The organism is Mycetocola miduiensis, from assembly GCF_900115155.1.
GTDB classification, from domain to species: Bacteria; Actinomycetota; Actinomycetes; order Actinomycetales; family Microbacteriaceae; genus Mycetocola_A; species Mycetocola_A miduiensis.
Genome location: NZ_FOVM01000006.1, coordinates 168073 through 222995, shown reverse-complemented (window position 1 = coordinate 222995; position 54923 = coordinate 168073). Strand labels below are relative to the sequence as shown.

Genomic DNA, 54923 nt, shown 5'->3' with positions numbered 1-54923 from the left:
TCGACTTGGTGATGCCGGGCAGTTCGCCCTTGTGCGCCATGTCACGGAAGCGGACACGCGAGATGCCGAACTTCGAGAGGTGGCCGCGGGGGCGTCCGTCAACAGCGTCACGGTTGCGCAGGCGCACCGGTGAAGCGTTGCGGGGAAGCTTCTGCAGGCCGAGGCGAGCGGCTTCACGCGACTCGTCGGTGCCGTTCGGGTCCACGAGGGCCTTCTTCAGCTCGAGGCGCTTTGCTGCGTAACGCTCAACGATAACTTTGCGCTGGTTGTTCTTCGCGATCATGCTCTTCTTAGCCATGGCTTAGCGCTCCTCTCGGAATTCAACGTGCTTGCGCACTACGGGGTCGTACTTCTTCAGTACGAGACGGTCGGGGTTGTTTCGACGGTTCTTCTTGGTCACGTAGGTGTAACCGGTGCCTGCCGTCGAACGAAGCTTGATGATCGGACGAATGTCCTGTGCTTTTGCCATTAGATCTTCTCCCCACGGGCCAGCAGGTCCTTGACGACCGACTCAATTCCGCGAGCATCGATAACCTTGATGCCCTTGGCGCTCAGCGTGAGCGTGACGTTACGGCGAAGCGACGGTACGAAGTACGTCTTCTTCTGCACGTTCGGGTCGAAGCGACGCTTGGTGCGTCGGTGCGAGTGCGAAATGTTGTGTCCGAAGCCGGGAACGGCTCCGGTCACCTGGCAGGTTGCTGCCATGGTTCTCTCCTTCAATACCGCAGAACTTTCGTCCTGCCCAAGATCTCTTGTCGGCACACGAAACCGCTCGACTTTGACGACGAGGGGATTGTGTATGCGATCTGAGTGGGAGGTGCCCACTCAGCCAAGGGTCTATCGTACAGGAGATTCCGCGGTTCTGCGAACGGGCATCGCTAGTGCGCCGCTGCCGCCGTACACGCGGCACAGAGCCCGAAGATGTCGACGATGTGCCTGGCATCCGTGAATCCATGGTCGGATGCCGTCTGCCTCGCCCACTGTTCCACCTCGGTGGCCGCGATCTCCACGGTGAGGCCGCAGTTGCGGCAGATCAGGTGGTGGTGGTGGCCCGTGGATGCGCACGCACGGTAGAGGCTCTCGCCGTCGGGCGACTGGAGGGAGTCGGCTTCGCCGACGTTGGCCAGGTCGGCGAGGGCCCGGTAGACGGTGGCGAGTCCGATATGGGATCCCGCGTCACGGAGGCCCTGGTGCAGGCCCTGCGCGCTGACGAATCCGTCGCGCGAATCGAGCGCCTCACGGACGGCTTCCCGCTGCCAGGTGTTCCTCTTCACTGCCACGTTTTCACTGCCTTCGTTGACCTGGTTCTAGCGTAGCCCGGGGCGCGGTCTGGCACGCAGACCGACCAGACGGGCGACGAGGTAGATGAAAAATGAGATCGTCGTGATGTACGGGCTGATCGGCAACGACCCACCGATGGCCAGCAGGATGCCGCCGACCGCGGAGACGAAACCGAACACCATCGCGAGCACGGGCACGAGAATCGGGGAGGCCGACAGGCGCAAGGCCGCGGCGGCCGGTGTGACGACGAGGGCGAGCACGAGCAGCGCGCCGATGATCTGCACCGAGACCGCGACGATCAGCCCGAGCAGAACCATGAACGCGAGCGAGACGAATCGTGTCGGCACTCCGCGTGCAGCAGCCACGTCGGCGTCGAGGCTGTCAAAGCTCAACGGGCGCCAGATCAGCAGCAGGGAGACGAGCACGACGAGGCTGATCGCGCTGAGCCAGCCCAGCTGCGGGTCGTCGACCGAGATGATCTGGCCGGTGAGCAGGCCGAACTTGTTGGCGCTTCTCCCGGGATACAGGGCCAGGAACAGGATTCCGAGGCCCAGTCCGAACGGCATGAGGACGCCGATGATCGAGTTCCTGTCCCTGGCACGCGAGCCGAGTATCCCGATCACGATGGCGGCGACGAGAGCACCGGCCAGCGACCCGGCCACGACGTTCATCCCGAACAGCAGGGCTGCCGCTGCGCCGGCGAAGGACAGTTCGCTGATTCCGTGCACGGCGAAGGCCATGTCGCGCTGCATGACGAAGACTCCGATGAGACCGCCGACGATGCCGAGGACAGCACCGGCGAGGATCGAGTTCTGCACCAGGCCGAGGAGTTCGCCGTAGTTCTCGAAGTTGAACATCCGCGACCACAGGTCGTCGTCGCCGATCGCGAGCAGCGTCGCGGCCCTCACGCGCCGGCCTCGCCGTGACCGTGGTGGTGGGTTTCGCTGTCAGGGATGCCGACGACGACGACCCTGCCGCCGGTGCGGAGCACCTCGACGGGGGTCCCGTACAACTCGGTGAGCACGTCGCTGCGCAGCACTTCGTCCGGCGTCCCTTCACGGAACTGCCCGCCGGCGAGGTACAGGATGCGGTCGACCATACCGAGTACCGGATTCACGTCGTGAGTGACGAAGACGACGGGCGTGCCGTGCTCGCGTCGCCGACGGTCGATCAGTTCGGAGACGCCGCGCTGGTGCTGCAGGTCCAGGCTGAGCAGCGGCTCGTCGCAGAGCAGCATCCGTGGGTCTCCGGCGAGCGCCTGGCCGACCCGGAGCCGCTGTTGCTCGCCGCCGGAGAGGTTCCCGACCGGTTCGTCGGCGTAGTGGGAGGCGCCGACGGACTCCAGGAGATTATCGACCTGGCGCCTCTCCGCCCCACGGCTGACCGGGAGGCCGAAGCGGTGTCCGTTGACGCCGAGGGCGACGAGGTCGCGCCCTCGCATCGGCGTGCCGCCGGGGATGAGTTTCTGCTGGGGGATGTAGCCGATCCGCCGGTCGCCGCGGCGCACCGGGTGCCCGTCGAACCGGATCGTGCCGGAGTCGAGCGACTGCTGGCCGAGGATCGTCTTGAGCAGGCTCGTCTTGCCTGAGCCGTTCGGTCCGAGAACGGCGAGGAACTCACCGGCGCAGACATCAAGGGTGAGGTCGTTCCACAGCACGCGCTCACCGAAGCCGAGCGCCGCATCCTTCAGGCTGAGGATCGGGTTGCTCGGGTGGTGGTGACCCGGCGTCGAGGCGGTCATGAGTGGAGCGCGTCGCTGATCGCGGCAATGTTGTCCGTCATCCAGCTCAGGTAGCTGTCCCCGTCCGGAAGCGTCTCAGCGAAGGACACCACGGGAACGGAGTTCTTCTCCGCTGCGGCGCGGAGCTGCTCGGTCTCGCTGCTGCCGGTCTGCTCGTTGTACGCAAGCAGAGCGATGTTGCCCGATGCGATAACGGCGAGTGTGTCGCGCAGGCTCGCGGGCGAGACATCCGCCCCCTCCTCGATCGCGGCGCTGAAGTCGTCCGGGGTCACGTTGACGAGCCCGGATGCCTCGAGCAGGTACAGCGGAACCGGTTCGGTGATCGCCACCCCGGCTCCGTCGAACTCTGCTTTGAGGGCGTCGGTGGAGGCGGTTAGCGAAGCGAGCTCCTCTGAGAAGGCGGTGTAATTCTCGGCGAAGGCTGCGGCGTTCTCCTCGTCGAGCTGCGAGAAGACGTGAGCGAGCGTGCTCGCGAGTGCGTCGATGGTCGTGAGGTCGTACCAGACGTGCTCGTTGAGCCCTTCGACGTGCCCGTGTCCATCGTCTTCGGTGTGCCCCTCCTCGATGGCGGCGTGCCCCGACAGGTCGACGACGTTGACCATTTCCAGGTCGTCCGCACCGGAGGCATCCACGAGCGTGTCGATGAAGGGGTCGTACCCGCCGCCGTTCTCGATCACGAGCTCGGCCTTCGATACGGCGAGCTGGTCCTGCGCGCTGGCCTCGTAACTGTGCGGGTCCTGCGCGACGGAGTCGATGATGCTCGTCACGTCGACGTGGTCTCCGCCGATGGCTGACGCGATGTCGCCGTACACGTTGGTGGATGAGACGACGCGGATGCCGGTCGGCTCCGTCGCGGTCTCGCCCGCGGCTGGGGAGCATCCGCTCAGGACGAGGGCTGCGGCTGGGAGCAGCAGAAGGAAGCGGAAGCGGGATGTGTTCACCCGGAACACATTACGCGTAATGATAACGGTTATCAAATGCGATTGTCCTTAACCGCGAGTTGCCCGGTTTTCAGGGTGCGCACGCGGCAACACCCCGAAAACCGGGCAACTCGAACCAGTGGTTCTAGGCGGTGAGGCCGTTGACGTACTCCTGGTTGTCTTCGATCCACTTCTCGACGACGGGGGCGTAATCGTCGCCCTCGTAGTCGATGAACATCGCCTTGACGAGGGACATCAGCGTTTCGCTGTCCATCGTGAAGTCTTCAAGGTAGCCTGCGGCTTTCGGCGAGGACTCGGCGAACTCGGTGCTTCCGTAGCTGGAGAGGCTTTCGGTCGAACCGAAGGCACCCTCGGGGTCTTCGAGGTTCTTCAGCGGGAACTGCGCGTATGCACGGTGCGGCTCCCAGAGGGTGACGACGACGTTCTCACCCTTGTCGGTCGCGCTCTTGAGCTCGGTGAGCATCGCGGCGGTCGACGACGTGACGAACTCCATGTCGTCGAGGCCGTAGGTCGGGATGACGTCGTTCTCCATGGCGGCGGTGAGGCCGGCGCCAGGCTCGATGCCGACGATCTGGTTGCCAAAGAGGTCGGCGTTGTCGGCCAGTTCCTCGATCGAGTCGATCGGAGCATCCTCGTTGACCGCGAGGGTCAGCTTGGACTCCTCGTTCCAGGCGCCAAGCTCGACGATGTCATCGCCGTAGGTTTCCAGGTACGCGGCGTGGGTTTTGGGCAGCCAGACGTCGGTGGTGAAGTCGTAGTCACCGGAGGAAAGGCCTTCGAAGACCGGGGCCGGGTCGGCGTATTCGAGCTCGACCGAGTAGCCCTCTTCTTCAAGAATGGTCTTCCAGAGCCAGCTGGTCGCGACTCCTTCGTCCCAGCCGTTGAACACGGCGAGGGTGAGGTCCTTCTTCTCTCCGCCATCGGCGGAGGAGCCGGCCTCAGGGCTGGCGCAGCCGGCGAGGCCGATCAGGCTTGCCGCTGCGAGTGCTGCGATGGCGATTCTGCTGTTTTTCTTCATGGTGTTCCTCTCGTTGCTGTGTCGATTGGACCAACGGACATTCACGTGCAAGTGCGGTGTCCGAAGCTTGGGGTCAGGAGGCGCTGGCAGCGACGAGCTGCTCATCCTTCTGCGAAACGGATGCTTCCGCATTCACGCTGGGGACGGCATCCGCTTTCTTGACCCGCGGTTTGCGGGTGCCGAGGGATGCCGTGAGCCGGTCGAGCACGATGGCAAGGATCACGACGGACAAGCCGGCTTCGAAGCCGAGTCCGATGTCGAGCCGGTTGAGGCTCGCGACGACGTCGCCGCCGAGCCCGCCGGCGCCGACCATGCCGGCAATGACGACCATGGAGAGCGACAACATGATGACCTGGTTGACACCGGCCATGATGCTCGGCATCGCGAGCGGAAGCTGAATCTGGCGCAGGATCCGGAACGGTGAGGATCCGAAGGCGTGGCCGGCTTCGACAACTTCCTTATCGACGCCGCGGATACCGAGTTCGGTCAGCCGGACGCCGGGCGCCAGAGCGAAGACGATCGTCGCCACGATGCCGGGGACCACACCGACGCGGAACAGGATGAGGGCTGGGATCAGATACACAAGCGCGGGCATCGTCTGCAGGAAGTCAAGGATGGGCTTGAGGATCCGCGATGCGTTGTCGAAGCGTGCGCCCAGTATCCCGAGCGGCACACTGATGATCACCGCGATGATGCTGGCGACAAGAACGAGCGACAGAGTATCCATCGCGTTCTCCCACTGGTCGACCGCGAGGATCAGGGTGAAGCCGACGAGAACGCCAAGCGCGAGCTTCCAGCCTCTGGCGAGGAACCCGAGAGCCGCGACGGCGAGGATGATCACCCAGAACGGCGGTGACTGAAAGACGAGGTTGATGAGGTCATGGGCGCCGAGGAAAATGGCCCGGAGCACATCGAAGAAAGGCTGTGCCACATCGGTGAGCACGTCGACAAAATCCTCGACCCATTGGCCGAGCGGAATACGGATGTCCATCAGTTGAAGCTTCCTTCTCTCACGGCTTCGACATCGTCGGAGTGCACGCGGGTTTTCGTGTCTACTTCGTCGGTCATACCGGCGGTTTCACGGAGGGTCTGGGTGATGACCTCGACGGCGACGGTTGCCGGTGTTTCGATGACCTGGTTCTCGCCGGTTGTCGTGGGAACGTTGGCGAGTGCGGCGAGGAGCGTGACCCGGGGGATGGCGCCCAGCAGGCGCCCTCTTTCATCGACAACGGCGACCGGAAGGTGGCTCTCAGCGGCCGGCTCGAACAGGTCGACGAGGTACTGGTCTGGGCCGACGGTTGCTGGGTCGTTGCGCACGATCGTCATCAGGTCGCGGTTTCCGGCCTTGACGTGCTTGAGCACGTCCCGGTCGTGCACGACGCCGAGGAGCTTACGGCCATTGCCGACGACGAACGCGGCGGATGTCTGCATGTCACGCATCGTGCGCAGGGCGGCACGGGGGCCGGCCGAGCCGGAAACGACGGCGCGCGCTGGTTCCATCACTCCGGCGGCGGTGAGGACACGAGCCCGGTCGACGTCCTGTACGAACTGGGCCACGTAGTCGTTGGCAGGGTCGGTGAGAATCTCGTCGGGCGTGCCGACCTGCACAATGCGACCATCACGCATGACCGCGATGCGATCACCGAGGAACATGGCCTCGTTGAGGTCGTGGGTGATGAAGATGATGGTTTTGCCGAGTTCCTGCTGCAACTCGACGAGCTGCTCCTGCATCTCACGACGGATCAGCGGGTCAAGCGCCGAGAAGGCCTCGTCCATCAGCAGGACGTCGGTGTCGGAGGCAAGGGCGCGGGCCAGGCCCACGCGCTGCTGCATTCCGCCTGACAGCTCGCCCGGGAGTTTGTCTTCCCAGCCGGAGAGACCGACGCGGTCGACGACATCCTGTGCGCGCTTGCGGCGCTCGTCGAGGCTCACACCCTGCACTTCAAGTCCGTATGCGGCGTTGTCGAGCACTGTGCGGTGCGGGAGCAGCGCGAAGTGCTGGAAGACCATGGAGATCTTCGTGCGTCGAACCTCACGCAGCTGCTTCGACGGGACGCCGCTGACGGGCGAGCCGTAGACAGTGACGTTACCCGCGGTGGGCTCAAGGAGCCCGTTGAGCATGCGGATCAGCGTCGACTTGCCCGAACCGCTGAGCCCCATGACGACGAAGATCTCGCCCTTTTTCACCTCGAACGAGGCATCGATCACGGCTGCGGTTCCCAGAGCGGTGAGTTCACCGCGGGACGCGCCAGCCTGAAGCCGTTTGACGACTTCACGCTGCTTCTTGCCGAATACCTTGTAGACGTTGCTTACCTCGACGGCAACAGTGTCGCTCACGTTTTCTCCGGTGCGTGCAGGCGCGTCACCGACCGGTCAAAAACCGGCTCGATGCGAACAACTGCTCGCGAGTTTTACGACCGGGTCAGGGACGAATGCACTACCCCACCCATCAAGCGTCGACGACCTGTGCGTCAGAAGCGAATCGGGGTTGTGCAGGCGCGGCCATGGGGCCGCCGCCAACGTCGCAGGACCATACGCCCGAATGTGCGACATTTCTGTGTCACATCCGTTCGCGGACTAGCGTTCCGGCCATCATGGCCTTCACCGAGCCTAACAGAACTGTCGGGTGTGCCCTATTCGGGGGCCAACCGGCCTCCTGCATTCATGCCTCTTCTGCAGGGTGTTCACGGCATCCGTTCGTAGACTATGAGGGCCAACCGCGCAATCTTGGGAGAACACCATGGGCTTTTTCGACAGACTTTTCGGCACAGGGCAGCGTGAACCGGAGCCGGTGCGCCGGCAGTACGTTCCTCAGCCCCAGGGCCGCAGCGACGACGAGATCGCGGTCGAACGCTACCGTTACCTGCTGAGGACGGCGCCGCCCGAAGCCATCGAGCAGGCCCACGAGGAAGCGTTCGCGCGGCTCACCCCCGAACAGCGCCGCCTGTTGTTCCAGCAGCTCAGCGCGGATGCCGCCCCCGGCGACGCCCCACGCGGTGACGACCCGCACTCGCTGGCGCAGTCGGCCACCCGGTCGGAGCTCCGGCAGCCAGGCACCATGGAACGCACGATGACCGGCCCGAGCTTCGGCAGCATGGTCGGCAGTTCCCTGCTCGGCACCGTCGCGGGGTACTTCATCGCTTCGGCGGTGGTCGGCGCGTTCATGCCTGACATGTCCGGCGGCGAAGCAGGTGGCGAGGGCGGCGACGCCGGTTCCGACGGCGGCGGGGACGCCGGCGGCGACTACAGTGCTGATGCCGGCGGTTCCGACTTCAGCGGCAGCGGAGGCGACTTCGGCAGCGGAGGCGACTTCGGCGGCGGCGACTTCGGCGGAGGCTTCGACTTCTAGGCATGTGTGCCGCGCGGGTCTTTGAGGCCCGCGCGGGTGCAGTTTCACCCGCGCCCAACAACGTCACCCGCGCAAGCGGTGGGCGCGGTGCGCCACGACTTCAGTCGAGCAGCAGCGCCGGTTCCTCGATGATCGACGCGACGTCGGCGAGGAACCGGGATGCGACATCCCCATCGACGACCCGGTGGTCGAACGACGCACCGAGCGTTGTCACGAACCGTGAGCGGACTTCGCCGTCGACGACCCAGGGCTTCTGCTTGATCGTGCCGAGCGCGACGATGCCGACTTCACCGGGGTTGAGGATCGGTGTGCCGGTGTCCATGCCGAAGACGCCGATGTTCGTGACGGTGATCGTGCCTCCCTGCTGGTCGGCAGGCGGCGTCTTCCCGTCCCGTGCAGTCAGCGTGAGCTCTTCGAGGGCCTGGGCCAGCTGAAGTAGGCTCATCGACTGGGCTTCTTTGATGTTCGGCACGATCAGCCCCCGCGGGGTGGCTGCGGCGACGCCGAAGTTCACGTAGTGCCGCACGATGATTTCGTCATCCGTCCACGTCGCGTTGACCGTCGGGTTCCTGCGGACCGCCCAGATCATCGCCTTGGCCATGATCAGCAGCGGCGAGACCTTCACACCCGCGAAGTCCGTCGAGTTCTTGAGCCGCTTGATGAACTCCATCGTGCGTGTGGCGTCGACATCGACGAACAGTGAGACGTGCGGCGCCTTGAACGCCGACTCAACCATCGCGTTGGCGATCTGCTTGCGCACGCCCTTGACAGGGATCCGCTCCTCGCGGGCGTCACCCCACTCCGGTGTTTCGATGTTGCGGAAGACGCTCGCCTGCGAGGCTTCACGCACGACGTCGTCGCGGGTGACCTCTCCCCCGATGCCCGTCCCGGTAACCGTTTTAAGGTCGACGCCGAGGTCCTTGGCGAGTTTGCGGATCGGCGGTTTCGCGATGACGGGGCCGGTAGCAACGGGAACGGATGCCGGCCGAGCGGCGGGCGCTGCGACATCCGCCTTGCGACGCCGGGAGGTGACGGCACCGGCGTTACCGTAGCCGACGAGCACAGCACCGGGCTTCTCGACGTCGATGGAGTTGCGCGTGTCGGCGATTGCCTCCTCGGTTTCACTGGAGATCGCCGCGGGGGCGACGGCGGCAGCGGCCGGCGCTCCGGCGTCAGAGGCGCTGGAAACGGCGGCGTCCGCAGAGGAGCTGATGGTGATGATCGGCGTGCCGACGTCGACGGTTCGACCCTCGTCCACGAGGATCGCCGACACCGTGCCCTCGTACGGCGACGGCAGTTCGACGAGCGACTTGGCCGTTTCGATCTCGACGAGCACCTGGTTGAGTTCGACGGAATCTCCCGGCGCGACCCTCCACGAGACCACTTCGGCCTCGGTGAGTCCCTCACCGGCATCCGGCATCAGAAACTGGAACTCGCTCATGGATTTCTCTCTTTCGCGCGTCCGGAGACGCTAGTAGGCAAGTGCCCGGTCGACGGCCTCTAGGACACGGTCGGCGTCGGGGAGGAAGAGTTTCTCGAGTTTGGCAGGGGGGAAAGGGACGTCGAAGCCCGACACCCGAAGCACCGGCGCTTCGAGCGAGAAGAAAGCGCGCTCGGCGACGGTCGCGGCGATCTCCGAACCGACGGACACGTTGCCAGGAGCCTCCTGCGCGACGATCAGGCGGCCGGTCTTGCGCACACTCTCGAGGAGCGGCTCATAGTCGATCGGTGCGAGCGAACGGAGGTCGACAACCTCAAGGCTGATGCCGTCGGCAGCAGCAAGTTCTGCAGCCTGCAACAGCACGGTGACCATCGCGCCGTGCGCGACGAGGGTGGCATCCGTTCCCAACCGGACCACCCTGCTGGCATGCAGCGGGGCAGCTGACTGGGACAGGTCCACGTCACCCTTTGGCCAGTAGCGGCTCTTCGGTTCGAAGAACATCACCGGGTCGTTGGAGGCGATGGCCTCCTGGATCATCCAGTAGGCGTCGTTCGGCGTGGAGGGGCTCACCGAACGGAGTCCGGCCGTGTGCGCGAAGTACGCCTCCGGGCTTTCCTGGTGGTGTTCGACAGCGCCGATGTGTCCGCCATACGGCACGCGGATGACGACGGGCATCTGCAGTGCGCCCTCGGTGCGGTTGGTCAGTTTCGCGAGCTGTGAGGTGATCTGGTTGAAGCCGGGGTAGATGAACCCGTCGAACTGGATTTCACAGACCGGGCGGTAGCCGCGCATGGCGAGACCAATCGCGGTGCCGATGATGCCGGATTCGGCGAGTGGGGTGTCGAGGACGCGGTTGTCACCGAATTGGGCCTGGAGCCCCTCGGTGATGCGGAAGACTCCGCCGAGCTTGCCGATGTCCTCACCCATCAGCAGGACCTTGGGGTCGTCGGCCATCGCCTGCCGGAGTCCGGCGTTGAGCGCCTTGGCCATCGGCATCGTCTGCAGCGTCGTTTCGGTGCTCACGCTCATGATGCGCCCCCGTCCAGTGCGGCTTCGTACTGTTCGAGCCACTGTTTCTGCTCGGTCATCAGCGGGTGATCGTCGGAGTAGACCCCGTCGAACATCAGCCCGATCTCCGGGTCGGCGATCGCGTGGGTGCGCCGGCGAATGTCGGCCGCGTAATCGTGTGCTTCAGCGGTGACACCGTCGAAGAATGCGTCGGATGCACCTTGGCCGCGCAGGAACGCCTGGAAGCGCACGATCGGATCGCGGGCGATCCACGAATCGGTGAGCTCCTGGGTACGGTACTTGGTCGGGTCGTCACTCGTGGTGTGGGCGCCGATCCGGTAGGTGAGCGCTTCGATCAGCTGCGGTCCCCCGCCGGCGCGTGCGGAATCGAGGTGCTTCGCGGTGACGGCATAGCTGGCGAGAACGTCGTTACCGTCGACCTGCACGCTCGGGATGCCGAACCCGGCCGCGCGCTGGAACAACGGAGTGCGGGACTGGGTGGTGACCGGAACGCTGATCGCCCAGTGGTTGTTCTGCAGAAAGAACACCTGCGGCGTCTGGTAACTGGCGGCGAAGACCATCGATTCGTTTACGTCACCCTGGCTGGTGGCTCCGTCACCGAAGTAGACCACCACGGCCTGGTCGGTGTCAGGGTTTCCCGTCCCGGTCGCGCCGTCGAAATTGATGCCCATGGCGTATCCGGTGGCATGCAGCGTCTGTGCACCGATGACGAGGGTGTACGGGCGGAAGTTCCCGTTCGACGGGTCGGCGGCGTCCCAGCCGAAGTGCGTTGTTCCGCGCATGACCTCAATGATGCCGAGCAGGTCCACTCCGCGGACGAGGCCTACGGCGTGCTCCCGGTAGGACGGGAAGATGTGGTCCTGGGCTCGCGCAGCGCGGCCGGAGCCGACCTGGGCGCCTTCCTGGCCGTGGCACGGGGGCCACAGGGCAAGCTGGCCCTGGCGCTGCAGGTTCGCAGCCTCGGTGTCGAAAGCCCTGGCAATCACCATGTCACGGTAGAACTGCTCGTGATCGGCCGAGGTGAGGCGGTCGAGGTATTCGAGGTACGGTTCGGCGGATGCCGTCGGTGCGACCGTGCCGTCGGCAGCGAGGATCTGCACGGCCGGTGCGGGTGAGGTGCTTTCAGTTTCCGCCATTGGTCTAACCTAACCGCCGGGCTGGATGCCCCGCTGGTAGAGAGTCGACAATTCGTCCGGTGATCGGTAGGAGTTGTTCCACAGATTCTTCCTCGCCGACGCTGACCCGGATTCCGGAGCCGGGGAAGGCCCGAGCCACGATCCCGCCGTCGAGCAGGGCTGCGTTGGCGGCATCCGTCGCGTCGCCGGTCGCCAGCCAGACGAAGTTCCCCTGTGCTTTCGGCACTAACCAGCCCTGGTCGAACAGGGCGGCCGAAAGCCGGTCCCGCAGCGCGGCGAGCCGGGCGACCCGTTCGAGAAGCTGGTCCTCCACCTGGAGTGAGGCGATGGCGGCGACCTGGGCGGGTTCGGTGACCGAAAGCGGGATGGCTGCGGCGCGTGCGGCGTCGAGAATCGCCACGGGACCGATCGCCCAGCCGACACGGAGGCCGGCGAGGCCGTACGCCTTGGAGAAGGTGCGGAGCACGACGAGGTTGGGGTACCGGGCGAGCAGGGGAAGCCCGCGGACGGCATCCGGGTCGGTGACGAACTCGGTGTATGCCTCATCGAGCAGCACGAGCACATCGCCGGGCACTGCGGCCATGAACGTTTCGAACTCGGCTGCGCTCACCGTCGTCGATGTGGGGTTGTTCGGCGAGCAGACGATCACGACACGGGTCGTCTCGTCGACGGCAGCGGCGAGCGCCACCATGTCGTGGGACCCGTCGGCACGGTTGGGCACTGGAACACTCGTCGCGCCTGAAACGGTGACGAGGCCGGGGTACGCCTCGAAGGATCGCCAGGGATACACGACGGAGTTGCCTGGACCAGCAGCTGCCTGGATGAACTGGCTGAGCAGGGCAACCGATCCTGAACCCACGTGGATGTTCTCGGCTGAGACCCCATGCCGCGCCGCGAGCACCTCGCGGAGGGCGAGCGCCGAGGCGTCCGGGTACCGGTTGATCGCGCCGGATGCGGCAACGGCCTCGAGGACACCGGGCAGCGGTGGGTATGGGTTCTCGTTGCTCGAGAGTTTGAACGCGTCGGCGGTTGCCGGCTTGCCCTGCCGGTACGGCGGGCTGGCGAGAATCTCGGGACGGAGTTTGACCGGAGGCGCGACGGCGTCGTCGTCAGAGGGTGGGATAAACGTCACGCCCCGAGTCTAGACAGGCGCATTTTCCGGCACTGGCATGCTGAACGGCCCGGCGCGGTCTGGCGGAGGGAGCGGTCGCGCGGAGGGAGCGGGCCTGACATCATGGTGAGATGGCCCGATTCCTGCTCCGTGTCGTCATCAACGCCGTCGCCATCTGGCTGACGACCTTCATCGTCGCCGGTGTGGACGTCACCCCGTACCCGCCGGGAGACACCCTTGCTGTCGTCCTGACCTACCTGTTGATCGCCGTGATCTTCGCGATCGTCAACAGTATCGTCGGCACATTCATCAAGATCGTGGCGTTCCCGCTCTACATCCTCACCCTCGGGCTGATCTCCTTCCTCGTGAACGGGCTGCTGCTGCTCCTCGTCGAGTGGATCATGTCCCCCTTCGGTTTCGGGCTACAGACCGATGGCTTCTGGTGGGCGGTTCTCGGAGCCCTCGTCATCAGCATCATCAACGGTGTCTTCGCCCTGCTGCTGCGGCCCCAGTTGAAGGATCGCCGCCGGCGCTGACGTCAGCGTCGGTCCCGTTCGGCGCGATACGTCGCCCCGGTTCCAGGACCGGACCCGGCCAGGCCGGCCAGAGCCTCCCTCATCCGGTCGAGCCGCGGGTCGGTGGATTTGTCGATCAGCGCGGCGGTCTCTGCATACTGTGCCATGTGATGCGAGCTTGCCAATGAGGTGCTAGGAGCAGGTCCGCTCTCGTCGACGAGACCCCGGCTTACGACAATCCTGTCCCGACCAGCGGTACCGCCGAGCGGTTCGCCTCCCAGAGCCGGTGTGATGTCCTCCGCATGTTCCACCGCTACGTGCGCGACCTGGTCGGGCACGGCGATCTGCCCGGTCGGTGATCCGAACGTCACGAGGGCCTGGGTGGAGTACACCCCGGATGCCGCGATCCGCGCCGCGACAAGACCACCCTGGGAATGCCCGAAGAACGACACAGGGTCGCCGGGCCGTACCCCGGCGTCATCCATCGCATCGACGGTGGCCTGCTGCGCGGCCGTGTCGCTTCCGGCGATCCCGGCGAGGTTGCTGCCCATGTCGAACGGTTCGTCGCCGCCGGTGGAGAAGTCGCTCGTGCCGGCGAGATAGACCGCGTATGCGGGCTGTCCGTTCCGGTCGGCGTAACGCTCGACCCGGATCTGCGGGCTGCCTGTTCCGCTCGGCGGAATCCGTGCCGCTGCGTCGGCGAGCGTCGTCGGGGCGCTCACCGGAGATCTAGCCGTGCGAGTCACGTCCAGCGGAGTGGGCGTATAGGCGTTGCGGCCGGACAGGAGCAGCAGGGCTCCGGCCATCGAGCTCAGCCCGACGACCCCGGCGCCTTCGTCGCCGAGGAGGTGCGCTGCCACCGGGCTGAGCCCCGCCGCTCCCATCGCGACGTCGTCCGCGGATGAGACGAGGACCCGAATCAGGTCCACGAACGCCGGAGTGACCAGAAGATAGGAGGTGTCGGCGAGCGCGTTCGCCAGAGGCTGCCCGGCGATTGCGAGAAGACGGCGCATTTCCGGATGCTGCGTCACGAGCAGCGTCACGCCGATCATTGGCGCCAGGGGCAGGGTACCGAGGACAAGGTTGCGGAGAAATCCTCCGGAGAGGAAGCCGACCACCGCGGCGATCAGGCGGGAGGCATCCCGGTTTCGCTGGTCGGCTTCCGCATAGCCGACGGCGGCGTACCGCATCTCGACGCCCAACGTCTCGGCATCGGCCGCTGCCTCCTGCAGCATCGCAGACGCCCGGGTGAGCTCCGGTTCCGCTAATCCGAACGGTGCGGCATCCGCCGACCATTCGGTGACGCACCGTGCGATCGCTGCTTCATGCGACCAGTCCCTCGCCTCACCTGCCAGTGCGGACAGCGAAGCGGCGGCCTCGAACAGGTCGTCGGTGTCGACGCTGATGGTGGAGCCGTTCGAGATGTCGATGTCATCCTGCATGGTTCTCACCTGGCTCCGCGAGCGGGGAGGCCGACGAAGCTCGAGCCCGCGGCGATGCCTGCGCCCTCCGCAGCGAGTCCCGAACGCACGAGGTCGCAGGCACGGTTGCATTCGGCGAGCGCCACTTGGAGCGCATTCGAACCGCTGGCAAGCACCCGGTGAACGTCGCTCAGGCGCGAATCGAACTCCAGCCGCGCGGGCGAGCGCCACGAAAGCACCCCAGTGGAGCGCAGAAGTTCTCGCCGTCCGGCCGAGACGAGGGCGGACAGCTCGAGGATTCGACGCCGCTGCTGGTCGAGCAGGTCGAGCACGCGGGAAAGCTCTCCTGGCGCGAATCCGGAGACTCCGCCGTCGTTCTCGATCATCATTCCTCCCCGAAGTTCCGGGATGTGGGAACTGCTTGTCTTCCATCCTCCGGTGTCTCCTGCTACGGCAGGCCTGGTTCGACCAACTGGTGAATAATCGCCGCCGATACGCCGCGTGTGCAGGAGCTGACCCGCCACCCGGGCTCCCCGAACGGGGCGCAATTGGGGCTCCCGCACACGGCGAGCGCGGTACAGAATGGGGGGATGATTTCCGACCCGGTCCCTACCGAGGTCCAGCCCTTCCGTGTGTGCTTTGTGTGCGCCGGCAACATCTGCAGATCCCCGATGGCAGAAGTTGTGTTCCAGAGCATGGTGCGGCAGGCAGGCCTCTCGCGCTATGTCGAAACGCTGTCGGCAGGCACCGGTGACTGGCACGTCGGCGAGCGGGCCGACTCGCGCACTCTCTCCGCGCTCGCCAGGAACGGCTACGACGGTGCCCACCACCGCGCCAAGCAGTTCAACCCGGAGTGGTTCGAGAACCTCGACCTCGTTGTCGCCCTTGACCGGGGCCACGACCGCATTCTCAAAGCATGGGCGCCGACCGACACGGACCGGGGCAAGGTCGCCCTGCTGCTCAGTTTCGATGACGGCCAGAGCCACCTGACCGATGTCCCAGACCCCTACTACTCCGGCGATGAGATGTTTGACCGAGTATTGGGCATGATTGAGAGGGCAAGCCGCCAACTTTTTCGGCAGCTTGAACCGGCAATTCGACAGGGAGCCATTCGATGACAGCACTACCCGCCCAGCCACTCAGCCCACTTGACGGCCGTTATCAAGCCGCTGTCAGCGACCTGGGTGAGTATCTCAGCGAGGCGGGTCTCAACCGGGCACGGGTGCAGGTCGAGGTGGAATGGTTGCTCTACCTGACGTCGCACAGCATGTTCGGGTCGTCTCCGCTGTCCGTCGAGCAGGCCGAGTCCCTTCGGGGCCTCTACCTCGAATTCGGGCAGGCCGACATTGACTGGCTCGCCGAGAAAGAAGCCGTCACCCGCCACGACGTCAAGGCCGTCGAATATCTCGTCCGCGACCGGCTGGCATCCCTCGGCCTTGACTCGATCGCCGAACTCACCCACTTCGCCTGCACGAGCGAAGACATCAACAATCTCTCCTACGCGCTCACCGTCTCGGCCGCAGTCCAGCAGGTGTGGCTGCCGAAGCTGCAGACGGTGATCGGGCTTCTGCGTGCCCTCGCGGTGGAGCACCGGGCGGATGCCATGCTGGCCCGCACCCACGGGCAGCCCGCCACCCCCACCACGATGGGCCGGGAACTGGCTGTCGTCGCCTGGCGCCTGGAGCGGATCGCCGAACAGGTGGCCGGTACCGAGTACCTCGGCAAGTTCTCCGGAGCTACCGGAACGTTCGCGGCCCATGTCGTCGCAGACCCGTCAGCCGACTGGATCCGGATCTCGCAGGAGTTCGTCGAGTCCCTCGGGCTGACCTGGAACCCGCTCACGACCCAGATCGAATCGCACGACTGGCAGGCGGAGCTGTACAACCGGGTTTCGCACGCCAACCGGGTGCTGCACAACCTCGCAACGGACGTCTGGACCTACATCTCGATGGGGTACTTCCGGCAGATCCCCCAGGCCGGCGCAACCGGTTCGTCGACGATGCCGCACAAGATCAACCCCATCCGCTTCGAGAATGCTGAGGCCAACCTCGAGCTGTCCAGCGCCGTGCTTGACTCGCTCGCGGCCACCCTGGTCACGTCCCGCCTGCAGCGCGACCTCACCGACTCCACCACGCAACGGAACATCGGTGTCGGCTTCGGCCACTCGCTGCTCGCCCTCGACAACCTGGCCCGCGGTCTCGGCGAAATCGATCTCGACCGTGCCGCACTTGCCGCGGACCTCGACAGCAACTGGGAGATCCTCGGCGAGGCCATCCAGACGGTCATCCGCGCGGAGGTCGTCGCCGGACGGTCGAGCATCTCCGATCCGTACGCCCTGCTCAAGGAGCTCACCCGCGGCAAGCGGATCGGGCGCGATGACCTCGTCGCGTTCGTCGAGAAGCTCGACATCGGCGACGAAGCGAAGGGCCGACTGCTCGAGCTCACCCCGGCAAGTTACGTCGGCCTGTCGGACGAACTGGTGGACCGCCTGCCCTGAGTCCCGCTCCGTGCCGCGTCGGCATCCGGGCCTTCCGCCGTCCGGATGCCGCGCGTACCCTTGGGGTAGGGAGGCCAACATGCACACAACGGCAGGTGAGCGGATCATCATCCGCGGGGGAACGGTCGGGGCGCCCGACCGGCACGGTCTGATTATCGAAGTACGCGGTGACGAGGGCCAGCCGCCCTACATGGTGCGCTTCGATGACGGGCACGAAAGCCTTGTATACCCGGGACCGGACTGCGTCATCGAGCACGTGCCGCACGCGGGCTGACCTGTCCGCTCGCTCGAAGCGAGCGAGTCAAGTGACGCGCGGCCTAGTGCCCAGAGTCCTGCTCGTGGATGTCCTTCTTCTCCAGGTCGCCCGGCTTGACCGAGAGGGCGAACATGGCGATGCCGACGAGGGTGACGATGAAGGCGACGCCGAAGAAGATCAGCGCGAGGGTAATGTCGCGAGTCGACATGAGCACGATGAGGCCGGCGAAAGTTCCGGCGACAGCGGCGAAGACGAGCAGTTCGATCGGTTTGAGGATCTCGCGACGACTCGGTTGGGGGGAACTCATGACTGCGACTCCGTTTCAGGGGCCACTCGGCCGCTCGGGTCGGTGCCCCACTTGAGCGAGAACCCTCCGATCACGAGCAGCACGGCGACGATGGCGGCGTAGGCGCCGAAGACTCCCACGGCGACGATGGATGCGGTGAGGCTGCGTTCGACGCCGTCTGGACCGGTGAACTGCTGGTCGAGCCCCTGGGGCACGACCAGGAACGCCACGGCCAGGAGCACAGTGACGACGCCGATGGTCATCCAGTCACGGGCGAGCGGTGAACGTCCGCGCATGCGGAAGCCGCTGTAGAGTTCGAGCGCCCCGGTGAGCAGGGCCCAAATGAGGACGGCGGCGAAGAAGACCGGCAGGCTCGCGGATGCTGCGAACGCAAGCGCGACTCCCCCGGCGGCGAGGGTGAGGATGGCCTGGGCGACGAAGACGTGGTGTGCCACTCCGTCTGCTGTGAGGCTTCGGGATCCCGCGAGAATCACCAGCCCGGTGAGCACGGCGAAAGCACCGAAGACGGTGAGCCCGAGCCCGGCCGAGTGGTTCTGCGAGAAAGTGATGACGATGGCAGCGACGGCGGCGACAGCCGCGCGGGCGACCGGGACCAGCCAGTACCGTGAGCGCGACTGCGCAGTGCCGTGGGGAACGGCAGTGACGGGGGTGGCCACGGGTAGCGCCTCTTTCATCGGTGTCGGGACTCCCCTAGTCTACGCCGCGTAGAACTGGGCATCTCCCGTAGACCCGTCCTCGCGCGCGGTTCCGGCGGGCGCCGATTGGTGCGCTCGCTCAGCGATCGGCAGGTTTAGGCCGGCGCCAGGTCGGCGAACCGTGAATAGTGACCGTGGAACGCCACGGTGACCGTGCGCGTGGGTCCGTTACGGTGCTTGGCGACGATGAGGTCTGCTTCGCCGGCGCGTGGATTGTCTTTCTCGTACGCGCTTTCACGGTGTAGCAGGATGACCATGTCGGCGTCCTGCTCGAGCGACCCGGACTCACGAAGGTCGCTGATCGCCGGCATCTTGTCGGCGCGCTGTTCCGGGCCACGGTTGAGCTGCGACAGGGCGATGACCGGCACCTGGAGCTCCTTGGCGAGGAGCTTGAGCGCGCGGGAGAACTCGGAGACCTCCTGCTGACGGCTTTCGACGCGCTTACCGGAGGTCATCAGCTGCAGGTAGTCGATGACGACGAGCTTGAGCCCGACCCGCTGCTTCAGCCGGCGGCATTTCGCCCGGATCTCGACGAGCGTCATGTTCGGGCTGTCATCGATGTACAGCGGCGCGTCGTTGATGCGGCCGCGGACGGCGGCGAGCTTGTTCCAGTCACGCTGGTCGACGGTTCCCTTGCGCATGCTCTGCAGGGGAACGGATGCCTCGGCGGAGAGCAGGCGCATCGCGATCTCGCTTCGCCCCATTTCGAGGGAGAAGAAGATGGACGGCTGGTCGTTGCCGATGGATGCGGCGCGCGCAAAATCGAGGGCCAGCGTCGACTTACCGAGCGCAGGACGGGCGGCGACGATGATGAGCTGGCCACCGTGGAATCCGTTGGTCAGGTCGTCCATCTCGGCGAAGCCGGTGGGGGTGCCGACCATCTTGCCGTCGCTGCCGTTCGCCGCCTCGATCTCTTCGAAGGCCGTGCCGACGGCTTCGTTGAGGGGAACGTAGTCCTCGGCCTGGGTGGACCCGGTGACCCCGTAGATCTCGGCCTGCGCGGTGTTGACGAGGTCGAGAACTTCGCCCTCACCGGCGTACCCCATTTGGACGATGCGGGTGCCAGCCTCGACGAGACGGCGGAGCAGGGCGCGTTCGGCGACGATCGAGGCATAGAAGCCGGCGTTCGCCGCCGTCGGCACGAGCCGGGTCAGCGTGTGCAGGTAATCGGCGCCGCCGGCGCGGGAGAGTTCGCCGGTTTTGATCAGCTCGTCGGTGACGGTGATGACGTCGGTCGGCTCACCATGCGAGTAGAGCGAGAGAATCGCATCGAAAATGATTTCGTGCTTCGGAATGTAGAAGTCGACACCGCGAACTGCTTCGACAACGTCGGCGACGGCATCCTTGGAGAGGAGCATCCCGCCCAGGGCCGACTGCTCTGCGAGCATGTCGTGTGGCGGGGTTCGGTCGGCCCGGTACTCACCGCGGTTTTCGCCGGCGGGAGCCTGGTCCGAGAGACCGAGATGGGCGATCGACACGCAATTCCTCCTTCAGCGGCTGGGCCGGTTCAACCCGGCGGGCGCATGGCCGTCATGCTCACAATGAAGCCAATACCCAACCACCGACACGGTGGCCGGAGACGGCTGCGCACGCCGGTAGGAACCTGCGCTGCCCCACACTATGAGCAAGCCAACCCGGGGCACAAATGCCCCTGTGGATAACTCTGTGGATGAATTGGGCGAAACGCCGCACGCGGTGTGCACAACCTGTGGGCAAACCTGTGGAGAACGAACTTTTTTCTTCCGGTAATTGCGTGCTGACCGGGGGTATTCAGTTCCACAGGCTGTGGGATGAAACTCTTTGAACTGCCTGTTGAAGCTTCTCTTACGAACCGTTTGCCTGTGCACAAAAAGCCTTGACCGCGAGGGTTTGCGGGGTATACGCAACGGCAGTTCGGGGGGTACTTCCGACGGGATCAGCAGCAGAACCACCGCCGGTTAACGACCTGTGGCGACGGGCCTGAGCCCGTCGCCACAGAGACGTTACTGAGAAGCGTGCCTACTTGGCAGCGACCACCAGGAGGGTGATGACTGCGCTGAGGTCCTCGCGGAGGCGAACAGTCGCCTCGTGCTGTCCGACCGACTTGATCGGAGAGGAGATCTCGATCTTGCGCTTGTCGATCTGTCCGAGACCGGCTGCTGCGACGGCATCCGCCACGTTCGTGGTCTTGACCGAACCGAACAGGCGGCCTTCTGCGCCGGCCTTGACGGCAAGCTTGACCTTGGTGCTCTCGAGCGCGGTCTTGAGCGCCTGGGCATCTTCGAGGGTGGCAAGCTCGCGCGCTGCACGCGCGGCCTTGATCTGCTCGACCTGCTTTTCAGCACCCCGGCTCCACGCAATGCCGAAGCCCTGCGGGATCAAGTAGTTACGTGCGTAGCCGTTCTTGACCTCGATGATGTCACCAGGAGTACCGAGGCCAGTGACCTCGTGGGTGAGGATGAGTTTTGACATGTCGGTTTCCTTACCTGCCGGAGCCAGCGTAGGGAAGCAGTGCCATCTCGCGTGCGTTCTTGACGGCACGTGCGATGAGGCGCTGCTCCTGGACCGAGACGCCGGTGATACGACGTGCGCGGATCTTTCCACGCTCGGAGATGAACTTGCGAAGGGTGGGGACATCCTTGTAGTCGATGACCCCAACGCGGATTGCCTTCGCGGGAGCGAGCGGCTTGCCGCCCTTGCCACCGCGGACAGGCTTGCGGCTTGCGCCGCTGGATTTTCCAGCCATATTGGTTTCCTTAGATGAATCGCCGTGGAGGAGTTAAGCGCCCCCTCGGCAGAGAAGTGTTTAGAAGGGGGTGTCGTCGCCGTAGGAACCAGGCGTGTTCCAGCTGTCGCCTGATGCCATTGCGCCGCCGGCCGGAGCGGCCGTCGGAGCGCTGGCTGCCCATGGCTCGTCCTGCTGGACGGCTGCGGGGCCGCGGCCGCCGCCTCCGCCGGAGGACTGCGCACGGGTCACCTGTGCGGTGGCGTAGCGAAGCGAGGGACCGATCTCGTCAACTTCGAGTTCGATCGAGGTGCGCTTCTCGCCTTCCTTCGTTTCGTACGAACGCTGCTTCAGACGCCCGGTAGCGATGACACGGCTACCCTTGGTGAGCGATCCGGCGACATGCTCGGCGAATTCACGCCAAACGCTCGCGCGCAGGAACAGTGCTTCGCCATCTTTCCACTCGCTCGACGCACGGTCGTAGTTACGCGGGGTGGAAGCGATGGTGAAGTTGGCAACCGCCAGCCCGTTCTGCGTGTAACGCAGCTCGGGGTCTGACGTGAGGTTGCCCACCACGGTGATGACGGTCTCGCCGGCCATCGGGACTAGGCGTCCTTCTCGGCAGCAGGCTTGGCGTCGACCTTGGCCTTGGTGGCAGCAGCCTTGCGGGCGGCCTTCTCCTCGGCGCGCTTGCCTTCGGACTCGACGAGAGCGATAGCTTCTTCAGCCCGCAGCACCTTGGTGCGCATGACGGCCTCTGACAGCTTCAGCTGACGGTCGAGCTCGACCGTGGCTTCGCTCGTCGCGGTGAAGTCGACGACGGCGTAGATGCCTTCGGTCTTCTTGTTGATTTCGTAAGCCAGTCGACGACGGCCCCAGATGTCAACCTTGTCGATGGTTCCACCATCGTTGCGGATGACGTTGAGGAACTTGTCGAGACTGGGAGCAACGGTGCGCTCGTCAATCTCGGGGTCGAGGATAACCATGAGTTCATACTGATGCGTCACTAACCCACCTCCTTCGGACTCGAACGGCCGCAGACGATCTGCGGCAGGAGGGTTCTAGCATCGTTGCGTCGTGCGGGGGCAGAATGCGCACACACGGGCAACCTGAGTAGCTTACCCGATCGGTGCACGTGCTCGCTACCAAGCCTCTGGCGTCCGCGTTGCTGTCGTCGCCTCACCCGTTCCGGACCGGAACACGCGGCGTACCGAATGAGCGGGCCCGCACCGAGTGAAATGGTAGCCACATGAGCGGCGGATGCGCTCCAGGCGCGCTTCTCTGCTGCACTTGCTCACGCGCCTCGGACGAGAACACGCGGCGTACCGCGTGAAGCAGTCCCAGAAGGGCACGCTGGGCTTCCGCTCCCCCACAGCCGCGGTCTACCGTTCCGGATTGCACACCGCGCCCGGGTATCGACGCGGATGCGAACTCGTGGAGGACGCTGGACGGCATGATCGATCCACTGCGGAACCCAGAAGGCGTCCACCTCTCCCGTGCCGACGCGCTCAAGGGAGGCGATGGTCGGTCGCTCCGACGCGGTCGCGAATCAGGAACGCTGGTGAGCATTCGGCGCGGCGTGTACACGGAGACATCCATCTGGTCCGAACTGGCCGCCCGCGACCGGTATCTGCTTCAGATGCGCGCCGTCCTCGAGACCCGCAAAGGCGACGCCGTTTTAGGCTACGAGTCGGCGGCAGCGGTCTGGAACATGCCGATCATCGGCCCGTGGCCCGACGCCGTGCATGTGTTCACGGCCGACGGGCGACGACGTAGTTCCAGCCGCGGCGTTCGATGGCACAACGCGCCGCTGCTCGATGGGGACGTCGTCGAGGTCGACGGCATCCTGGTGACAAGCAGGCTTCGCACCCTGCTCGATTTGGCGAGGCGGTCGGGTTTCATGTCTGCCGTGGCGTCGCTGGACGCGGGGCTCGCCTTTGCGGTCAAAGAGCACCGCACCGCGGATGCCGCGACCCGGTTGCGAGAAATGCTTGTCGACCGTCTCGACCAGCTCGGGTCCGCCCCGGGTTCCAGGCGGGCGCGTTACGCGGTGGAATTTGCGTCACACCTGGCGGATTCGCCGGGGGAATCCGCCAGCCGCGTGCAGATCCACCTCTGTGGGTTCCCGCAGCCCGTCCTTCAATTTCCAGTCGTCGACCGGAACGGCACGCTCTGGCACGCCGACGTCGGCTGGCCGGAGCACAGGTTGCTCGGCGAGTTCGACGGCTTCGCCAAGTACACCCGCGATGCCTACACGCGGGGAACACCGATCGAAGAGATCGTGTGGGCAGAGAAGAGACGTGAGGATCTGATGCGGGCGGCCAGGTACGGAATGGTGCGGTGGCTGTGGACCGACGCGCTCCGCGCACCGCTTCTGACGCGCATCCTCCTGGACGCGGGGCTTCCGCGCAACAGCTCGGGCGCCGCTTCACGCATTACGGACAAGTACACCCGGCGCAGTGCGTGAACCAGCCCGGAGCGAGTGACTACGCCAACCGACCACGAACGGATCGTGCCTGCCGGTCAGCCCGCAATCGCCGCGTTGGCGGCACCCTCGGCCTGCTTGAGGCCGACGGATGGCTCCACCGTGCCTGCGAAGATCTCCTGGAAGATCGGGTTGAATTCCTCGAATGCCTTGCCGAAGTTGGCACCCCTCGGGGCTGCGATTCGTTTCTCCCCCTCGACGACATCGAAGAACGGCTTCACCGAGACGCCCTCCTCCTTCCAGAAGTCGAAGTACGACTTCTGCGCGTCCATCACTGCGGGGACGGCAGCGCCGGATGCGCCGAGGTACCGGTTGGCCTTCTCCGAGCCGAGCCAGGTGAGGAGCTTGCCGATGGCAGCGTGCTTCTCCGATTCGGCGTTGCCCGCCACAACGACACCGTTGGTTACCGAGACCCGCCCAGCAGGCCCGGTCGGCATCGAAGCAACCCCCCACTCGAACTCGGCACCATCGGCGACGTTCTTAAGGTTGTAGAGACCGGACTGGAACATTGCCATCCTGCCCTCGAGGAAGGCATCGCGGCTGAAGTCGCCGTTCGCATTGGTCTCCGACGCCGGCGGGGCGACTTTCGCCGAGGCGATCGCGTTCACGAGGTATTCGAAAGCCTCGATGGTCTTGGGGTCAGAGAAAGCGAACTCCTCGCCTTTCTGAAAGACACCGCCGTTCGACCCGATGAACGGGAGCATGATCGCCTGGGTGTCGTAGGCGAGGTTGGTGCCGTACTGCACCGGTGTGCCGTCAAAGCCCGGCGTGCCCGCTGAGACGCCGGCGGCGTCGAGGGTGAGTGCCTGCGCTGCCGCCAGATAGGTGTCCTGGGTGGCGTCGGGCGACCAGGTAAGGCTCTCCAGGCTCTCCGGGGAGATCCCGGCCTTCTCGAGCAGTGCGGTGTTGTAGTACACGGCGACCCCGGCGTCGTACAGCTGGGGCACGCCCCAGAGCGTGTCCGCCCGGGTGAACTGGTCGACGATGCTGGGCTCCCACAATCCGGCGGCGTCGTCGCCGAACAGCTTGTCGATGTTCACCAGCTTGCCCGCATCGGCGTATGCGCCGAAGTAGGAGTTGTTCAGCCAGAACAGGTCGTCCATCTCTTTGTCGGCGACATCCGTGCGCAACTCGGTCCAGTAGTCGGCCCAGCCGACGACGTTGACGTCGACCGTGATGCCCGGGTTCTGCTTCTCGAAGGCCTCGAAGGACTCCTCATATGCCTCGGCAACGGTCGCGTCCCAGAGCCGGAACGAGAGGGTGATGGGTTCGTCTGGTGCCGACGAGCCGGTCGCGCATCCGGTGAGAAGCAGGGCGGATGCCGCGATGGACGTCGCGAGTTTTGTGAATCGGTGAGCCATTCGGGTCTTTCTCTCTGCCGGTTACCCCGATTGGAGGCTAGCAGTCGCCACCATTTTGGCCCCGGTTCGGCGGTAACGGCGGCGCGCCGGAATGCCGGCAAGACGCCGGAAAAGTGCCACCCACATCAGTTTTCGGGAATCGCCGAGTTGTTTCCGGGGGTCGCGTGCGGGATCTCCTCTTCAACCTCGTGCTGGACGGAGGTGATCGGGTTGCCCGGCGTGGTGTAGTCAGCGCCCGCTTCGACGTCATCCTCACCGGTCAGCGGATTCCCGGTCGTGGCGTGCGGGCGATCCTCTTCGGCCAGGTGCTCAGGGGAATCGATGGGCTCACCGGTGGTCGTGTAGTCGGCGTTGTGGTCGTCGTCGTCGGCGCCGAGCGGAGAGACAACAGGTTCGCGCCCATCGTACTCATCGGCGGGAAGGACAGGCTCGACGTAATCGTCGTTGTTCACGTTGTTGGTCATGGCCCGACGCTACGCCGACGGCAAACCCGCATCAAGGCCTTGCGGCGGGAAGGGCTTTTGCGGCAGCGAACGCCCTGGCGTCCTGACTGCCAGGGCTTTTGCGGCAGCGAACGCCCTGGCGTCCTGGCCGGCGGATGCCGTGCCCCCGGTATCCGCCGACCACGACTTTTCTCAGGCGCGCCGCGCCAAACTCGGGTCGATGACCTCGATGGGCACCGTGTTGAGCAGATCCCGAATGCTCTGGTCGAGGGTCAGCTTCTGCGAGACCTCAACGGCACGAGCCAGGTCGGGACCCGTGAGGGCAACATAGACCGGCTCGACGTGGTGGACGTAACCGATCTGTCTGCCGTTGAGAACCACCCGTTCAACGTCGTCCGGGAGGTGGTCAAGCGACACCAGGACATCAGTGTCGATCTTGCCCGTTTCGAAATGAACGTGAAGGTTCCATGTTGCATCGCTCTTGTCGGCGCGTCGTCCTGACGTCTTCATCACTCGCTCCCCTGTACTTTCGCTGCTACGACTTCGTAGCGCCCCAACACCCAAACTAGGGATATTTTGCGCTCTCTGGGAGGGGTTGACACGTCTAAAGTGAGGAATTAACACGAAAGTCACATCCGAGGTGCCGAATGTTTAGGGTGTCGTTGCCTCCGCGTCACGGGAATCGGGGGCGGCACCCAGGGTGGCGTCGAGGGCTGCTTCAACGTCTGCGAGAAGGTCGTCGGCATCCTCGAGCCCTACGGAGAGGCGCAGGTGCCCGAACGTGCGGAACTCTTCCGGGTAGTACGCGACCCGCGGCCCGGCATCCGCCCCGCCGGCAACGTGGACGACGAGCGATTCGTCGTGGCCGAGGGACACAGCCGAGGTGATCACCCGCAGGTTGGCGACGAACCTGTCCTGGGTTGCCGAGTCCCCTGTGACGGCGAAGGCCAGCATGCCTCCGAAACCTCTCCCCTCGAACTGGCGCGCAGCGAGGTCGTGCTGCGGATGCGCCGCCAGGCCGGGATAGGCAACGAACGCGACCCGCGGGTCGGCCGCCAGGAACTCGGCGATCCTCTGCGCCGAAGCCGAGTGCTGGGCCAGCCGCAACGGCAGCGTCACCGAACCGCGCATGATCAGCCACGCATTGAACGGTGAGATCACCCCGCCGACGTCGACCATCGCATCCCCTTTGATTCGCCGGACCAGATCTGAACGGCCGATCACCGCTCCGCCCATCGCGTCGCCGTGCCCGTTGATGTATTTGGTGAGTGAATGGACGACGAGATCGGCGCCGTGTTCGAGCGGGCGGAAAAGCGGCGGCGGGGTGAAGGTCGAGTCGACGCTGAGGAGGGCGCTGGCCTCGTGCGCGATCGCCGCGACGGCGGCGATGTCGGTGACTTTGGTGGTCGGGTTGCCGATCACCTCGACATGCACCAGGGCAGTGTCGGGGCGGATCGCCGCACGGACCGCCTCAGGGTCGGCCGCGTCGACGAAGGTCGCCGTGATGCCGTACTTCTCCGGTAGAAGTTCGGCGAACAGCCGGTAGATGGCTTCGTAGGTGACGTCGCCCACGACGACATGGTCGCCGGACTTCAGGACGGTGAAAAAGACGGCGTGCAGCGCGGCCACTCCGCTGGCCAGGACGACAGCGTCCTCACCGTGCTCGAGGGTGGCGAGCTTGGCCTGGAGTCCCAGCTGGTTGGCGCCCGAATTGCGGGTGTACAACGGAACATCCGTACCCGACCAGCTGATCGTGGACGCATCCTCCGGCAGCGCATACGAGTTCGCCATCACGATCGGCGTACGGATCGCCCCCGACCCGCTGTCGATCGCGTTGCCGGCGTGCACAGCCTGACTGGCGAAAGCCATCGTGCTCGGGTTGTGCTTGTTCGGGCGCTCAGCAGCAGTCATGCGTTCAGGCTATTACCTGGACACGGGCGCGACGGCACCATGACGGCGGCCACCCGGGACGGCGGCCACCCGGGACGGCGGCCACCCGGCTCAGCCGGTGCGGGCCGCCCACCACGCCAGAAGGCGACGTTCGGCTTCTTCTTCTCCGAGTGGCCCCTCGTCGAGCCGCAGTTCGAGAAGCCATTTGTAGGCCTCGCCAACCTCACGGCCGGGTCTGATGCCGAGCACCCGCTGGATCGCGTTGCCGTCCAGATCGGGGCGCACGGCATCCATCTCCTCCTGCTCGCGGAGTTCGGCGATGCGGGCCTCGAGGTCATCGTAGGCGAAGCCGAGGCGGTCGGCCTTGCGGCGGTTGCGCGTGGTCACGTCGGCCCGGGTGAGGATGTGCAGGCGTTCAAGCAGATGCCCGGCGTCCCGTACGTACCGGCGGACCGCCGAATCCGTCCAGGCGCCCTCGGTGTAGCCGAAGAACCGCAGGTGCAGTTCGATCAGGCGGGACACGTCCTTGATCGTGTCGTTGTCGTATCGCAACGCGGTGAGCCGCTTCTTCGCGAGTTTCGACCCGACCATGTCGTGGTGGTAGAAGCTCACGGCGCCGCCCGGCTCGAGCCGGCGCGTTGCCGGCTTTCCGATGTCGTGCAGAAGCGCGGCCATGCGCAGGGTCAAATCCGGCGCTTCACCGGGGTGGCGCGACTTCTCGTATCCGATCGCCTGCTCAAGAACGGTGAGCGAGTGCTGGTAGACATCCTTGTGGTGGTGGTGTTCGTCGATTTCCAGCCGCAGTGCAGGAACCTCAGGCAGCACGATCTGTGCGAGTCCGGTTTCGACGAGCAGTTCGATGCCGGTGCGCGGCTCGTCGGTGAGCAGCAGCTTCGACAGTTCCGCCTGCATCCGCTCCACCGACACGATCCGGATGCTGTCGGCCATGGCGAACATGGCGGCCTGCGTATCGGCGTCCACCACAAAACCGAGCTGACTGGCGAACCGGGCTGCGCGCATCATGCGCAGCGGGTCGTCGCCGAAACTCACCTCAGGGGTGCTCGGTGTGCGGAGGGTGCGGTCCAGCAGGTCCTCGACCCCGCCGCACGGGTCGATGAGCTTGACCTCCGGGATTCGCAGGGCCATGGCGTTGACGGTGAAATCGCGGCGTTTCAGGTCACCTTCGAGGCTGTCACCGAAGGCGACCACCGGTTTGCGGGTGACGCCGTCGTAGGCATCCGCACGGTAGGTGGTGATCTCGACCATGTCGGAGAGGCTTCCGACTTGAACGCGCGCGCCGATCGTGCCGAAGTCCCGGCCGATGTCCCACTGGGCGTCCGAAATCGGGGTGACGACGCGCAGAATGTCATCGGGCGAGGCGTTGGTTGTGAAGTCCAGATCGCTGACGATGCGGCCGAGCATGGCGTCACGCACGGGCCCACCGACCAGCGAGAGCTCGAAGCCGGCAGAGGCGAACGCGGATGCCACCTTCGAGACGACCGGGGAAGCAGCGAGTTCCGACAGGCGCACCAACGATTCCGCCATACTCACCATGGGATCAATCGTAGCGATCCTCACGATCGCCGCCGTACCGGAGCCCGAACGGACATGGGATCACCCGGCACGTCGGCGTCGACAACCGACGTGCCGGGAAGATCCGCCTGTTAGGGAACAGGGGTGTCACAGTCCAACCAGCGCCTTGTTCAAGCTGCCCCGCAGGAACAGTTCGCTGGGTTTTCCGCTGGCTCCAGTGTCGGCGATTGCAACCGGTAAGGCCCTAGGGACTTCCCCTAGTTCCTCTCGATTACCCCTCGGATGCCTCGCCGCGACGACAGTCCGAGCTTCGCGAGCACGTTGCCCATGTGGTATTCGACACCCTTGACCGACACGAAAAGCTTGCCGGCGACCTCCCGGTTGGTCAGCCCCTGCGCCGCGAGGTGGGCCACTTCGCGTTCCCGGCTGCTGAGCACGGCGAGGGGGTCGGCTTCGGCCGGGTTCGTCGGCCCGAGCGCCTCTGTGAGCAGTTGCTGCCACCATTCCCGTTCGATCTGGGCGTACACAGGATCCCGGTCGATCGCTTTCCGGGCGAGGGACACCGCCGTCGCCGTGTCCCCCGACGCCCTCGCTGAGAGAGCCTTGGCGAAGTTGGCGAGCCTGCGGTACCCGGACGTACGCAGCGACGCCGGCATGGTGTCCGCTTCCGCGAGCCAGGCCTCCGCTGTCTCGCGGTCGCCGCGGGCTGCCGGAACGAAAGCCGCAACCGCGTAGGCGGACGCCCGCACCCACGGGTTCTCGATGTCGTCGGAGATGGAGGCCGCGGCCGTCGCCGTGGCTGCTGCGGCGTCCCATTGCCCCTTCTGGAAGCGGGCCAGCGCCAGGTCTATCCGGCCGATCGGTGACAGCTCCGGACATCCGAGGTCGGCGAGCGCGACACCTTCCTCGAGAGCGGCGATGGCCTCCGGCAGGCGGCACTGCTGGCGGAGCAGGGTTCCCAGGGTGAGGAGCAGGATGGCGTGCGTGGGTTGCAGGCTTCCTCGCCGCCGCGCCGCGCCGATGAGTTTGGTGAGGCGTTCCTGGCCGATCGCCCCCATCCCTGACTGCCAGGCGGCGAGGGTTTGGGTCGAAACGGCGTGCGCTTCGAGTTCGTCGAGGTCGAACACTCCTACCGAGCGACCCTGGTAGCTGTCGCGCAGCTCAGGAAGGGCGTCAAGGACGGCGCCTGAATGCCTGAGGCTCGGTTCGAAGGCGTCCATCAGTCGGGTCATCTCGGCGAGCGTCTGGCTGGCGACCGCGCGCATCGTGCGCGCCCGGATGCTTCCCGCCCGGGTGGACGCTGCGGCTCGGCTGAGGTGCCGCATGGCGACGGCGATGTCACTGGAGGCGAGTGCGGCGTTCCCCAACAGCAGCTCCCGTTCGGGACCCATGCTGAGATTCTCGAACTCACCGAGCGCGGTGGCGAGCAGATCGAATCGGCGGGATGCGATGGCATGGGCACCGGCATCGATGATCCGGCGCTCCCTGTCGGCGGGGACGGTGCTGAGCACGGCGGCCCACCGCGCATACCGGAAGGCGCGATCGACCTGGTGTTCGTCCGCTGCCAGCGCGGCTGCTGCCTCGAGTTCGTCGGCGAGGGCATCATCCGGCTCGGCTGCAGCGTGCGCCCGGTGGTCGAGCCCGCGATGCCCCCCGATCACCTGCCCGGCCGCAGCGTGAAGCTCCTGCTTGGCCTGGAGCGAGAGGTCTCGGACGATGACGGCTCGCACGCGTTCGTGTGGCATGGTGACGGCCGAATCGTCGGCGGTGAGCGTCACGAGGCCGGTTGCGCTTGCCTCGTCGATGTCGCCGCCGCCCAGCTTGAAGCCGCCGTATCGTTCAGCGATCGCTCCGATATCGCTGATCGCCGCCGTGTCATTCAGTACGGCGACGATCTCGATAACGACACGCGCAGCAGGGCGGATGCTTCCGAGGGTTTGCTGCGTGACCGCGCGAAAACCGGGGGCCGCTGGCGGAGTGCCCTGCAACATCCGGCCAAGGGTACCGAGAGGGTCCGAACCAGACAGTGCCTGGTTCAGCAGCGTCTGCAGGTGAAGTGCGTTGCCATCGGTCGCCGCGACGAGACGGCTGGCCAGGCGGCGAGGAGGAGTAAACCCCGTCCGGTTCTTCACGAGGGTGGCAACGTGCTCGACGTTCAACCCGTCGACGGACAGCCGGACGCCGCGATCGTCGTCGGCGACCAGCAGCCGCATCCGTTCGAGGAACGGTGTCTCGTCCGGACGTGCGGCGATGAGAACGAGCAGGCGGTCATGGAAGGATCGCCGGCCGGCGAACCACAGGGCGTCAGCGGAGCGCTGGTCGAGCCACTGCGCGTCGTCGATTGTGATGCAGGTGGCTCCCTCGCTGCCGTCGATCAGGTTCAGCAGTGCTGTGCCCGCGACCGTGGTCGGCACATCCGGCGCTATTCCACCGGAGAGGACCGGTTCGAGGTCGCGGCCTTCTTCCACCTGGCGAAGCAGCTGATTGAGGACGCCGTAGGGCAGTTCCGCTTCGTGCTCGTCGGCGATCGCGGAACGGGTGGGCCACAAGGCGACAGACCCGGCGGCCGCGCGCAGCAGCGCAGACTTGCCGAATCCCGATTCGCCTTCGATGAGGACGAACTGCGCGCTGCCTGCGCGCACACCGTCGACCGCTCGGCCAACAGCACCAAGCTGCCGATCCCTCCCGAGTAGGGTCGGGGAAACGGCAGGCACATCCGGGGACAGTCGGGTGGCTGGCATGGGACACCCAGCGTATTGACTGTACGGTGCCGATTGTTATCCCTTTTACGGGGTTGACTCGGCGCCGCCGTACTGCCTATCGGCTACTCAGCCGGGCGCGGCCACCGGGTACCAGCGTCCGCCATCGCCGACGGTCACAGCCCACCCTGCGGGTTCGGCGATGGCCGCGAGCCGGCGCACGACATCGGAGCCGACCAGCCATCCGGCGCCCACGTCGTCCGCCGTGTAGCGGACGATCACACGTGCGGCGCCACGGACGACGGCCAGGTCGGATGCCTCCACCACAGCACTCCTGGCAGCGGCGGCAGCGGCGAATGGCACCACCGACTCCGGTTCGACGCCCGGCAGGAGCGCTCCAATCGTCACGGTCACGCGGAAGGAAGGCATCCAGCAAGGGTAGGTCCGCCGCGGCATGTGCAGCCACCGAATACAGTTGCATGAGTGCCCACTCCTTCAGCAGATACCGCCCGCGCGAACACGCCCCTCGCCCCCACCGTCCTGCAGACCCTTCGCCGCCCGAAGGCGTTCAGCGTCGAGGTGCTCGCCGGTGTAGTCACAACCCTCGCCCTGATCCCCGAGGTCATCTCGTTCTCGGTGATCGCCGGGGTGGATCCCAAGGTGAGCCTGGTGGCATCCGTCGTCCTGGCGATTTCGATGTCGATACTTGGCGGCCGGCCGGCGATGATCACCGCGGCGGCCGGGGCCGTGGCCCTCGTCGTCGCACCGCTCGTGAAGGAGCAGGGGGTCGAATACCTCCTACCGGCGGTGATCCTCGCGGGCCTCATCCAGATCCTGTTCGGCGTGACCGGCCTGGCCCGCCTGATGCGGTTCATTCCCCGGTCGGTGATGATCGGTTTCGTGAACGCGCTGGGCATCCTGATCTTCACGGCGCAGGTTCCTCACCTGCTCGGGGTGCCGTGGCTGGTGTACCCGCTGTTCGTGTTGACGATCGTGATCGTGCTCGTCCTCCCCCGCCTCACGACGGCGGTGCCGGCCCCGCTGGTCGCGATCGTCGTCGTCACGGCGATCACAATGACTGCGCACCTCTTTGTTCCCACCGTCGGGGATGAAGGCGACATCGCAGGTGGTCTCCCCGGCATCACCCAGCTCCTCGTGCCGCTCAACCTGGAGACCCTGCGCATCATCCTGCCGACCGCGTTGAGCGTCGCCTTCGTCGGCCTGATGGAGACGCTGCTCACGGCGAAGCTCGTCGACGACATCACTGAGACACGGTCGGCGAAGGGCCGTGAGTCCTGGGCTCTCGGCGTCGCCAACATCCTCGCCGGTTTCTATGGCGGCATCGCCGGTTGCGCCATGATCGGCCAGACCGTGGTCAACGTGAAGCTCGGGCGTGCCCGCACCAGGATCTCCACGTTCGTGGCCGGCGTGTTCCTTCTGCTCCTCGTCACGGTGCTCAGCGACGTGATGGAGCGGATTCCGATGGTCGCGCTCGCCGCCGTGATGATGCTCGTCGCGATCACCACCGTGAACTGGCACAGTGTCGCGCCGACCACGCTCAAACGGATGCCGCTGCCCGAGACGATCGTGATGCTCACCACGGTCGGGATCGTCGTGATCACCAGCAACCTCGCGATCGGGGTCGTTGCCGGTGTTCTTCTCGCGATGGTGCTGTTCGCCCGCCGGGTCGCCCACGTCGCCCGCGTGGAGCGAGAACTCGCGGCGGACGGCGAATCGGTCCGGTACACGGTGCGTGGGCCGCTGTTCTTCGGGTCGAGCAATGACCTGGTCGAGCAGTTCTCCTATGGCACCGACCCGGCTGACGTCACCGTGGATTTCACGGCGGCGCAGATCTGGGATGCCTCAACGGTGGCCGTTCTCGACTCGGTGGAGTCGAAATATGCAGCGCACGATGCCACCGTCACCTTCGTGGGGCTGGACGAACGATCAACGCTCTTCCACGGTCGACTCACCGGCACGCTGGAATAGGCGCCGGCGCCGGCGTCAGCCGCTGACGGTGAAGGTCACGATGATGCCAAAGCACAGGCGCAGCGGCGCTTCCGAGGCCAGCCAGAGGCTCGTGAGGTTCTCCGTGCTCAGCGACTGGCTACGGATCTGCACGTTCGTATGCTGATCGCCGAGCGGAACGGTGAGCACGGCGTGCTGCTGCACGACGGCGCGGGCGGTTCCGTAGGCGCGGTGGCTGACCGCATCTGCGTCTGACGCATCACCGGGGTATGCGCTGAGCAGGTAGAACAGCTCGGCGATGTTGTGCGTGGTTCCTGGCTCTTCGTGACCGTCACGGTAGCCAGTGAGGTCGTCGCGGTAGAGGAACAGGTTGACGGATGCTCCCGAGATACCGTCGCGGGCGGCATCCGGGGTTCGTGCAGTCACCTGCAGCTTCGCAGGGGCCGCGGCCAGCAATTGCTGAAGGGCGATCGTGGTCGACGCGATCGCTTGCCCGTAAGAGGAAATGGTGGGCATTCGAACTCCGATGTCCGGGGGCGGAGAAGCCCGCCCGTTCTGCCGACGCTACTCCGAACGGCCGCCCGCCGATAGACGTTCCCCGTTTCTCGAGGTTTTGAGCGGGAGTACAGTCCCGTCCGTCTGGCAGGTCGGGCAGTACTGGGCGGTGGTGCTCGCGAACGAGAAGTCGCGGATTGTGTCGCCGCACACGGCGCACGCCTGCCCCGCCCGGCCATGCGCACGCATCGCCGCAACCTTGGCGGCCTTCAGCCCGGAGAGAGGGATGCCGCGTTGGGCGTCGATCGCAGTGACCACGGTGCCGACCGTAGCCTCGAAGAGCCGATCGAGTTCGGCTGGTGTGAGTGCGGCGGCGTGGGCCACCGGTGAGACTTTCGCGGCGTGCAGGATCTCGTCCGAGTACGCGTTGCCGATGCCGGCGATCGATTCCTGCTCCTGCAGGATCGCCTTGATCTTTTTGCGACGTCGAGCCACCGCACGGTCGAAGTCCGCCCGCGAGTACCCGGGGTCTGCGGGGTCAGGGCCGAGTTTCGCGATCGCTGGAACTTCCGCAGGATCTTCGACGATCCAGCAGCCGAGCGACACCCACTCGCCTGCATCGGTGAACTCGAGAACGTCGCCGTCGTTGAACGTGAAGGCGATCAGGGTCGGCGGCGCATCCGTGGAATCCACGGCGTCGCCACCGGCGTCTCGATACCGCGCCCAACCGTGCCGGCCGAGCGAGACGACCAGGTGCCCCGAGCCCCCGACCGAGATGTCGACGTGCTTGCCGCGCCTGGTGGCGCCCGTCACCTGTTCGCCGGCGAGCGACGACGGCGGGCGGCCTCGCGTCTTCGTCACACGGAACTCCGCAACATCCACATCGTGGATCTCACGCCCGACGAACCGCGCGCCGACATCCTCGATGAGCGCCTGGACCTCCGGTGACTCGGGCATGACGCCAGCCTTGCACGACGATCGGCGCCCGGGGAAGGGCACCGGCCCGTGCGCCCTATTCGAACGCGAAGTTGAGCCGGGAGTCAGCAACGGCGACAACCGACCAGACGCCGCCGTCGGCGTCGGTGAATTCGTAGGCGGGAACCACCATGACGCTTCCGTCCGGCTGCCACTGGCTCGCAAGGCCGAGGCGGGCGCTGACGATCGTGACATCGATCACCGGCCAGGAGAGTGATGACCCTTCGGTCGGTGTCGCGGGCGGCTCGGTCGGAGGCACCCACTGGTCCGGGGTCGACGCTGGCTCGCGACTCGCCGCAGGCAGAATCGTCATTGCGCCGCCGAACCTCGGGTCCGAGAGGCGTTCGAATGCCTCCTGCTCGCTCGCCACGGGGTACTGGCCGAGCCCGACGATGTCCGCCAGTGCACCGTTCGCGCTGACGATCCCGGACTCTGCCATCTCCAACGACCACGGCTGGTCGATGACGTGTCCGTCGACGACCGGCCTCGCCTCGGCCGTCCTGGTGGGTGAACCTTCCCAGACGCGCGAGGTGAATTCGAAGGCCTCCGGGTCCCGGCCAACCCCGACGAGGAGCGCCCTCAGTGCTGCGATCGCGGCGTCTTCGCTCGGGGCTTCGCCGGTCGGCACGCACTCTTCAGCGCCATCCGTGCACAGCCACGGGTTGAGACGGGGGTCCTGGTAGTAGAAGGAGAGGACGCCGTCGAGGCTGATCGACAAAGTGGGGGCGCTCCCGTCCAGAGGGCCAGCGTTCCAGCCGCCTTCCCGCAGCTCGACCGGCGACTGGACCTCGAGTGCCGCTGCGAGTGCGGCGGCCTGGTCGGCGACCGGTGCGGTGTTCGGGTCGAATGCGTACGCCTGAGCAGTGCCGGCACTGGTGCCGAGACCGGATGCGCTGAATGAGTTCCGGCCGAACCCGTACGGGTACATCCTCTGGTCGGTTGCTCCGCCGAGGCCAGGCTCGCGTCCGCTCTGCATCATCGACTCGGGGCTCCCGCCGGCCGGCAGCGAGATCGCCGGGGCGGCACCGTCGGCGAGGTTCGTCGATCGGCCCGCCGTGGCCCCGATGCCGTACCCGGCGGCGGCAACGACCACGATCGACGCGGCGACCGCGGCGACCGGAATCCAGCGCGGGCGCCGGCGCGTTCCCGCCGTCGCCAGGTCCGCCACTGGGGCGGGTTCGGCTGCCGCTTCGCCGACGGCGCGGGTCACGCTGGCGATGACCTCGTCAGCGAAGCCAGCACGGGGCTGCACATCGCCGGCGGGGTCGGCGGCGCGCAACCGGTCCACCGGGTCGAGTTCGTTATCCGAATTCATGTCGATCAGCCTCCGTCGAATGCGCTTCACCGTGGATATGTGCCGGGCGACCCGGATCTTGCACGGCTCTAGAACGACATCCGTTCACCCCAGGCCTTCCGCAGCCGTGACCTGGCTCGAGAGAGCGCTGCGTCGGCCCCGGAGCGGGAGATTCCGAGCACCTCGGCGAGCTCGGCTCCGTCGAGGCCCTCCCACGCATGCAGGAGCAGGATCTGCCGGTCGCGTTCACCCACGCTGCCGAGCGCGCCGCGGAGTTCAGCGTGGAACAACGCGCTCAGCTCAGGATCAGCGCCGACGCGCACCGTGCCGGACTCCCGGACCTCCTCCACCGGAACATCGGAGTGTTTCCGGCGGTGATTTGCGAGCGTGAACCCCGCCGTGCGGTAGAGCCAGGGCAGTACGGCTTCGCGTGGCACGTCATCGCGGCGGCGCCACGCCGTCGCCAGGACGTCTGCCGCGAGGTCCTCGGCGTCCTGACGTGGACCGCGGCGGGCGAAATAACGCACGAGTGCGGTCGAATGTTCATGCACGATCCCCGTGAACCAGTCCGCATCGGCCTGGATCCCGTGTGAGTCGGCGCTCTCAGGCATCGCCACTCCCTCGCTCACGTCGGCGGCTGCTGTAGTGCTGGCGATCCTCACTCCATGAATGTGTCTCGTCTGTCGCGAGTCTTGCACTTCCGTCGTGAGTTCTTGCGAACCGCGCGAGCGGACCTGAACGCTACTCCGAACGGTCGCCGGACGAAAGGCATCGCGATCGATCGGCGATCTGCGTATCGTCGCCTGCAGAACCACGAAAGGGACCCACATGGAACAGCAGCACCAAACCGAGAACGGCAACGAAACAACTCCCGAGCTTCCCGATTGGGGTCCACGCGACGGGAGCTATGAGGAAGAGAAGAACCAGGGAACGGCCGCCCAGTCCTCCCTTGAGGACCCACCGAGCGAGGGCCTGACGCGGTCTGGCTCGGATGCGTCGGTGGATGGAGCCGACGACGCCGGTGGCACCAAAGCGTCGGGCCAGTCAGGCAACTACAGCGATGCGGGCACGGACGCCGTCGACGAGACGGTGCCTGTTCAGGACTGACGATGGGGAACATCCGTCGACGGGTGCTGGTCCAGGGGCGGGTTCAGGGAGTCGGATTCCGCTTCTGGACTCGCGGCAAGGCCGAGCACCTTGGGGTGCGCGGATGGGTGCGGAATCGTGCAGACGGGTCTGTGGAGGCCGAGCTGGAGGGCGAACCGGCCGCGGTGTCCGAACTGGTGGACGCTCTCGGCCGTGGCCCCGCAGGAGCCGTCGTGTCCGACGTCGAGGTCGTTGACCTGCCACCGGACGGCGAGCCGGGCTTCCACATCCGCGCTGGTGAGCGCGGCGGGATGTCCGGGTGGTTTCGTCGGGGTTAAAGCATCGGTCTCCCCGCTGACAGAGCTCGGCGACCGGCGTAGCATGCGAAAAAAGCGCCCGTCCAACGAAAGGACACAACCATGAACATGGCGATGCAAATGATGGAGTCGCACCAGAAGGACATGCCCGTTCAGGGCATGGACATGACAATGATGCAGGACTGTATTGAGGCCTGCTCGGCTTGCGAGCAGGCGTGCACGATGTGCTCGAGCACCATGATGGGTGACGGCATGTCGATGTGCATGAACATGTGCATGAACACCGCTGACATGACCAACACGATGATGCGGATGATGATGCGCCCAGCCGGCATGCACATGGAGAGCATGATGGCGGCACTCCAGGCCACGATGACCATGTGCATGGCGTGCGCCGACGAGTGTATGAAGCACAAGGACATGCACGCCGATTGCGCGATGTGCGCCGAAGCCTGCCGTCAATGCGCCATGGCGTGCCAGAAGATGATGGACTCGGTGAGCGGGGCGAAGCCAATGGCCTGAGCCCGGAACTCACACGGCTGCGGCGATCACCACGCTGAGCCGCTCAGAACCGAACGCGAGCGTCGGATACACGGCGTGCAGTGCCACCGGCTGACCGACGGCCAGACCGGCGGGGATGGCGTGCGTCCACACCCAGACGGTGTCGCCGGAGTCGGTCGACGTTACGTCGACCAGCGCAACGCCGATCCAGTTGCCGGAGACCGAGGCGACGATGCCGTCGTCCCATTTGCTCGGGGTGGCTGCGGTGACGCGTTCTTGGAGCGGGCGGAGGACGTGGCCGGGGTCGGTTTTGTCGCAGGCGCCGCCTGAGGCGCTCGAGCACTGCATGACCTGCTCTACTCCTGGTTTGAGACTCGACATCCTGACCTCCTGCCCGCGTTCCGGCCGGTCGGTTTCCGGCACTGAAATCAACGGTAGGTCGGCGCCCGGATGCTGTCATCTGGAGCCGTCACACAGCGCAACATTCGAGGTCGGCTCAGGTTCGCATCACCCGTTCCGGTCGGGGTCACCCAGTGCGCCGGGTGTTCGTGTCCGGAACGGGTGACCCGGTGGCATCCGTTGGGCGCAGGGCCCTGGTCAGCGGCCGGTCGAATCCTCATCGGGGAACACGCGCTTGTACGAGCGCCCGTCAGGCAGCTGGATCGTCTCCGCCCGCAGCGAGCCGCGGGTGACGCGGAGGTAGATCGCCTGGGCGCTTACGCCGAGCTGGGCGGCCGCTTCGGAGACGGACAGCCCGGGAAGGTCGGTCGGGACGCTGCTCGGCCTGGCCGACCGTTTACGCCCAGCCGCATGACGCTCGGCGATCTCGGCGTCGGTGCCCTGCCACCGCCATTTCGCTGCGGCGGGCTTCAGCCCGGATGCGTCTGCGATCTCGTCCCAGCCTGTGCCCGCATCGAGAGCCTCTCGCACCGCCTGGAGGGTCGCCGGGTCTTGCTCGAGCGCCAGAAGGAGGGCACGGAGGTCCCGCAAGCGCTGAAGTGCATCCGTGGTGTCGGCGAGGTTTCCGGCAACGACACGGTCGAGGGCGGCTCGGGTGGACGCTGACAGGTACGGCACGGGGGTCATGCTACTGCCTCATGCGACTGCACGGGCAGCAGAGGCATTCGCCTCATTCGCAACCCCCTGTGTTCGCGACCGCATCTACGAAAAGATGGACAGTGGAGCCGGAACGGACCAGGGCAACGGGCAACGCACCCCTGGTCGAGTCGGCTGCGGGTTTCGCGGTGCCCGCTTCCGGATGGGACGGAGGCCGCGGCGCATGCTTGTCGCCTGATGGCGGCAGATCACGAACAACCGAAAGGAATACCATGACCGATTCGAATGAACGTGCTGACGAAAACATCTCCGCCGCGGCAGCGGATGCTCACCAGGCTGTCGACAACGCGCCCGACGCACCGGATGCGCTGAAGGACGCGGCGCACGAGTCAGTGGATCTCGGCGCGGAGGCTTCTGCTCCCCTCGCTGACGCGGCATCCGGCCTCAGCGACACAGCGTCAAGCGCCGGCTCCACCGTCGGCTCGCATGCGGCTGACGCAAGTGCACGGCTGGAAGACGTCACCAAGGACGCGTCGGCCTCGATGCGGAATGTCTCGGACCAGGCCGCTGAGCTCGCCGACAAGGCCTCAGCTGCTTCCCGGGAGGCCGTCGAAGCGGCGAGGGAAGCCGCAAGCTCGGCGGTTTCGGAGCTGCAGCACAAGTACGAAGAGCGACCGGGCACCGTCATCGCGGTCGCTGCCGTAGCGGTCGTCGCCATCATCGGACTGATCATCCGGGCCGCCAGACGCTAGACAGCATCGGCGCCCGCCTGGCGCCGCGGACGTCCCGGGGAGCATGCTCCCCGGGACGTTTCGCGTCTCGCCGTTATGAACCGAGCGGGGCAGCCGTACCGGGACGGGTCAGTCCTTCTCGCCCGGGATGAGGATCCACAGCACGATGTAGATCACGAGTTGAGGCCCAGGCAGAATGATGCTGAGGACGGTGAGGACGCGCACCAGCGTGGGCGACCAGCCGAAACGGTTGGCGACCGCCAGGCAGACGCCGGCAAACACCCGGCCGCGACGGGGTCGGTAGAGTTTCATGCCTTCAGAGTTCATGCCTTCAGCGTGGCACCGGCACTCGGCGTCCACAATCGGGGATCCACCTGATTTCGGGTCAGGGTGGCTTTAGGGTCAGGGTGGACTCAGACGAGTTCCAGGGTCGTCTCGACGCGACTGTCGCCGGCATCCGTGACGGTGATGCGCAGCTTCGCGGGGATCTGTTCCTTCATTGCTTCGACATGACTGATCAGCCCGATGGTGCGGCCGCCGGAGCGCAGACTGTCGAGCGTTGACATCGCGATTTCGAGCGTTTCGCGGTCGAGGGAGCCGAAGCCCTCATCGATGAACAGGGTGTCAAGGCTGATCCCGCCGGCCTGGTTGGTGACGACTTCGGCGAGGCCCAGCGCGAGCGCAAGCGAGGCCAGGAAGGTTTCGCCTCCTGAGAGCGAATGTGTGGCGCGCGCTCGACCGGTGTGCTCGTCGAGGATGGCGAGGCCAAGCCCCGAGCGGACGTTGCGGTACTGCACCGAGTCGTCGTGCTGCAGGGTGTAACGCCCGCTTGTCATCGTGCGCAGCCGGGCGTTCGCGGCGGTGACGATCTCTTCGAGTTGACCGGCGAGCACGTACGTTTCGAGGCGCATCCGTTTGGTGTTGGGTTCACTTCCCTGGACAGCGCTGGCCAGCGCGCGGACCTGATCGTATTCCTCGCGGAGCCGGGCGGATGCCTCCTGCTCGGCGTGCACGCGACGAACGATCGCTTCGAGCTGCGTGAACCGGTCGGCGAGCAGGCCGGGTGCCTGCAGCGCCTCATCGCGGGCGGCGCGAGCCTGGGCGAGGAGGGTGGCCGACGGCACCAGGTCGACGGGGTCGACGGGAAGACCGATGAGCTCCGGCTCACGAAGGGTGGCCCTCGCGGTACCGACGGACTGGTCGTGTTCGCGGATCCGGGTGTCGAGTGCGGCGATCTCTGCTGAGCTTCGGCGCGCCTTCTCGACCTGGCTTTCATCGGTGAAGTCGTTCTCGCTCAGCTGCTTCTCGAGGACCTCCCGCGAGGTGTCGAGCGCGGCGGATCGGACAGCGAGCTCGTCGATTGCGGCGGCGAAGTCTTTGACCGCCTCGAGGGCGGTCTGCATCGACGTCGCTCGGTCGTGCACCGAGGCGAATGAGGCGCGGGCCGCTTCGACCCGGGCGGTGACGGTCGCAAAAGCATTGCGCGCCGTGCTCAGTTGATCGGCGGCGGCCGCGCCGTCAGTGCGTAGCCGGTCGAGGTGTTCGCTCGCGCTGTCGAGCGACGAGCGGAGTCGGGCCTGTGCCTTCTCGCCGTCGTCGACAACGGTGAGCGCGGCTTCGGCCTCGAGGAGGGCTGCGGCCGCATCGAGGAGCTCGATCTCAAGTTCGTCGATCGATTTATTGCCAGCGGCGGCGTGTGCTTCGGCCAGCTGGGTGACGAGGCCGTGCGCGGTCGCGGTGGCGGCATCGAGCTCGGCGCGTCGGGTGGTGACGGCGCTCCTCGCCGCCTCGATGTCTGCCTCGGTCACCGGCTCGTTCTCGGTGGTCGCGACGTGAGGGTGCTCGACCGAGCCACAGACAGCGCACGGCGTGCCTTCGGTGAGTTCGCCGGCCAGCTCTGCGGCGTACCCGCTGAGCCGGCGGGCGAACAGGTCGTCCTGGGCGCGGGTCGACTCGGTCAGGCGCGCGCTGGCGTCTTTCTCGGCGAACCGGGCCTCGATGAGTCGCCGGTCGAGGGTGACGGCACGCTTGGCGGCGGCGCGAGCGACATCGATCCGGGCGACGCGCTCCCGCGCCGGCACGATCCCCGCTGCGGCGACCCGGGCGGCGGCGAGCGACTCGGTGAGTTCGTCGAGCTGGGCAGGAAGCGAGGCCACAAGAGCGTTCGCGTCTTCGATCGCGGCCCGACACGACTCGTGGCGTTCTTCACAGCGCCGAACGGCGGCAGAGAGCTGGGGCAGGCTCTTCTCGTCGTCGAGCACCGGGTCGAGGGCGCCGAGTCGACGGGCGAGGTCGTCGAGAACGCGGCTGACCGCCTTGGCATCGATCTCGGTAGCAGCCGTGTTCTCGTCCGGGTTCGTCTGGACGTTCATCGTGTTCGTCTCGACGATGCCATCCATGGCGGCGGCGTATGCGGCACGGCGTTCGGCTTCGACAGCGACGGCCCTGTCGAGCGCGGCGGTCGCCCCACGAACGGCGGCGACGTGGGCCCAGACGGATGCCGCCCGTTGCGCCTGGTCCAGCCGGGTACGGTCGGCGTCGATCGACCCGCTCTGCGCTTCGAACGTTGCGAGGGTGTCGCGGGCGCTGTCTCGCCGGAGTTGCAGCCGGCGGGTGTTTTCAAGCCTGCGGTGTTCGGCATCCGCCGCGGTGAATTCCGCATCGGCGATGGTGGCAGCTCGGGCGGCAGCGGCCTGCGCTTCACCGAGTTGGGCGAGGATGGCGTCGAACCATGCCAGCTCGGGTTCGACCGGGGTCTCTTGTTGCACGAGGCCCGCGGCGAGTTCGGCCGACATGCGCAGGCCGCCCGCGGTGGACTCGAGAGCGCTCGCGAGTTGTTTGCGCCGGTCGGTCAGGGCCAATTCGACCTGCTCGAACCGTTTCGTGCCGAACAGGGTGCGAAGCACCGCCTGGCGCTCATCGTTCTTGGCGAGAAGGAACTCCTGGAAGCGGTTCTGGGCGAGGAGGATGACCTGCAGGAACTGGTCTTTGGTGAGGCCGAGAATGACCTCGAGTTCGCGGGCGACGTCGACGGGGCGTGCGGCGACGCCCTCCCAGAGGTCGTTGTTTTTCACGAAGAGTTCGGCCGTCGCCTTCTCCACCGTCGTCCCGCTGCCTGACTTCTTCGGCCGCTCGTATTCGGGGGCTCGCCGCACCCGGTACGAGGTGCCGGAGATGCGGAACTCGAGTTCGACCCAGGTGGGGTCGCCGAGTTCGCAATAGTCACTGCGGAGCTTCGGCTGCGCTCCGTCGTAGCGGGGTGCGCTGCCATAGAGAGCGAAACAGATGGCGTCGAGCAGGCTGGACTTGCCCGCACCGGTCTTGCCGGTGATGAGAAAGATGCCGTCGTCATCGAAGCGTTCGAAGTCGATTCGCTGTTCGTCTTTGTACGGGCCGAACCCGGCGACGGTGAGCCGCTGGATCTTCACGCGTCGACCTCTATCAGTGGCGATGGGGTGAGAACAGATTCAGCCGTAGCCGGTTTGGTCGCGTCGCGAGCGGCCACCGGCTCGTCGTGCTCGGCGCGTTCGACCGCGGCAAGCACGTCGGCGACGATTGCCTTCTCGGCGTCGGTCGGCCCGACACCATTGCGAACATGGGCAAGGAACCCGGACACCACATCGATGTCACTGTGTCCCTTCACACGTTCGGCGTAGCTGGCGCCCGATGCCTGCGCGGTGACAGCCGGACGGTGTTCGAGGGTGACACAGTGCCCAAAGCGGGCCTGCAGTCGCCGCATTGCGTCGAGCGGGCGCACGGTGTCGGTGAGCACGACCGACACCCAGTGGCTCTCGAACTCGGCGAATGAGGCATCCGTCAGGATGTCGTCGAGCGAACCGGTGACCACCCGCAACGGCCGTGGAACAGGAAGGCTGACCCAGTCGACCGAACGCAGGCCGCTCGCGTCGAGCTCGACGAGCCAGGCACCGCGCGGTTTCGCGGCTTCGGAGAACGAGTAGTGCAGCGGGGCACCCGAATACCGCACTCGGTCGCTGAGTGCCGACCGGCCATGGATGTGACCGAGCGCGACGTAGTCGGGTCCGTCGAAGACGGACAGTGGCACATAGTCGATGCCGCCAGCGGTGAGGTCGCGTTCGACATCGCTGGCGCCGAACTGCTCCGGGGCACCGTCGGCAGCGGCAACATTGACCGCAAAGCAGTGCGAGAGCACGACCGAGCGGCCTCCCCGCTCGGACAGGTCCGAACGGATGCGGTCCATCACGAACGCGAGGACCTGCTCATGGGTGCGCAAGGTGACATCCGGGTAGGCGTGTCGCACAAGCGACGGCTCCAGATAGGGGATGCCGTAGAAATGCACCGGGCCATGCTCGTCGGGCAGGGTGATCGGCGAATCGTGTTGCTCCTGCCGCGTGACGACGTGGACACCGGCCAGTCCGGAGAACTGCGACATGAAACCGAGCCGGGTGGCGGAGTCGTGGTTGCCGCTCGTCAGAACGACGGATGCCCCTGCCTCACGCAACGCGACGACTGCCGCCTCGAGGACCGTATAGGCCTCGGCCGCGGGGGTGGCGGAGTCGAAGATGTCGCCGGCGACGACCACCACATCGACGGAACGCTCCCGCACTTCAACCGCCAGCGCGGCGAGCACGGAGCGCAGGTTCACCAGGGTCGAATGACCGTGGAACGTGCGACCGATGTGCCAGTCGGAGGTGTGCAGGATTCTCATGTCTTCACGGTAACCGGGGCCGCCGACATTGCCGATGCGCGACGCCGCGAGGCGGCGTATGAGGGTCGGAATGAACAGCCTTACGGCTGGACGGTTTCTTCGAGGGTGAGTCCCCCGCGCAGCGTCACGACCTGCACGAGCACCAGACCACGCTGATCAGACGTGGGCGATGACGCCGCCTGCTCGGCACACGGGGTATCGCCCTGGTCCCGCTGGATAAGACTGAGGTCGTCGAGAACGTCGAATCGTGCGCGGACGGTTCGACGGACGGAACCCCGGTCAATACTGACTGCCTGCCGCACACCCAGCAGCGCGCCCGGTCGGGCACGGGCAATCAAACGTTCGAACACCATCGTGTTCGGAATGCCAAACGCCGGCTCGGCAGGCGACTCCGTCTCGTGTTCATGCTCTTCGTGCTCGTGCTCCTCGTGCTCTTCGTGTTCGTGCTCTTCGTGCTCGTGCTCCTCGTGCTCGTGCTCGTGCTCGTGCTCGTGCTCGTGCTCTTCGTGTTCGTTCTCCTCGTGCTCCCGCCGCTCCCATTCCTCCCGCTCACGCCTCTCCTGCTCGCGTTCGGCGCGCTCGCGCTCCACCTGTCGCTGCTCGGCTTTCTCACGCTCCCGACGTGCACGCGCGGCATTGTGCGGTTCGTCGTCGTAGCTCAGCCCGACCACGCTCGCCTCCCAGGCGAATGGGGAACAGCGCACTTTGAGGGTGAGGGTGGTGGTGTTGTCGGCATAGTCACTGAGCTGGTAGACCCTCAACTCGGCGACGTCTGAGCCGAAGCTGGTCCACAACGTCGGGGTGCGGCTGAGAACCGGCACGGCGGTCGCGTCCGAGCCGGAGAGCCCGTCGCGGGTGAAAACCACCACGTCATCGATTGAGGGGTCGAACCGGATCACCGCTTCGGGTGCCGACTTGTCGATTAGCACCGGCAACGTCTGTTTCGGCTCCACGTTCTGTGAATAATCCACTGATCCGAACGTCACGGCGTGCATGCCCTCAGCCGAGATCACGACCGGTCCGGATACCCGGAACTCGCCGGCCCCATCGACCGCAGCGAACGTCGCCGCCACTCCCGAGATGTCGTCGGTGGCGGAGAAGCCCACCTGGACCGTACTGCGATGCCACCCGCGTCCGTTGGGTGGCGGGGTCACCGTCACCGTTGTCACCGGCGGGGTGGTGTCGGCCGGGAGCATCAGCTCCGCTTCTTCCGGTGTGATGTCGGCTGACTTGGTTTGCATCGGCGGCTGGTACGCGGCACCGGCGCCCGCACCGGAGATCGCGCCACCCACCAGACGCAGATGAGCCCAGTCATCGAAAGGCTCAAGCGCGGTCCGTTGCACGTCGTTGTTCACATCGAAAGCGACGCTTGGGCTGGTCGCGACGCCGTCGTTGTTCCAGTCGATCGGCAGGCTGCCATCTGCAACCTGAACATACGCACCCGCCGCCCCTGCCGCACCGGGCACCCAGCGGCGGACCGCGACCCCTGCGGCGTTCTTGCCAACCCCTGAGCGCTCGTCGAGCGCACCTTCGAAGAGCCGGTCTAACGCAATGTTTGAGAAGTCGACAATGCCGGTGACGCCGCCTTTGGTCAGTCCCCGCGTCTGCCAGTGATAGTTCATGACGCTGACGTAGTTGGGTTTGCGGTTCACAGCGTCGCCGCCGCCGTGGTCCAGACCGAGCAGGTGCCCGAGCTCGTGCATCAGCGTGCCAGCCATGATGAGGTCGGTAAGGCCGGCAAAAGTGCCCAGGGTGAGGATCATGTCGGAGCCGGGGATGGTTCTGGCGATGCCGCTGTTGACCGCTACGCCGAGTTGGTGCGCCGAAACCGCATACCGGAAGATCGGGGCCCGCCCGGTACTGATGAACCCTCCTGACTGTTTCTTGACCGCGTCGAAGGCTGTCCAGTTGTAACTGGTCGCGTTGTTGGAAGCATCCACCATCGCGGTGCCGAAATTCGCGACGTGCGAGAGCTGGCGTGCTCGCGACAGCGCACCCCACGTGGCACCGGTGGCGTGGTTCATGATGCTGTTCGGGCCCGCGTCGATGTGCAGGTTGATACCCACAGACCCGGTCGGACTCCGGTACGGGGATGCCGCAAACGCGTCGACAACGGTCTTGATCGCGGCCGCACTGATGGCATGGCTGTGGGTGGCGTCTGCCATCCAGTCGATCTGCACGAAAACATCCGGGCGATTCACGTCGGCGCCCATCGCGGGCAGGTCGATGAACTGAGGACCGCTGCCGTCGCCCGGGTCCAGCGTCACCCCTTTCTTCTTCCATTCATCGGGGATGCCGTCGCGGGCGCTGGAGGACGAACTGAAGGTCAAGCGGACCACAGCGTTATCGCCGCCCCCGCCCAACCGCTTGACCTGAAAGGTCTCTGGCGTTTTCTCCTCGTACTCGTTGCTGCCGACATACGGATTGTCCCAATAGATGTGGCAGGTCCCTGCGCTCCCGCCGGTTGCGAGCTGGATGTCGTAGTCGACGTGCCCCTCGGTCCCGGTCAGCACCCCGTTGGATTCGGACTCCCAATTGGCGTTGGTGAGCGGGGGGATTGTGAGCGGGGGCTGGCGGGTCCAAATGCCGTGATCAAGTCCGCCACCGATCCGAACGAGGGTCGTGTCACTGTCGTTGTAGAAAACAAACCGTGTGCTGCGCGCTGCCATGATCGACCCGTCTCATCAGGGGCGGTCGACTCAACGATTCGGCGCCCAGAACGTCACCGTCTCCAAGGGAGGCATCTGCTCGTCGATCATCCTCGCCGAGTCCTCACGGCGCAACGGGTCACGGTGCCCCGTTTCGAGGCAACGGACCGCACCGCGAATCAAGCCCCCGGCCGAATTCGATGCCAGGCGGGACTACTCGTTTAGCCTTGGCCCATGACGGCAACAGAACTATGGCTGGTGAGGCACGGAGAGTCGACCGCGAACGTCCAGGCGACCGAATCGCAGCGGGCGCTGCTCGAGGTCATCCCGGTCGACCACCGGGACGCAGACGTTCCCCTGTCGGAGACAGGGGTCAGGCAGGCGGAGGCCCTCGGCGCATGGCTCGCCGCGAACGCCGGCGGTACTGTGCCTGCTGCAATCTGGAGTTCACCGTACCTCCGCGCGCAGCAGACACTCGCTGTGGCCCTCGGCGTCAGCGGACTGGAGCGGTCGTTCCTCGTCGACGAGAGACTCCGCGACCGCGAACTCGGCATCCTCGACACGCTGACCTCGCACGGCGTCGACCAGCGCTACCCGGAGGAGGCTGCCCGGCGGCGGTGGCTGGGCAAGTTCTACTACCGGCCCCCAGGCGGAGAGGCATGGACGGATGTCGCGCTCCGCGTGCGCTCGTTCCTGCGCGATGTGGACTCCAGCGAAACCTCCGGTCCGGTCCTCATCACCGCGCACGACGCCGTGGTCCTCATTTTTCTCTATCTCTGCCTCGGCTGGTCTGAGCAGGAACTGCTCGCCTTCGCCAGCAGCAACACGGTTCTGAACGCCTCCATCACCCGGCTCACCCGCCAGCCGGGTGACCAATTCTGGACCCTCGACGTGTTCTCCCACGATGCCCATCTCGAAGCGGTCGGCGCCCCCGTCACCGAACACGGAGGAGACACCGATGTCCAGCCCCGCTGAGCCGCAAACCGTCACGCCGAACCTGCTGCGAGAGTGGCCTCTGCCGGAGGCGGGGGACTCGAAGTACGGCCGCGGGCAAGTCATCGTGGTCGGCGGCGCACTGCGTTCCCCTGGTGCGGCGATGCTGTCCGGCCTGGCCGCGCTCCGGGTCGGCGCCGGGCGCCTGACGCTCGCCGTCGCTGCGTCCGTTGCGACAGCGGTGGCGGTCGCCGTTCCTGAGTGCGGGATCGTGCCGCTCGACGAAACCGCAGATGGGAGTGTGAGCGGAGACAGCGTCGATGCCGCCGAGCGGGACCTCTCCGGTGCGGACGCCGTCCTCGTCGGGCCGGGCCTTGATGATCCAGACGAACTGGAGCGGATGCTGTCAGCCCTGCCCCCGCTCGTCGGTTCCGATTCGGTCGTGGTCCTCGACGCGTTCGCACTCGGAGTGCTGCCGAAGGTTCCCGACGCCGTCGAGGCGTTCGGGAACCGACTCGTTCTGACTCCGAACAAGGAGGAGGCAGCCCGGCTGCTCGAGCGTGACCTGGACGACCTCGTCGATGACATCGCGGAGATCGCCCGCCGCTACCGCGCGGTCGTCACCTGCTACGACGTCATCGCCTCCCCCGACGGGCGAATCTGGCGCACCGGCACGGGCGGGGGTGGCCTCGCCACCTCGGGGAGCGGTGACGTGCTCGCCGGCGCCATCACCGGGCTGTGTGCCCGCGGCGCCACCGCAGAGCAGGCCGCCGTCTGGGCGACCCACGCGCACGCGGCGGCCGGCGACCGGCTCGCCGTGCACGTCGGGCCCCTCGGTTTTCTCGCCAGCGAGCTCCTCGACGAGTTGCCTCGCGTGCTGGTCGAAATCGGCGCCTGAACCGCGCCCGCGCGGGTGTTTCGGCACCGCGCGGGCGCATTTTCACCCGCGCGACACAATTTCACCCGCGTGAATGAATCCCCTTAGCCGGCAGCATCCGAAAGATGAGTCGCTTTTCTTCAGATTTTTGGCGCCGATGTGGAATAGCGCGGCCGGTGTCGAGGTTTCGTTTCTTCGCCATTGAATCCCGCGACGGCAGACGCTGCGCACACACCCCTCGACTCCGCTGAGTTATCCGCTCGGTGTTACCTGCTCGGTCCCGACCATTGGATCCCCTGTGAACGACTCCGCAACCGACCTCACTCTTCCTGAGCGCGCACCTTCGCTCCGACCGGTCGAACCTGACCACACCGCGCGCAACTTCCGGGTGATCGCTCTGATGCTCGCCGCGACGTTCGTTGTCATCCTCAACGAAACGATCATGGGTGTCGCCATTAACGAGCTCATGCTCGACCTCGACATCAGCGCGCGGTCCGCCCAGTGGCTGACCACCGCATTCCTGCTGACGATGGCGGTCGTGATCCCGATTACCGGATTCCTGCTGCAGCGATTCCACACCCGCCCGATCTTCATCTCGGCGATGAGCCTGTTCTCGGCGGGCACACTCCTCGCTGCCCTCGCACCGAACTTCGAGGTACTGCTCGGCGCCCGCGTCGTACAGGCGTCAGGCACGGCGATCATGATTCCGCTGTTGATGACCACGATCATGACCCTGGTTCCGGTGGCGCAGCGCGGCCGGACCATGGGAAACGTCTCGATCGTCATCTCGGTCGCCCCGGCGATTGGCCCCACCGTGTCCGGAATCATCCTCAACGCACTGAGCTGGCGCTGGATGTTCTGGATCGTGCTGCCGATTGCCGTCGTCATGCTCATCATCGGCATCCGTCGCGTCGAGAACGTGACCGCGCCCAAGCGGGTTCCGCTCGACGTGCTGTCGGTGATCCTCTCGGCGTTCGGGTTCGGCGGACTGATCTACGGCCTCAGCCGCATCGGCGAGAGCGGGCCGGCCGACGCGACCGCCGCGGAGCAGGCAACAGCGACACTGCCGATGTGGATCGCCCTCGGCGTCGGCGTTCTCGGCCTGGCCGCATTCATTCTGCGGCAGCTGCGGCTGCAGCGCCGCGACCGGGCGCTGCTAGACCTGCGAACGTTTCGCTCCGCGAACTTCAGCATCTCCCTCGGTGTGATGGTTGTGAGCATGGCTGCGCTGTTCGGGACGATCATCCTTCTGCCCATTTACATGCAGCAGGTGCTCGGCCTCGAGCCCGTGCAGACCGGTCTGCTTCTGCTCCCGGGCGGCCTCCTGATGGGCCTGCTGGCGCCGTTCGTCGGACGACTCTACGACCGGTTCGGCCCGAAACCGCTCCTCATCCCCGGCTCGGCTGTCGTCAGCGCAGCGCTGTGGGCTCTCGCGATGGTCGGCGAGTCGACGTCGCCGTTCTACCTCCTCGGTGCCCACCTGCTGCTGAGCCTCGGCCTCGCCTTCCTGTTCACGCCCCTGTTCACCTCAGCGCTCGGCTCGGTGCAACCCTCCCTGTACTCGCACGCATCCGCCACGGTCGGCACCGTCCAGCAGGTCGCGGGCGCAGCGGGCACAGCCCTGTTCGTGACGATCATGTCGACGGCGAGCGCGGCGCTGTCGAGCGCCGGCGCAACCGACTCGGCGGCCGCTGCAGGGGGAATTCACTCCGCGTTCCTGATCGGTGCGTTCATCTCCCTTCTCGCCATCGTCGGAGCGATCTTTGTTCGCAAGCCGGCGGACATGCCTGCGGAGATGCCCGCCGGGCACTGAACCCGTCTTCGAAACCGGATGCCGGCCCGTTTGTTGCGGGACGGAATCCGTTTTTCAGTTGGCCGGCCGGGCCCGGTAGCTCGCCTGGGTGAAGCCGGCACGGAGCTCGCGGGTGCCGGTGAGTTCGAGGCTGATATCGGCATCGAGCGGACCGAACAGTGGGATGCCGAAGCCGATGAGCACGGGGGCGATGCTCACGGTGAGGTTATCGAGCAGGCCGGCGCGGAGGAATTGCTGCACGACGGTTCCGCCGTCGACGTAGACGTGTTCGCGGTTCTCACGGGCGAGCGTCCGGAGGGCGTCATCGAGCGAGCGGTGCACCGTGGCATCCGGCCAGTCGACGGACTCGAGTGAACTGCTCAACACGAGCACGCGTTTGCCGGCGTACGGGTAGGTGTCGAACGCCGCGACGATGTCGTAAGTGTTGCGCCCGATGATCATGGAGTCGACGGCAGCAAAGAAATCGTCGTAGCCGGTGTCGCCGAGGTCTGCGCCGGCTTCGAGGAGCCAGTCCAGCCCACCGTCGGGGCGGGCGATGAAGCCGTCGAGGCTCATCGCCAGGAACGCGGATGTCGTCAGGCGGGGCGTCGCGGGCGTGTCGGTCATGCGCGCACGCTACCACCGGCATCCGACAGCGGGAAGGGCCCAGGTCAGACGTTCGACCGTGGGCGGAGGATGCAGAATTCGTTGCCCTCGGGGTCGCGGAGCACCTGCCAGTCGTCGCCGTCGTAGATGTCGTCGGCGAGGGTCGCGCCGAAGCTGAGCGCGTCGGCGATTGCGGCGTCGTAGACGCGGCTGCGCAGGTCGAGGTGGAGCCGGTTCTTGCCCGCCTTCGCTTCGGGGACTTTGAGAAAGTCGAAGCGCACGTTGCTGCCGCTGCGCTGGAGTTCTGCGTCGCCGCTCTTGTCGAGAATCACCTTCCCGCCGAGCAGCTTTTGCCAGAACTTCGCGAGGGCGGGAGGGTCGGCGCAGTCGAAGGCGAGGGCAGCGACCCCTGAGATGGAAGAGCTCATGGCTCTCATGAGAGCACCGGCGCCAGTCGCGGTCAACGGGTTCGGGAGAACTACGCTGGGGTCATGGCTCCAGAATTCGCCCACGAACCGGATGCTAGCCGGTACGCCCTCCGCCTCGGCGACGAACTCGTCTGCGTCGCCGACTACTCGATACGCCAGGGTCGCATCTACTTCACCCACACGTACACCGCGCCCGCGCGCCGTGGGAATGGCCATGCGGCATCCCTCATCGAATTCGCGGTGAACGATGTGGCCGCCACGACGGACCTTCGGATCGTGCCGACCTGCTCGTTCGTCGTGGACTGGTTCGCCAACCATCCGGAGCGTTCCGACCTTCTCAGTCGTGGCGCGACTGATTGATCCGCAATCGGCTGAGCCGCACCTGGCTCCGGCTACCGCTGCTGCGGTTCGACGAGGGTGATGAACGCGCTCAGCTCACTGATGCCCTGCGCTGTGGCGGGCAGGTAGTCGGTCAGCGCCGGCGAGTAGACGAGGTACGCAGCCCACTTGGCCCGTGAGATCGCCACGTTGAGCCGGTTCTTGAGGATGAGGAATCCCATCCCCCGCGGCACCTCCGTCGGAGCGGATGCCGCAAGCGTCACGATCGCGATCGCTGCCTCCTGCCCCTGGAATTTGTCGACGGTCCCCACCCTGACCCGGTCGAGCCCTGCAGCAGCGAGGCCGTCGCGGACCAGCGCCACCTGCGCGTTGTACGGGGACACAACGATGACATCGTCCTGATCGAGGGTGTCGCTGTCACGGACCTCGGTGGGGTCGCTCCAGGCCCTGCCCATGGCGGATCGCACCAGTTCGACGACACGGTTCGCCTCTTCGACCGACGCCACGGCGTTGCCGGAGTGCTCGACGGGTTCGACGTGCAGCCCGGGTTCGATTCCGGCCAGGGACCGGGTCGACGCGACCTCGTGGGCGTGCAGCTCGCCCTCGTAGGAGAGCCGGGAGACGGGGTCGGTGACGGCCGGATGCATCCGCCGGCTCTCGGCGAGGAAGTAACCGAGTTCAGCGGGCAGCACGTCGTGGCCGTCGCTGACCCAGCCGAGCGCGGAGGTGTCGATCGGCTCCGGGTGAAGGCCCTGGCTGACCTGCGGTAACTGCTGCGGGTCGCCGAGCAGCAGCAGGTTGCGGGCGGCGACACTCGCCGCGATGGTGAACGCGAGCGAGTACTGCCCGGCCTCGTCGATCACGAGCAGGTCGAGTGAGTGCCGCGGGAACCGGGCCTTGTTGCTGAAGTCCCAGGCTGTTCCGCCGAGCACATAACCGGTCGCGTCGTTCTCGGCGGCGAACAGCAGGTGGCCGTTGGCGTCGAGGGCGGTGAACGGCACGTCGGCGGCGTCTGCCCCGCCCTTCTGCACCTTGGCGACGAGCGCGGCAGGAAGCCCGGCCTTGACGACAGCGCCGAGCAGGTTCTCGACGACGGCGTGGGACTGGGCGACGACGCCGATCTTCCAGCCGTGATCGCGGACGAGGGCCGCAATGACGTGGGCGCCGAGGTAGGTTTTGCCCGTTCCGGGCGGACCCTGGATGGCGAGGTAGGACGCGTCGAGATCGAGGATGCTGTCGATCACGGCGTCGATACGGTCGCCGGTGACCGGGGCGAGCGCCCCTGACCGCGTGCGGGGCGGGGTGCGGCGGAGGATGTCGACCACCGGATCCCGAGGCCACTCCGGGGCGGCATCGACGATGGCTTGCGCCCACTCCTCGATCGCCGGTTTCTGTTGCCCGGCGGGAGGCGGGGCGGCCGGGGTGAGGGCGATCGGCAGCGTGTCGAACGGCGGGGCGCCGGTCTGGAGGGTTTCTTCGACGAGGGCTCCCCGGTCGTCGACCTCCAGGACCCGCACCGTGCGGCTGGGCCGCGAGCCGGGGTCACCGATCGTGGCTTCGAACGGACCGGGGTGCTCGTAGAGAACGTACGGGCCGGCCTGCTCACCCGGTTTGACGCTCGAACCCGGGCCCCATTTTCCGGTGAGCCGCACCCACCGCCGGTCGGTGCGTTGCTTGCCCTCGCGGAACCACGGCCGTTCGACCCGTGCTCCGTCGTCTTCGACGACGAGGACGTCGCGGGTGTCTGCCCACGTCTCCACATCCTGAATCAGTCGGGCGAAGTGTCCCCACCAGAAGCTCTTCTGCTCACGCTGGTGATAGTCGAGTGCGGCGGCGGCGAACGCGGCTGCGGTCTGGTCGGCGGTTCGGCCGGCCGCGAGCCGGTCACCGGCCAGGGCAAGCAGGGCGTAGCGGAGAGGGGAAGGCTCGATCTCGGGCACCGAGTCCTTCGCCTCATGCAGTGTCCCAGGCAGGATGCCGTTCTCTCGGCCCCGTTCGAGCAGCCAGTCCCGCAGGCGCAGCGTCGACACGCAGTCGTACCGGTTGTAGTCGCCGATTTCGTCGAGCTTGTGTTGCCCGGCCGCCTCGTCTCCGTTCGCTTTCAGCTCCATGGCATCCGCGTACTCGGTGATCGAGGCGGCGGCGTTGGTGACGTCGCCCGTCCGTAGTTCGTCGCCCATGTAGAGCGGCTCGAGTTTCTTGATCGAGTACGAGCGGGAACCCACCCGAACGCTCTTCTTCACCATCGGGTACAGGTCGACGAAGACGTTGTCGCGCAGCAGCTGGTCGACTTCGTCTTCACCCTCTCCGTGGCGCGCGGCGATCGAGGACAGGTGG

Annotated in this window: 58 protein-coding genes (2 of these 58 only partly in view); 15 read left to right on the top strand and 43 right to left on the bottom strand. The window is 66.1% G+C overall.

Going from position 1 to position 54923, the window contains the following annotated elements; all coding sequences use genetic code 11:
- The 10 genes from rpsN to BM197_RS11470 all read right to left on the bottom strand — a co-directional run.
- Positions 1–298, bottom strand: the 5' portion of a protein-coding gene (gene rpsN / locus BM197_RS11515) for a 30S ribosomal protein S14 (RefSeq protein WP_090711643.1). The gene continues 8 nt to the left of window position 1, outside the view; the window shows 298 of its 306 coding nt (coding positions 1–298); it begins with the start codon at positions 296–298; its stop codon lies beyond the left edge, outside the window.
- Positions 299–301: 3 nt separating this feature from the next.
- The gene (gene rpmG / locus BM197_RS11510) at positions 302–469 is read right to left on the bottom strand and encodes a 50S ribosomal protein L33 (RefSeq protein WP_090711641.1); all 168 of its coding nucleotides are present in this window, start codon (positions 467–469) and stop codon (positions 302–304) included.
- Positions 469–705, bottom strand: a complete 237-nt coding sequence (gene rpmB / locus BM197_RS11505; protein WP_090711639.1) for a 50S ribosomal protein L28 — start codon at positions 703–705, stop codon at positions 469–471. The genes rpmG and rpmB overlap by 1 nt, the downstream gene beginning before the upstream one ends.
- A 173-nt stretch (positions 706–878) precedes the next feature.
- A complete protein-coding gene (locus tag BM197_RS11500; RefSeq protein WP_090711637.1) occupies positions 879–1274 on the bottom strand; it encodes a Fur family transcriptional regulator in 396 nt (131 codons plus the stop codon).
- A 33-nt stretch (positions 1275–1307) separates the two neighbouring features.
- Positions 1308–2138: a metal ABC transporter permease gene (locus BM197_RS11495; protein ID WP_177216821.1), complete on the bottom strand. Its 831-nt coding sequence runs from the start codon at positions 2136–2138 to the stop codon at positions 1308–1310.
- Positions 2139–2185: 47 nt separating this feature from the next.
- Positions 2186–3022, bottom strand: a complete 837-nt coding sequence (locus BM197_RS11490; RefSeq protein ID WP_090711636.1) for a metal ABC transporter ATP-binding protein — start codon at positions 3020–3022, stop codon at positions 2186–2188.
- Positions 3019–3963 (bottom strand): metal ABC transporter solute-binding protein, Zn/Mn family, encoded by a 945-nt coding sequence (locus BM197_RS11485; protein WP_090711727.1) that lies wholly within the window; start codon positions 3961–3963, stop codon positions 3019–3021. Before BM197_RS11485 ends, BM197_RS11490 begins: the two co-directional genes overlap by 4 nt.
- 124 nt (positions 3964–4087) lie before the next feature.
- The gene (locus BM197_RS11480) at positions 4088–4981 is read right to left on the bottom strand and encodes a glycine betaine ABC transporter substrate-binding protein (RefSeq protein ID WP_090711634.1); all 894 of its coding nucleotides are present in this window, start codon (positions 4979–4981) and stop codon (positions 4088–4090) included.
- 73 nt (positions 4982–5054) lie between these two features.
- Positions 5055–5972: an ABC transporter permease gene (locus BM197_RS11475; RefSeq protein ID WP_090711632.1), complete on the bottom strand. Its 918-nt coding sequence runs from the start codon at positions 5970–5972 to the stop codon at positions 5055–5057.
- The gene (locus BM197_RS11470) at positions 5972–7318 is read right to left on the bottom strand and encodes a quaternary amine ABC transporter ATP-binding protein (protein WP_090711630.1); all 1347 of its coding nucleotides are present in this window, start codon (positions 7316–7318) and stop codon (positions 5972–5974) included. Before BM197_RS11470 ends, BM197_RS11475 begins: the two co-directional genes overlap by 1 nt.
- Before the next feature lie 403 nt (positions 7319–7721).
- Here BM197_RS11470 and BM197_RS11465 point away from each other — a divergent pair, with 403 nt between their 5' ends.
- Entirely contained in the window at positions 7722–8330 is a 609-nt protein-coding gene (locus tag BM197_RS11465) for a hypothetical protein (RefSeq protein WP_090711628.1), read from the top strand.
- Positions 8331–8430: 100 nt separating this feature from the next.
- Here the strand turns inward: BM197_RS11465 and BM197_RS11460 are convergent, their stop codons facing one another.
- From BM197_RS11460 to BM197_RS11445, 4 genes are read right to left on the bottom strand one after another with little or no spacing between them, the layout of a single operon-like run.
- On the bottom strand, positions 8431–9771 hold the full coding sequence (locus BM197_RS11460; protein WP_090711626.1) for a dihydrolipoamide acetyltransferase family protein: 1341 nt from the start codon (positions 9769–9771) through the stop codon (positions 8431–8433).
- Positions 9772–9801: 30 nt separating this feature from the next.
- Entirely contained in the window at positions 9802–10800 is a 999-nt protein-coding gene (locus BM197_RS11455) for an alpha-ketoacid dehydrogenase subunit beta (RefSeq protein WP_090711624.1), read from the bottom strand.
- Complete coding sequence (locus BM197_RS11450; protein ID WP_090711622.1) at positions 10797–11936, bottom strand: thiamine pyrophosphate-dependent dehydrogenase E1 component subunit alpha; 1140 nt, start codon at positions 11934–11936, stop codon at positions 10797–10799. Before BM197_RS11450 ends, BM197_RS11455 begins: the two co-directional genes overlap by 4 nt.
- Positions 11937–11940: 4 nt before the next feature.
- Positions 11941–13068 (bottom strand): histidinol-phosphate transaminase, encoded by a 1128-nt coding sequence (locus BM197_RS11445; protein ID WP_245762507.1) that lies wholly within the window; start codon positions 13066–13068, stop codon positions 11941–11943.
- A gap of 110 nt (positions 13069–13178) precedes the next feature.
- Between BM197_RS11445 and BM197_RS11440 the strand changes: the two genes are divergently transcribed.
- Positions 13179–13583 (top strand): phage holin family protein, encoded by a 405-nt coding sequence (locus tag BM197_RS11440; protein WP_090711621.1) that lies wholly within the window; start codon positions 13179–13181, stop codon positions 13581–13583.
- A gap of 2 nt (positions 13584–13585) precedes the next feature.
- Here BM197_RS11440 and BM197_RS11435 read toward each other — a convergent pair whose 3' ends face one another.
- On the bottom strand, positions 13586–15004 hold the full coding sequence (locus tag BM197_RS11435; RefSeq protein ID WP_090711619.1) for a hypothetical protein: 1419 nt from the start codon (positions 15002–15004) through the stop codon (positions 13586–13588).
- 5 nt (positions 15005–15009) lie between these two features.
- A complete protein-coding gene (locus tag BM197_RS11430) occupies positions 15010–15369 on the bottom strand; it encodes a hypothetical protein (RefSeq protein WP_218151861.1) in 360 nt (119 codons plus the stop codon).
- 204 nt (positions 15370–15573) lie between these two features.
- On the opposite strand from BM197_RS11430, the gene BM197_RS11425 reads away from it, so the two are divergent.
- The 3 genes from BM197_RS11425 to BM197_RS11415 all read left to right on the top strand — a co-directional run bounded on the left by BM197_RS11425 (position 15574) and on the right by BM197_RS11415 (position 17754).
- The gene (locus BM197_RS11425; protein ID WP_177216816.1) at positions 15574–16101 is read left to right on the top strand and encodes a low molecular weight protein-tyrosine-phosphatase; all 528 of its coding nucleotides are present in this window, start codon (positions 15574–15576) and stop codon (positions 16099–16101) included.
- On the top strand, positions 16098–17480 hold the full coding sequence (purB, locus tag BM197_RS11420; protein WP_090711615.1) for an adenylosuccinate lyase: 1383 nt from the start codon (positions 16098–16100) through the stop codon (positions 17478–17480). The genes BM197_RS11425 and purB overlap by 4 nt, the downstream gene beginning before the upstream one ends.
- 79 nt (positions 17481–17559) lie before the next feature.
- The gene (locus tag BM197_RS11415; protein WP_090711613.1) at positions 17560–17754 is read left to right on the top strand and encodes a DUF1918 domain-containing protein; all 195 of its coding nucleotides are present in this window, start codon (positions 17560–17562) and stop codon (positions 17752–17754) included.
- 43 nt (positions 17755–17797) lie between these two features.
- On the opposite strand, the gene BM197_RS11410 is transcribed toward BM197_RS11415, so the two are convergent.
- From BM197_RS11410 to rpsF, 7 genes are all read right to left on the bottom strand, one after another.
- On the bottom strand, positions 17798–18043 hold the full coding sequence (locus BM197_RS11410) for a hypothetical protein (protein WP_090711611.1): 246 nt from the start codon (positions 18041–18043) through the stop codon (positions 17798–17800).
- The gene (locus BM197_RS11405) at positions 18040–18699 is read right to left on the bottom strand and encodes a hypothetical protein (protein WP_090711610.1); all 660 of its coding nucleotides are present in this window, start codon (positions 18697–18699) and stop codon (positions 18040–18042) included. The genes BM197_RS11410 and BM197_RS11405 overlap by 4 nt, the downstream gene beginning before the upstream one ends.
- A 134-nt stretch (positions 18700–18833) precedes the next feature.
- A complete protein-coding gene (gene dnaB / locus BM197_RS11400; protein WP_090711608.1) occupies positions 18834–20216 on the bottom strand; it encodes a replicative DNA helicase in 1383 nt (460 codons plus the stop codon).
- A gap of 520 nt (positions 20217–20736) precedes the next feature.
- Positions 20737–21189: a 50S ribosomal protein L9 gene (gene rplI, locus BM197_RS11395; RefSeq protein ID WP_090711607.1), complete on the bottom strand. Its 453-nt coding sequence runs from the start codon at positions 21187–21189 to the stop codon at positions 20737–20739.
- 10 nt (positions 21190–21199) lie between these two features.
- Complete coding sequence (gene rpsR / locus BM197_RS11390; protein ID WP_090711605.1) at positions 21200–21463, bottom strand: 30S ribosomal protein S18; 264 nt, start codon at positions 21461–21463, stop codon at positions 21200–21202.
- 60 nt (positions 21464–21523) lie between these two features.
- Positions 21524–22042, bottom strand: a complete 519-nt coding sequence (locus BM197_RS11385; RefSeq protein ID WP_090711602.1) for a single-stranded DNA-binding protein — start codon at positions 22040–22042, stop codon at positions 21524–21526.
- Between the two features lie 5 nt (positions 22043–22047).
- The gene (gene rpsF, locus BM197_RS11380; protein ID WP_090711600.1) at positions 22048–22449 is read right to left on the bottom strand and encodes a 30S ribosomal protein S6; all 402 of its coding nucleotides are present in this window, start codon (positions 22447–22449) and stop codon (positions 22048–22050) included.
- Positions 22450–22895: 446 nt separating this feature from the next.
- Here rpsF and BM197_RS11375 point away from each other — a divergent pair, with 446 nt between their 5' ends.
- The gene (locus tag BM197_RS11375) at positions 22896–23909 is read left to right on the top strand and encodes a type IV toxin-antitoxin system AbiEi family antitoxin domain-containing protein (RefSeq protein ID WP_090711598.1); all 1014 of its coding nucleotides are present in this window, start codon (positions 22896–22898) and stop codon (positions 23907–23909) included.
- Between the two features lie 56 nt (positions 23910–23965).
- Here BM197_RS11375 and BM197_RS11370 read toward each other — a convergent pair whose 3' ends face one another.
- From BM197_RS11370 to BM197_RS11340, 7 genes are all read right to left on the bottom strand, one after another.
- Positions 23966–25288 (bottom strand): ABC transporter substrate-binding protein, encoded by a 1323-nt coding sequence (locus BM197_RS11370; RefSeq protein WP_090711596.1) that lies wholly within the window; start codon positions 25286–25288, stop codon positions 23966–23968.
- A 125-nt stretch (positions 25289–25413) separates the two neighbouring features.
- Positions 25414–25752: a hypothetical protein gene (locus tag BM197_RS11365; protein ID WP_090711594.1), complete on the bottom strand. Its 339-nt coding sequence runs from the start codon at positions 25750–25752 to the stop codon at positions 25414–25416.
- Positions 25753–25923: 171 nt separating this feature from the next.
- Positions 25924–26241 carry a hypothetical protein gene (locus BM197_RS11360; protein WP_090711593.1) on the bottom strand — a complete coding sequence of 106 codons (318 nt, stop codon included), beginning with the start codon at positions 26239–26241 and terminating at the stop codon, positions 25924–25926.
- Between the two features lie 141 nt (positions 26242–26382).
- Positions 26383–27642 (bottom strand): trans-sulfuration enzyme family protein, encoded by a 1260-nt coding sequence (locus tag BM197_RS11355; protein ID WP_090711590.1) that lies wholly within the window; start codon positions 27640–27642, stop codon positions 26383–26385.
- A gap of 90 nt (positions 27643–27732) precedes the next feature.
- Positions 27733–29175, bottom strand: coding sequence for a CCA tRNA nucleotidyltransferase (locus BM197_RS11350; protein WP_090711588.1), 1443 nt, complete (start codon positions 29173–29175; stop codon positions 27733–27735).
- A gap of 236 nt (positions 29176–29411) precedes the next feature.
- Positions 29412–31895, bottom strand: coding sequence for a LuxR C-terminal-related transcriptional regulator (locus tag BM197_RS11345; RefSeq protein WP_090711586.1), 2484 nt, complete (start codon positions 31893–31895; stop codon positions 29412–29414).
- Positions 31896–31982: 87 nt separating this feature from the next.
- The gene (locus tag BM197_RS11340; protein WP_143095062.1) at positions 31983–32282 is read right to left on the bottom strand and encodes a hypothetical protein; all 300 of its coding nucleotides are present in this window, start codon (positions 32280–32282) and stop codon (positions 31983–31985) included.
- A gap of 54 nt (positions 32283–32336) precedes the next feature.
- Between BM197_RS11340 and BM197_RS11335 the strand changes: the two genes are divergently transcribed.
- Positions 32337–33842 carry a SulP family inorganic anion transporter gene (locus tag BM197_RS11335; RefSeq protein WP_090711583.1) on the top strand — a complete coding sequence of 502 codons (1506 nt, stop codon included), beginning with the start codon at positions 32337–32339 and terminating at the stop codon, positions 33840–33842.
- Between the two features lie 15 nt (positions 33843–33857).
- Here the strand turns inward: BM197_RS11335 and BM197_RS11330 are convergent, their stop codons facing one another.
- The 4 genes from BM197_RS11330 to BM197_RS11315 form a co-directional block, all read right to left on the bottom strand.
- Positions 33858–34337: a Pvc16 family protein gene (locus BM197_RS11330; protein ID WP_090711581.1), complete on the bottom strand. Its 480-nt coding sequence runs from the start codon at positions 34335–34337 to the stop codon at positions 33858–33860.
- A gap of 48 nt (positions 34338–34385) precedes the next feature.
- Positions 34386–35273: a DNA-formamidopyrimidine glycosylase family protein gene (locus tag BM197_RS11325; RefSeq protein ID WP_090711580.1), complete on the bottom strand. Its 888-nt coding sequence runs from the start codon at positions 35271–35273 to the stop codon at positions 34386–34388.
- Positions 35274–35328: 55 nt separating this feature from the next.
- Positions 35329–36606 (bottom strand): hypothetical protein, encoded by a 1278-nt coding sequence (locus tag BM197_RS11320; RefSeq protein ID WP_090711578.1) that lies wholly within the window; start codon positions 36604–36606, stop codon positions 35329–35331.
- A gap of 68 nt (positions 36607–36674) precedes the next feature.
- On the bottom strand, positions 36675–37196 hold the full coding sequence (locus BM197_RS11315) for an RNA polymerase sigma factor (protein WP_090711721.1): 522 nt from the start codon (positions 37194–37196) through the stop codon (positions 36675–36677).
- 217 nt (positions 37197–37413) lie between these two features.
- On the opposite strand from BM197_RS11315, the gene BM197_RS11310 reads away from it, so the two are divergent.
- The 3 genes from BM197_RS11310 to BM197_RS11300 all read left to right on the top strand — a co-directional run bounded on the left by BM197_RS11310 (position 37414) and on the right by BM197_RS11300 (position 38510).
- Positions 37414–37692, top strand: coding sequence for a hypothetical protein (locus BM197_RS11310; RefSeq protein WP_090711576.1), 279 nt, complete (start codon positions 37414–37416; stop codon positions 37690–37692).
- A 2-nt stretch (positions 37693–37694) separates the two neighbouring features.
- A complete protein-coding gene (locus BM197_RS11305; RefSeq protein WP_090711574.1) occupies positions 37695–38009 on the top strand; it encodes an acylphosphatase in 315 nt (104 codons plus the stop codon).
- 81 nt (positions 38010–38090) lie between these two features.
- Positions 38091–38510: a four-helix bundle copper-binding protein gene (locus BM197_RS11300; protein WP_090711572.1), complete on the top strand. Its 420-nt coding sequence runs from the start codon at positions 38091–38093 to the stop codon at positions 38508–38510.
- A gap of 9 nt (positions 38511–38519) precedes the next feature.
- On the opposite strand, the gene BM197_RS11295 is transcribed toward BM197_RS11300, so the two are convergent.
- The gene (locus BM197_RS11295; protein WP_143095061.1) at positions 38520–38870 is read right to left on the bottom strand and encodes a hypothetical protein; all 351 of its coding nucleotides are present in this window, start codon (positions 38868–38870) and stop codon (positions 38520–38522) included.
- Between the two features lie 216 nt (positions 38871–39086).
- Positions 39087–39575 (bottom strand): hypothetical protein, encoded by a 489-nt coding sequence (locus tag BM197_RS11290; RefSeq protein WP_090711569.1) that lies wholly within the window; start codon positions 39573–39575, stop codon positions 39087–39089.
- A gap of 242 nt (positions 39576–39817) precedes the next feature.
- On the opposite strand from BM197_RS11290, the gene BM197_RS11285 reads away from it, so the two are divergent.
- Positions 39818–40297, top strand: a complete 480-nt coding sequence (locus BM197_RS11285) for a hypothetical protein (RefSeq protein ID WP_090711567.1) — start codon at positions 39818–39820, stop codon at positions 40295–40297.
- A gap of 108 nt (positions 40298–40405) precedes the next feature.
- Here the strand turns inward: BM197_RS11285 and BM197_RS11280 are convergent, their stop codons facing one another.
- From BM197_RS11280 to BM197_RS11265, 4 genes are all read right to left on the bottom strand, one after another.
- Positions 40406–40588 (bottom strand): PspC domain-containing protein, encoded by a 183-nt coding sequence (locus BM197_RS11280; RefSeq protein ID WP_245762505.1) that lies wholly within the window; start codon positions 40586–40588, stop codon positions 40406–40408.
- 101 nt (positions 40589–40689) lie between these two features.
- Entirely contained in the window at positions 40690–43704 is a 3015-nt protein-coding gene (locus tag BM197_RS11275) for an AAA family ATPase (RefSeq protein ID WP_090711563.1), read from the bottom strand.
- Positions 43701–44963: an exonuclease SbcCD subunit D gene (locus BM197_RS11270; protein WP_090711561.1), complete on the bottom strand. Its 1263-nt coding sequence runs from the start codon at positions 44961–44963 to the stop codon at positions 43701–43703. The genes BM197_RS11275 and BM197_RS11270 overlap by 4 nt, the downstream gene beginning before the upstream one ends.
- An 80-nt stretch (positions 44964–45043) precedes the next feature.
- Positions 45044–47632, bottom strand: coding sequence for an OmpL47-type beta-barrel domain-containing protein (locus BM197_RS11265; RefSeq protein WP_090711559.1), 2589 nt, complete (start codon positions 47630–47632; stop codon positions 45044–45046).
- Between the two features lie 213 nt (positions 47633–47845).
- On the opposite strand from BM197_RS11265, the gene BM197_RS11260 reads away from it, so the two are divergent.
- The 3 genes from BM197_RS11260 (at position 47846) to BM197_RS11250 (ending at position 51234) form a co-directional block, all read left to right on the top strand.
- On the top strand, positions 47846–48586 hold the full coding sequence (locus BM197_RS11260; RefSeq protein ID WP_090711557.1) for a histidine phosphatase family protein: 741 nt from the start codon (positions 47846–47848) through the stop codon (positions 48584–48586).
- On the top strand, positions 48570–49442 hold the full coding sequence (locus BM197_RS11255) for an NAD(P)H-hydrate dehydratase (RefSeq protein WP_090711555.1): 873 nt from the start codon (positions 48570–48572) through the stop codon (positions 49440–49442). The genes BM197_RS11260 and BM197_RS11255 overlap by 17 nt, the downstream gene beginning before the upstream one ends.
- Before the next feature lie 277 nt (positions 49443–49719).
- Complete coding sequence (locus BM197_RS11250) at positions 49720–51234, top strand: DHA2 family efflux MFS transporter permease subunit (protein WP_425435719.1); 1515 nt, start codon at positions 49720–49722, stop codon at positions 51232–51234.
- A gap of 54 nt (positions 51235–51288) precedes the next feature.
- On the opposite strand, the gene BM197_RS11245 is transcribed toward BM197_RS11250, so the two are convergent.
- Positions 51289–51840, bottom strand: a complete 552-nt coding sequence (locus tag BM197_RS11245; RefSeq protein ID WP_090711552.1) for a dihydrofolate reductase family protein — start codon at positions 51838–51840, stop codon at positions 51289–51291.
- Positions 51841–51884: 44 nt separating this feature from the next.
- Positions 51885–52247 carry a VOC family protein gene (locus tag BM197_RS11240; RefSeq protein WP_090711550.1) on the bottom strand — a complete coding sequence of 121 codons (363 nt, stop codon included), beginning with the start codon at positions 52245–52247 and terminating at the stop codon, positions 51885–51887.
- Between the two features lie 63 nt (positions 52248–52310).
- On the opposite strand from BM197_RS11240, the gene BM197_RS11235 reads away from it, so the two are divergent.
- Positions 52311–52607 (top strand): GNAT family N-acetyltransferase, encoded by a 297-nt coding sequence (locus BM197_RS11235; RefSeq protein WP_090711548.1) that lies wholly within the window; start codon positions 52311–52313, stop codon positions 52605–52607.
- A 32-nt stretch (positions 52608–52639) separates the two neighbouring features.
- Here the strand turns inward: BM197_RS11235 and BM197_RS11230 are convergent, their stop codons facing one another.
- A protein-coding gene (locus BM197_RS11230) for a TM0106 family RecB-like putative nuclease (RefSeq protein ID WP_245762504.1) crosses the window boundary here: on the bottom strand, positions 52640–54923 show its 3' portion. The gene runs 1223 nt beyond the window's last position; only the last 2284 of its 3507 coding nucleotides appear in the window; its start codon lies beyond the right edge, outside the window; it ends in the stop codon at positions 52640–52642.

What these genes read in the sequence shown, in the direction of transcription:
- BM197_RS11310 (WP_090711576.1), top strand. Translation starts at nt 37,414, where the DNA reads ATGGAACAGCAGCACCAAACCGAGAACGGCAACGAAACAACTCCCGAG.
- BM197_RS11290 (WP_090711569.1), bottom strand. Translation starts at nt 39,575, where the DNA reads ATGACCCCCGTGCCGTACCTGTCAGCGTCCACCCGAGCCGCCCTCGAC.
- BM197_RS11440 (WP_090711621.1), top strand. Translation starts at nt 13,179, where the DNA reads ATGGCCCGATTCCTGCTCCGTGTCGTCATCAACGCCGTCGCCATCTGG.
- BM197_RS11265 (WP_090711559.1), bottom strand. Translation starts at nt 47,632, where the DNA reads ATGGCAGCGCGCAGCACACGGTTTGTTTTCTACAACGACAGTGACACG.
- BM197_RS11280 (WP_245762505.1), bottom strand. Translation starts at nt 40,588, where the DNA reads ATGAAACTCTACCGACCCCGTCGCGGCCGGGTGTTTGCCGGCGTCTGC.
- BM197_RS11270 (WP_090711561.1), bottom strand. Translation starts at nt 44,963, where the DNA reads ATGAGAATCCTGCACACCTCCGACTGGCACATCGGTCGCACGTTCCAC.
- BM197_RS11450 (WP_090711622.1), bottom strand. Translation starts at nt 11,936, where the DNA reads ATGGCGGAAACTGAAAGCACCTCACCCGCACCGGCCGTGCAGATCCTC.
- BM197_RS11360 (WP_090711593.1), bottom strand. Translation starts at nt 26,241, where the DNA reads ATGAAGACGTCAGGACGACGCGCCGACAAGAGCGATGCAACATGGAAC.
- BM197_RS11480 (WP_090711634.1), bottom strand. Translation starts at nt 4,981, where the DNA reads ATGAAGAAAAACAGCAGAATCGCCATCGCAGCACTCGCAGCGGCAAGC.
- BM197_RS11465 (WP_090711628.1), top strand. Translation starts at nt 7,722, where the DNA reads ATGGGCTTTTTCGACAGACTTTTCGGCACAGGGCAGCGTGAACCGGAG.
- BM197_RS11320 (WP_090711578.1), bottom strand. Translation starts at nt 36,606, where the DNA reads ATGAATTCGGATAACGAACTCGACCCGGTGGACCGGTTGCGCGCCGCC.
- BM197_RS11365 (WP_090711594.1), bottom strand. Translation starts at nt 25,752, where the DNA reads ATGACCAACAACGTGAACAACGACGATTACGTCGAGCCTGTCCTTCCC.
- BM197_RS11235 (WP_090711548.1), top strand. Translation starts at nt 52,311, where the DNA reads ATGGCTCCAGAATTCGCCCACGAACCGGATGCTAGCCGGTACGCCCTC.
- BM197_RS11370 (WP_090711596.1), bottom strand. Translation starts at nt 25,288, where the DNA reads ATGGCTCACCGATTCACAAAACTCGCGACGTCCATCGCGGCATCCGCC.
- BM197_RS11340 (WP_143095062.1), bottom strand. Translation starts at nt 32,282, where the DNA reads ATGCCTTCCTTCCGCGTGACCGTGACGATTGGAGCGCTCCTGCCGGGC.
- BM197_RS11245 (WP_090711552.1), bottom strand. Translation starts at nt 51,840, where the DNA reads ATGACCGACACGCCCGCGACGCCCCGCCTGACGACATCCGCGTTCCTG.
- BM197_RS11430 (WP_218151861.1), bottom strand. Translation starts at nt 15,369, where the DNA reads ATGATCGAGAACGACGGCGGAGTCTCCGGATTCGCGCCAGGAGAGCTT.
- BM197_RS11350 (WP_090711588.1), bottom strand. Translation starts at nt 29,175, where the DNA reads ATGGTGAGTATGGCGGAATCGTTGGTGCGCCTGTCGGAACTCGCTGCT.
- BM197_RS11300 (WP_090711572.1), top strand. Translation starts at nt 38,091, where the DNA reads ATGAACATGGCGATGCAAATGATGGAGTCGCACCAGAAGGACATGCCC.
- BM197_RS11410 (WP_090711611.1), bottom strand. Translation starts at nt 18,043, where the DNA reads ATGAGTTCCCCCCAACCGAGTCGTCGCGAGATCCTCAAACCGATCGAA.
- BM197_RS11490 (WP_090711636.1), bottom strand. Translation starts at nt 3,022, where the DNA reads ATGACCGCCTCGACGCCGGGTCACCACCACCCGAGCAACCCGATCCTC.
- rpsR (WP_090711605.1), bottom strand. Translation starts at nt 21,463, where the DNA reads ATGGCTGGAAAATCCAGCGGCGCAAGCCGCAAGCCTGTCCGCGGTGGC.
- BM197_RS11355 (WP_090711590.1), bottom strand. Translation starts at nt 27,642, where the DNA reads ATGACTGCTGCTGAGCGCCCGAACAAGCACAACCCGAGCACGATGGCT.
- BM197_RS11345 (WP_090711586.1), bottom strand. Translation starts at nt 31,895, where the DNA reads ATGCCAGCCACCCGACTGTCCCCGGATGTGCCTGCCGTTTCCCCGACC.
- BM197_RS11375 (WP_090711598.1), top strand. Translation starts at nt 22,896, where the DNA reads ATGATCGATCCACTGCGGAACCCAGAAGGCGTCCACCTCTCCCGTGCC.
- BM197_RS11455 (WP_090711624.1), bottom strand. Translation starts at nt 10,800, where the DNA reads ATGAGCGTGAGCACCGAAACGACGCTGCAGACGATGCCGATGGCCAAG.
- BM197_RS11285 (WP_090711567.1), top strand. Translation starts at nt 39,818, where the DNA reads ATGACCGATTCGAATGAACGTGCTGACGAAAACATCTCCGCCGCGGCA.
- BM197_RS11295 (WP_143095061.1), bottom strand. Translation starts at nt 38,870, where the DNA reads ATGTCGAGTCTCAAACCAGGAGTAGAGCAGGTCATGCAGTGCTCGAGC.
- BM197_RS11495 (WP_177216821.1), bottom strand. Translation starts at nt 2,138, where the DNA reads ATGTTCAACTTCGAGAACTACGGCGAACTCCTCGGCCTGGTGCAGAAC.
- BM197_RS11460 (WP_090711626.1), bottom strand. Translation starts at nt 9,771, where the DNA reads ATGAGCGAGTTCCAGTTTCTGATGCCGGATGCCGGTGAGGGACTCACC.
- BM197_RS11435 (WP_090711619.1), bottom strand. Translation starts at nt 15,004, where the DNA reads ATGCAGGATGACATCGACATCTCGAACGGCTCCACCATCAGCGTCGAC.
- BM197_RS11315 (WP_090711721.1), bottom strand. Translation starts at nt 37,196, where the DNA reads ATGCCTGAGAGCGCCGACTCACACGGGATCCAGGCCGATGCGGACTGG.
- BM197_RS11305 (WP_090711574.1), top strand. Translation starts at nt 37,695, where the DNA reads ATGGGGAACATCCGTCGACGGGTGCTGGTCCAGGGGCGGGTTCAGGGA.
- rpmB (WP_090711639.1), bottom strand. Translation starts at nt 705, where the DNA reads ATGGCAGCAACCTGCCAGGTGACCGGAGCCGTTCCCGGCTTCGGACAC.
- purB (WP_090711615.1), top strand. Translation starts at nt 16,098, where the DNA reads ATGACAGCACTACCCGCCCAGCCACTCAGCCCACTTGACGGCCGTTAT.
- rpmG (WP_090711641.1), bottom strand. Translation starts at nt 469, where the DNA reads ATGGCAAAAGCACAGGACATTCGTCCGATCATCAAGCTTCGTTCGACG.
- BM197_RS11325 (WP_090711580.1), bottom strand. Translation starts at nt 35,273, where the DNA reads ATGCCCGAGTCACCGGAGGTCCAGGCGCTCATCGAGGATGTCGGCGCG.
- BM197_RS11425 (WP_177216816.1), top strand. Translation starts at nt 15,574, where the DNA reads ATGATTTCCGACCCGGTCCCTACCGAGGTCCAGCCCTTCCGTGTGTGC.
- rplI (WP_090711607.1), bottom strand. Translation starts at nt 21,189, where the DNA reads ATGTCAAAACTCATCCTCACCCACGAGGTCACTGGCCTCGGTACTCCT.
- BM197_RS11385 (WP_090711602.1), bottom strand. Translation starts at nt 22,042, where the DNA reads ATGGCCGGCGAGACCGTCATCACCGTGGTGGGCAACCTCACGTCAGAC.
- BM197_RS11475 (WP_090711632.1), bottom strand. Translation starts at nt 5,972, where the DNA reads ATGGACATCCGTATTCCGCTCGGCCAATGGGTCGAGGATTTTGTCGAC.
- BM197_RS11415 (WP_090711613.1), top strand. Translation starts at nt 17,560, where the DNA reads ATGCACACAACGGCAGGTGAGCGGATCATCATCCGCGGGGGAACGGTC.
- BM197_RS11330 (WP_090711581.1), bottom strand. Translation starts at nt 34,337, where the DNA reads ATGCCCACCATTTCCTCTTACGGGCAAGCGATCGCGTCGACCACGATC.
- BM197_RS11240 (WP_090711550.1), bottom strand. Translation starts at nt 52,247, where the DNA reads ATGAGCTCTTCCATCTCAGGGGTCGCTGCCCTCGCCTTCGACTGCGCC.
- BM197_RS11260 (WP_090711557.1), top strand. Translation starts at nt 47,846, where the DNA reads ATGACGGCAACAGAACTATGGCTGGTGAGGCACGGAGAGTCGACCGCG.
- BM197_RS11255 (WP_090711555.1), top strand. Translation starts at nt 48,570, where the DNA reads ATGTCCAGCCCCGCTGAGCCGCAAACCGTCACGCCGAACCTGCTGCGA.